Origin of the sequence: Arenimonas metalli CF5-1 (assembly GCF_000747155.1) — a bacterium.
Classification (GTDB): Bacteria; Pseudomonadota; Gammaproteobacteria; order Xanthomonadales; family Xanthomonadaceae; genus Arenimonas; species Arenimonas metalli.
Genome location: NZ_AVCK01000003.1, coordinates 54,408 through 110,340, shown reverse-complemented (window position 1 = coordinate 110,340; position 55,933 = coordinate 54,408). Strand labels below are relative to the sequence as shown.

The 55,933-nt window shown below is 70.6% G+C and carries 49 protein-coding genes and 1 pseudogene (2 of these 50 only partly in view); 24 read left to right on the top strand and 26 right to left on the bottom strand.

Features of this window, described 5'->3' with window-relative positions:
* From N787_RS01185 to ppc, 3 genes are all read left to right on the top strand, one after another.
* On the top strand, positions 1–1,228 hold the 3' portion of the coding sequence (locus N787_RS01185; RefSeq protein ID WP_034210140.1) for a glutamate--cysteine ligase. Its footprint begins 137 nt before the window's first position; 1,228 of the gene's 1,365 nt are visible here — the last part of the coding sequence; the start codon falls outside the window, past its left edge; it ends in the stop codon at positions 1,226–1,228.
* 1 nt (position 1,229) lies between these two features.
* Positions 1,230–1,952, top strand: a complete 723-nt coding sequence (locus N787_RS01180) for a UPF0149 family protein (protein WP_034210139.1) — start codon at positions 1,230–1,232, stop codon at positions 1,950–1,952.
* A 215-nt stretch (positions 1,953–2,167) separates the two neighbouring features.
* The gene (gene ppc, locus N787_RS01175; protein ID WP_084590557.1) at positions 2,168–4,948 is read left to right on the top strand and encodes a phosphoenolpyruvate carboxylase; all 2,781 of its coding nucleotides are present in this window, start codon (positions 2,168–2,170) and stop codon (positions 4,946–4,948) included.
* 3 nt (positions 4,949–4,951) lie between these two features.
* Here ppc and N787_RS01170 read toward each other — a convergent pair whose 3' ends face one another.
* From N787_RS01170 to N787_RS01160, 3 genes are all read right to left on the bottom strand, one after another.
* Positions 4,952–5,296 carry a hypothetical protein gene (locus N787_RS01170; protein WP_034210138.1) on the bottom strand — a complete coding sequence of 115 codons (345 nt, stop codon included), beginning with the start codon at positions 5,294–5,296 and terminating at the stop codon, positions 4,952–4,954.
* 97 nt (positions 5,297–5,393) lie between these two features.
* Entirely contained in the window at positions 5,394–6,146 is a 753-nt protein-coding gene (locus tag N787_RS14155; RefSeq protein WP_052575014.1) for a hypothetical protein, read from the bottom strand.
* Positions 6,147–6,290: 144 nt separating this feature from the next.
* Positions 6,291–9,533: an amidohydrolase family protein gene (locus N787_RS01160; RefSeq protein ID WP_034210137.1), complete on the bottom strand. Its 3,243-nt coding sequence runs from the start codon at positions 9,531–9,533 to the stop codon at positions 6,291–6,293.
* Between the two features lie 162 nt (positions 9,534–9,695).
* Between N787_RS01160 and N787_RS14150 the strand changes: the two genes are divergently transcribed.
* Positions 9,696–10,619 carry a GGDEF domain-containing protein gene (locus N787_RS14150; RefSeq protein WP_052575013.1) on the top strand — a complete coding sequence of 308 codons (924 nt, stop codon included), beginning with the start codon at positions 9,696–9,698 and terminating at the stop codon, positions 10,617–10,619.
* Between the two features lie 53 nt (positions 10,620–10,672).
* Here N787_RS14150 and N787_RS01150 read toward each other — a convergent pair whose 3' ends face one another.
* The 5 genes and pseudogenes from N787_RS01150 to N787_RS15485 form a co-directional block, all read right to left on the bottom strand.
* The gene (locus tag N787_RS01150; protein ID WP_034210216.1) at positions 10,673–11,296 is read right to left on the bottom strand and encodes a 2-hydroxychromene-2-carboxylate isomerase; all 624 of its coding nucleotides are present in this window, start codon (positions 11,294–11,296) and stop codon (positions 10,673–10,675) included.
* 11 nt (positions 11,297–11,307) lie between these two features.
* A complete protein-coding gene (locus N787_RS01145; RefSeq protein WP_034210136.1) occupies positions 11,308–11,712 on the bottom strand; it encodes a DUF1761 domain-containing protein in 405 nt (134 codons plus the stop codon).
* Positions 11,713–11,822: 110 nt separating this feature from the next.
* Entirely contained in the window at positions 11,823–13,091 is a 1,269-nt protein-coding gene (locus tag N787_RS01140; protein ID WP_034210135.1) for an amidohydrolase family protein, read from the bottom strand.
* Positions 13,088–13,363, bottom strand: coding sequence for an amidohydrolase family protein (locus N787_RS15490; protein ID WP_425387836.1), 276 nt, complete (start codon positions 13,361–13,363; stop codon positions 13,088–13,090). The genes N787_RS01140 and N787_RS15490 overlap by 4 nt, the downstream gene beginning before the upstream one ends.
* A 443-nt stretch (positions 13,364–13,806) precedes the next feature.
* A pseudogene (locus tag N787_RS15485) lies at positions 13,807–14,476 on the bottom strand (amidohydrolase family protein); the annotation flags it as partial.
* 135 nt (positions 14,477–14,611) lie between these two features.
* On the opposite strand from N787_RS15485, the gene N787_RS01130 reads away from it, so the two are divergent.
* The gene (locus tag N787_RS01130; protein ID WP_034210133.1) at positions 14,612–15,388 is read left to right on the top strand and encodes an AMP nucleosidase; all 777 of its coding nucleotides are present in this window, start codon (positions 14,612–14,614) and stop codon (positions 15,386–15,388) included.
* An 83-nt stretch (positions 15,389–15,471) separates the two neighbouring features.
* On the opposite strand, the gene N787_RS01125 is transcribed toward N787_RS01130, so the two are convergent.
* The 5 genes from N787_RS01125 to N787_RS14145 form a co-directional block, all read right to left on the bottom strand.
* A complete protein-coding gene (locus N787_RS01125; protein ID WP_156968857.1) occupies positions 15,472–15,801 on the bottom strand; it encodes a hypothetical protein in 330 nt (109 codons plus the stop codon).
* A gap of 130 nt (positions 15,802–15,931) precedes the next feature.
* Positions 15,932–16,861: a Grx4 family monothiol glutaredoxin gene (gene grxD, locus N787_RS01120; protein ID WP_034210130.1), complete on the bottom strand. Its 930-nt coding sequence runs from the start codon at positions 16,859–16,861 to the stop codon at positions 15,932–15,934.
* Between the two features lie 391 nt (positions 16,862–17,252).
* Positions 17,253–17,867, bottom strand: a complete 615-nt coding sequence (locus tag N787_RS01115) for an SGNH/GDSL hydrolase family protein (protein WP_034210129.1) — start codon at positions 17,865–17,867, stop codon at positions 17,253–17,255.
* A gap of 6 nt (positions 17,868–17,873) precedes the next feature.
* Positions 17,874–19,118, bottom strand: coding sequence for an aminotransferase class I/II-fold pyridoxal phosphate-dependent enzyme (locus N787_RS01110; protein WP_034210127.1), 1,245 nt, complete (start codon positions 19,116–19,118; stop codon positions 17,874–17,876).
* Between the two features lie 72 nt (positions 19,119–19,190).
* Positions 19,191–19,571, bottom strand: coding sequence for a DUF4345 family protein (locus tag N787_RS14145; protein ID WP_052575011.1), 381 nt, complete (start codon positions 19,569–19,571; stop codon positions 19,191–19,193).
* A 64-nt stretch (positions 19,572–19,635) separates the two neighbouring features.
* Here N787_RS14145 and rsgA point away from each other — a divergent pair, with 64 nt between their 5' ends.
* Entirely contained in the window at positions 19,636–20,712 is a 1,077-nt protein-coding gene (gene rsgA, locus N787_RS01100) for a ribosome small subunit-dependent GTPase A (protein WP_034210125.1), read from the top strand.
* Positions 20,709–21,971, top strand: a complete 1,263-nt coding sequence (locus tag N787_RS01095; protein ID WP_034210122.1) for a peptidase MATCAP family protein — start codon at positions 20,709–20,711, stop codon at positions 21,969–21,971. Before rsgA ends, N787_RS01095 begins: the two co-directional genes overlap by 4 nt.
* A 67-nt stretch (positions 21,972–22,038) precedes the next feature.
* Here the strand turns inward: N787_RS01095 and N787_RS01090 are convergent, their stop codons facing one another.
* Complete coding sequence (locus tag N787_RS01090) at positions 22,039–23,373, bottom strand: hypothetical protein (protein WP_156968855.1); 1,335 nt, start codon at positions 23,371–23,373, stop codon at positions 22,039–22,041.
* A 154-nt stretch (positions 23,374–23,527) separates the two neighbouring features.
* Here N787_RS01090 and N787_RS01085 point away from each other — a divergent pair, with 154 nt between their 5' ends.
* The 3 genes from N787_RS01085 (at position 23,528) to N787_RS01075 (ending at position 27,458) form a co-directional block, all read left to right on the top strand.
* Positions 23,528–25,822: an NADP-dependent malic enzyme gene (locus N787_RS01085; RefSeq protein ID WP_034210119.1), complete on the top strand. Its 2,295-nt coding sequence runs from the start codon at positions 23,528–23,530 to the stop codon at positions 25,820–25,822.
* 1 nt (position 25,823) lies between these two features.
* Positions 25,824–26,840 (top strand): glycosyltransferase, encoded by a 1,017-nt coding sequence (locus N787_RS01080; protein ID WP_034210117.1) that lies wholly within the window; start codon positions 25,824–25,826, stop codon positions 26,838–26,840.
* Between the two features lie 108 nt (positions 26,841–26,948).
* Entirely contained in the window at positions 26,949–27,458 is a 510-nt protein-coding gene (locus tag N787_RS01075) for a hypothetical protein (protein WP_034210115.1), read from the top strand.
* A 3-nt stretch (positions 27,459–27,461) separates the two neighbouring features.
* On the opposite strand, the gene N787_RS01070 is transcribed toward N787_RS01075, so the two are convergent.
* Positions 27,462–27,845, bottom strand: coding sequence for an STAS domain-containing protein (locus tag N787_RS01070; RefSeq protein WP_034210113.1), 384 nt, complete (start codon positions 27,843–27,845; stop codon positions 27,462–27,464).
* On the bottom strand, positions 27,842–30,274 hold the full coding sequence (locus N787_RS01065) for a SpoIIE family protein phosphatase (RefSeq protein WP_169742269.1): 2,433 nt from the start codon (positions 30,272–30,274) through the stop codon (positions 27,842–27,844). Before N787_RS01065 ends, N787_RS01070 begins: the two co-directional genes overlap by 4 nt.
* Before the next feature lie 154 nt (positions 30,275–30,428).
* Between N787_RS01065 and aceE the strand changes: the two genes are divergently transcribed.
* The 3 genes from aceE to N787_RS01050 all read left to right on the top strand — a co-directional run bounded on the left by aceE (position 30,429) and on the right by N787_RS01050 (position 35,234).
* Complete coding sequence (gene aceE, locus N787_RS01060; RefSeq protein ID WP_034210111.1) at positions 30,429–33,113, top strand: pyruvate dehydrogenase (acetyl-transferring), homodimeric type; 2,685 nt, start codon at positions 30,429–30,431, stop codon at positions 33,111–33,113.
* A gap of 292 nt (positions 33,114–33,405) precedes the next feature.
* Entirely contained in the window at positions 33,406–33,963 is a 558-nt protein-coding gene (locus tag N787_RS01055; RefSeq protein ID WP_034210109.1) for a TetR/AcrR family transcriptional regulator, read from the top strand.
* Between the two features lie 26 nt (positions 33,964–33,989).
* A complete protein-coding gene (locus tag N787_RS01050) occupies positions 33,990–35,234 on the top strand; it encodes a DUF418 domain-containing protein (protein WP_034210107.1) in 1,245 nt (414 codons plus the stop codon).
* 116 nt (positions 35,235–35,350) lie between these two features.
* Here the strand turns inward: N787_RS01050 and N787_RS01045 are convergent, their stop codons facing one another.
* Both N787_RS01045 and N787_RS01040 read right to left on the bottom strand, forming a co-directional pair.
* Positions 35,351–35,539, bottom strand: a complete 189-nt coding sequence (locus tag N787_RS01045) for a CsbD family protein (RefSeq protein WP_034210104.1) — start codon at positions 35,537–35,539, stop codon at positions 35,351–35,353.
* 63 nt (positions 35,540–35,602) lie between these two features.
* Positions 35,603–35,989, bottom strand: a complete 387-nt coding sequence (locus N787_RS01040; RefSeq protein ID WP_156968854.1) for a hypothetical protein — start codon at positions 35,987–35,989, stop codon at positions 35,603–35,605.
* Between the two features lie 146 nt (positions 35,990–36,135).
* Between N787_RS01040 and N787_RS01035 the strand changes: the two genes are divergently transcribed.
* The 6 genes from N787_RS01035 (at position 36,136) to N787_RS01010 (ending at position 42,755) form a co-directional block, all read left to right on the top strand.
* The gene (locus N787_RS01035; protein ID WP_156968853.1) at positions 36,136–37,269 is read left to right on the top strand and encodes an alpha/beta hydrolase family protein; all 1,134 of its coding nucleotides are present in this window, start codon (positions 36,136–36,138) and stop codon (positions 37,267–37,269) included.
* Positions 37,270–37,381: 112 nt separating this feature from the next.
* Entirely contained in the window at positions 37,382–37,753 is a 372-nt protein-coding gene (locus tag N787_RS01030) for a VOC family protein (protein ID WP_034210100.1), read from the top strand.
* Between the two features lie 14 nt (positions 37,754–37,767).
* The gene (locus N787_RS15395; protein WP_034210098.1) at positions 37,768–38,826 is read left to right on the top strand and encodes an alpha/beta fold hydrolase; all 1,059 of its coding nucleotides are present in this window, start codon (positions 37,768–37,770) and stop codon (positions 38,824–38,826) included.
* Positions 38,827–38,945: 119 nt separating this feature from the next.
* On the top strand, positions 38,946–39,794 hold the full coding sequence (gene mddA, locus N787_RS01020) for a methanethiol S-methyltransferase (RefSeq protein WP_084590556.1): 849 nt from the start codon (positions 38,946–38,948) through the stop codon (positions 39,792–39,794).
* Between the two features lie 107 nt (positions 39,795–39,901).
* Positions 39,902–41,392 (top strand): serine hydrolase, encoded by a 1,491-nt coding sequence (locus tag N787_RS01015; RefSeq protein WP_156968852.1) that lies wholly within the window; start codon positions 39,902–39,904, stop codon positions 41,390–41,392.
* A gap of 7 nt (positions 41,393–41,399) precedes the next feature.
* Complete coding sequence (locus N787_RS01010) at positions 41,400–42,755, top strand: hypothetical protein (protein WP_052575007.1); 1,356 nt, start codon at positions 41,400–41,402, stop codon at positions 42,753–42,755.
* Here the strand turns inward: N787_RS01010 and N787_RS01005 are convergent.
* The 3 genes from N787_RS01005 to N787_RS00995 all read right to left on the bottom strand — a co-directional run bounded on the left by N787_RS01005 (position 42,730) and on the right by N787_RS00995 (position 45,104).
* Complete coding sequence (locus N787_RS01005; RefSeq protein ID WP_034210097.1) at positions 42,730–43,434, bottom strand: hypothetical protein; 705 nt, start codon at positions 43,432–43,434, stop codon at positions 42,730–42,732. The two genes, N787_RS01010 and N787_RS01005, sit on opposite strands and share 26 nt — an antisense overlap.
* Before the next feature lie 200 nt (positions 43,435–43,634).
* Positions 43,635–44,444 carry a hypothetical protein gene (locus tag N787_RS01000; RefSeq protein ID WP_034210095.1) on the bottom strand — a complete coding sequence of 270 codons (810 nt, stop codon included), beginning with the start codon at positions 44,442–44,444 and terminating at the stop codon, positions 43,635–43,637.
* 132 nt (positions 44,445–44,576) lie between these two features.
* Positions 44,577–45,104 carry a ferritin family protein gene (locus tag N787_RS00995; protein WP_034210093.1) on the bottom strand — a complete coding sequence of 176 codons (528 nt, stop codon included), beginning with the start codon at positions 45,102–45,104 and terminating at the stop codon, positions 44,577–44,579.
* Between the two features lie 172 nt (positions 45,105–45,276).
* On the opposite strand from N787_RS00995, the gene N787_RS00990 reads away from it, so the two are divergent.
* A complete protein-coding gene (locus N787_RS00990) occupies positions 45,277–46,668 on the top strand; it encodes a sigma-54-dependent transcriptional regulator (protein ID WP_034210092.1) in 1,392 nt (463 codons plus the stop codon).
* Positions 46,652–47,149 (top strand): hypothetical protein, encoded by a 498-nt coding sequence (locus N787_RS00985; RefSeq protein ID WP_156968851.1) that lies wholly within the window; start codon positions 46,652–46,654, stop codon positions 47,147–47,149. The genes N787_RS00990 and N787_RS00985 overlap by 17 nt, the downstream gene beginning before the upstream one ends.
* A gap of 12 nt (positions 47,150–47,161) precedes the next feature.
* On the opposite strand, the gene N787_RS14140 is transcribed toward N787_RS00985, so the two are convergent.
* Positions 47,162–48,118: an RES family NAD+ phosphorylase gene (locus tag N787_RS14140; RefSeq protein WP_169742268.1), complete on the bottom strand. Its 957-nt coding sequence runs from the start codon at positions 48,116–48,118 to the stop codon at positions 47,162–47,164.
* A 217-nt stretch (positions 48,119–48,335) separates the two neighbouring features.
* Between N787_RS14140 and N787_RS00975 the strand changes: the two genes are divergently transcribed.
* Entirely contained in the window at positions 48,336–50,357 is a 2,022-nt protein-coding gene (locus tag N787_RS00975; RefSeq protein ID WP_052575004.1) for an amidohydrolase family protein, read from the top strand.
* Positions 50,357–51,796 (top strand): protein adenylyltransferase SelO, encoded by a 1,440-nt coding sequence (locus N787_RS00970; protein WP_034210088.1) that lies wholly within the window; start codon positions 50,357–50,359, stop codon positions 51,794–51,796. The genes N787_RS00975 and N787_RS00970 overlap by 1 nt, the downstream gene beginning before the upstream one ends.
* A 17-nt stretch (positions 51,797–51,813) precedes the next feature.
* Here the strand turns inward: N787_RS00970 and N787_RS00965 are convergent, their stop codons facing one another.
* Positions 51,814–52,575 (bottom strand): ABC transporter permease, encoded by a 762-nt coding sequence (locus tag N787_RS00965; protein WP_034210086.1) that lies wholly within the window; start codon positions 52,573–52,575, stop codon positions 51,814–51,816.
* Entirely contained in the window at positions 52,572–53,513 is a 942-nt protein-coding gene (locus N787_RS00960; RefSeq protein WP_034210085.1) for an ABC transporter ATP-binding protein, read from the bottom strand. Before N787_RS00960 ends, N787_RS00965 begins: the two co-directional genes overlap by 4 nt.
* Before the next feature lie 128 nt (positions 53,514–53,641).
* Here N787_RS00960 and N787_RS00955 point away from each other — a divergent pair, with 128 nt between their 5' ends.
* Entirely contained in the window at positions 53,642–54,763 is a 1,122-nt protein-coding gene (locus N787_RS00955; protein WP_052575003.1) for a D-2-hydroxyacid dehydrogenase, read from the top strand.
* On the opposite strand, the gene N787_RS00950 is transcribed toward N787_RS00955, so the two are convergent.
* Together N787_RS00950 and N787_RS00945 are read right to left on the bottom strand one after the other, a co-directional pair.
* Positions 54,757–55,386 (bottom strand): hypothetical protein, encoded by a 630-nt coding sequence (locus tag N787_RS00950; RefSeq protein ID WP_034210084.1) that lies wholly within the window; start codon positions 55,384–55,386, stop codon positions 54,757–54,759. The genes N787_RS00955 and N787_RS00950 overlap by 7 nt on opposite strands.
* Positions 55,387–55,396: 10 nt before the next feature.
* On the bottom strand, positions 55,397–55,933 hold the 3' portion of the coding sequence (locus N787_RS00945; RefSeq protein ID WP_034210083.1) for a hypothetical protein. 411 nt of this gene lie beyond the right edge of the window; only the last 537 of its 948 coding nucleotides appear in the window; its start codon lies off the right edge, out of view; it ends in the stop codon at positions 55,397–55,399.

The window sequence follows — 55,933 nt, the reverse complement described above, 5'->3', positions numbered from 1 at the left end:
CGACCTGCGCCCGCCCACCTGGGAAGGCCCCGACGGCATCGAGGCGATGCTGCGCGGCCTCACCCGCTTCGGCTGGGAGCCCTACGAGGAGAAGGGCAAGCTGATCGCGCTGTCGAAGGCGGGCGCCTCGGTGACGCTGGAGCCGGCCGGCCAGCTCGAGCTCTCGGGCGCGATGCTGCAGGACATCCACCAGACCTGCTGCGAAACCAACCTGCACCTGCGCGAGGTCAAGACCGTCAGCGAAGAGCTGGGGCTGGGCTTCCTCGGCATGGGCTTCCAGCCCAAGTGGCGCCGCGACGAAATGCCTTGGATGCCCAAGGGCCGCTACAAGATCATGCGCGAGTACATGCCCAAGCGCGGCAACCTGGGCCTGGACATGATGACGCGCACCTGCACCGTGCAGGTGAACCTGGACTTCTCCAGCGAAGCCGACATGGTGAAGAAGTTCCGCGTGTCGCTGGCGCTGCAGCCGATCGCGACCGCGCTGTTCGCCGACTCGCCGTTCACCGAAGGCAAGCCGAACGGGTATCTTTCCTACCGCTCGCACATCTGGACCGACACCGATCCGGACCGCACCGGCATGCTCGACTTCGTGTTCGAGGACGGCTTCGGCTTCGAGCGCTACGTCGACTACCTGCTGCAGGTGCCGATGTACTTCAGCTACCGCGACGGCGAATACCTCGACCTCAGCGGACAGGACTTCCGCAAGTTCCTGCGCGGCGAGCTGCCTGCGCTGCCGGGCGTGCTGCCCACGATGAAGGACTGGGCCGACCACATGACCACCGCCTTCCCGGAAGTGCGGCTGAAGAAATACCTCGAGATGCGCGGCGCCGACGGTGGCCCTTGGAACCGCCTGTGCGCGCTGCCGGCGTTCTGGGTCGGCCTGCTGTACGACCAGGAGTCGCTGGACGCGGCCTGGGACCTGGTGAAGGATTTCTCGATGCAGGAGCGCCACGCGCTGCGCGACGGCGTGCCCAAGCATGCGCTGAAGCTGCCCTTCCGCGGCGCCACCGTGCGCGAACTCGCGCTCGAGGCGCTGAAGATCGCCGGCAATGGCCTCAAGCGCCGCAACCGCCTCAATGCCACCGGCGCCAGCGAAGCCGTGTTCCTGGAGCCGCTGCTGGAGTTCGCGCTGGCCAACGAAACCCCCGCCGAGCGCAAGCTGGCCCTGTTCCACGGCGCGTGGAAGGGCAGCGTCGATCCGGTGTTCAAGGAATTCGCGTACTGACATGGCCACCGTGAAAGCCGACTGGTTCCGCGCCAATGACCCGCGCATCGACGAACTCGACCGCCTGCTCGAGCAGCGCGCCGTGCCCTTCGGTGGCTACGGGCTCGAGCAGCTCGATGGTTTCCTGAGTGCATTGGTCGTGAGTCCCGGCGAAGTGATTCCGGTCGAGGAATGGCTGCCGCGCGTCTGGGGCAAGGCACCGCCGCGCTGGGAGAACGAAGCCGACGAGGCCGCCGCCCGCGCGCTGCTGATGCTGGCCTGGAACACCGCCGCGCGCCGCGTGCGCTTCAACTCCGACGAGATGACCGTGGACGGCGCGCTGTTCTGGTGGCTGCCCGACGACGTCGAGGGCGACCACGGCGACGACGTGGACATCGGCGCGGCCTGGGGCGCGGGCTTCCTGGACGGCATGGACCTGCGTTCCGAGGCCTGGGACGCCTGGATCGCCAAGGACGAGTGGATCGGCGAGGTCGAGGGCTACGTCGAGGCTTTGGCCGTCGGCAGCTACCCGGCCGAGCAGGAGGGCGGGGCACCGACGCCGCTGCCCTACAGCGAGCGGCTGGAGATCCACGCCGGCCTGCCCGACATGCTGCACGACCTGCACGTGCACCGCATCGAATCGCTGACCCCACGCGAACCGGTGCGCCGCGCCGCCACCCCCGAGCGCAACGACCCCTGCCCCTGCGACAGCGGCAAGAAATACAAGAAGTGCTGCGGCGCCTGATCCGCGCCCTGTAGGAGGGACTTCAGTCCCGAAGCTTTTCAGACACGGATCAACGCGGATGAACGCGGATAGAGCATAAGCCGAAGTTGGATCTTCGCGATTGGCGTGACCTGCCGAGACCCCCTCCTGCTCTTTTGCATTTGCCCTATCCGCGTTCATCCGCGTCAATCCGCGTCGAAAATGCCCTTGAAGCCTCCGGCTGGTAGGCTTTCCGGATGAATACACCCGCCGATAACGAAACCCTTCGCGACATCGACCTGCCGCCTACCGACGCACTGCTGCGCGAGGACGTCAAGCGCCTGGGCGTACTGGTGGGCGAGATCCTGGCCGAGCAGGTGTCGCCGGCGTTCCTGGCCGACGTCGAAGCCCTGCGCGTTGCCGCCATCCGCCGCCGCGAAGCCGGGGCGCCGATCGAAACCTTGTCCGATCGCCTGCACGGCCTGCCGCTGGATCGCGCCGAGCTGCTGGTGCGCGCCTTCGCCGCCTATTTCCAGGCCGTGAACCTGGCCGAGCGCGTGCACCGCATCCGTCGCCGCCGTGATTACCAGCGGCAGGGCGCGGCGCCGCAGCCCGGTGGCCTCGAGGCCTCGCTGCGCCAGCTCAAGGCCGAAGGCGTGGACGCCGCCACGCTGTCGGCGCTGGTCGCGCGGATGCGCGTGGAGCCCGTGTTCACCGCGCACCCGACCGAGGCCGTGCGGCGTGCGCTGTTGGAGAAGGAAAGCGAGGTGGTGCGCTGCCTGGTCGAGGACATCGACCGCGGCCTGACGCCGCAGGAGCGCCGCGCCGACGTCGAACGCATGCGGCTGGCGCTCACCGCCAGCTGGCAGACCGACGAGACGCCGCCCGAGAAGCCCAGCGTCGCCGACGAGTTCGAGCACGTGGCGTTCTACCTCTCCGACGTGCTGTACCGCGTGCTGCCGGTCTTCCATGAGGTGTTCGAGGACGCGCTGCACACGGTCTACGGCGACGACGCGCCGCCGCTGCCGCCGCTGCTGGGCTTCGGTTCCTGGGTCGGCGGCGACATGGATGGCAACCCGAACGTGGGCGCCGCCACCATCGAGGCCACGCTGTCGGGCCAGCGCGCGCTGGTGCTGGCGAACTATCGCCGCGACCTGGCGCGCCTGGGTGAGCTGCTGAGCCAGTCCGTGGGGCGCGTCGGCGTGGCGCCGGCGCTGGTGCTGCGCAGCGATGAGTACGCGCGGCGCTTCCCGAAATCCGCCGAGAAGCTCAAGGCGCGGCACGCCGACATGCCCTACCGCCGCTTCGCGGCCCTGGTGTCGGCGCGCCTGGCCGCGACGGCGCAGGACAAGCGCGAAGGCTACGACGACGCCACCGGCTTCCTCGACGACCTGCGGCTGATGGAAGCCAGCCTGGCCGCGCACCGCGGCGAGCATGCCGGCGGCTTCGCGGTGCGGCGGCTGCGGCGGCGCGCGGAGGCCTTCGGCTTCCATCTGGCCACGCTCGATCTGCGGCAGGAGTCGTCGCAGCACGATGCGGCGCTGGCGGAGCTGCTGGGCGATGGCGGGTGGGCGGAGCATGCCTGGGAAGATCGGGCGGCGCGGCTGCGTGAGTTGATCGGCTCCGGGCATTCGGGCCTGAAGGCCCTCCTACCGTCCGCCGCTGTAGGAGGGCCTTCAGGCCCGAACGCTCCCGAAGGGAGCGCCACCTGGCCGCGGGTCCTCGCCGTCTTCCGCACCGTCGCCGAATCCCTCCCGCGCTACGGCCCGCGCGCCTTCGGTCCCTACATCATCAGCATGAGCCGCAGCGCCGCCGATGCGCTGGCGGTGCTGGCGCTGGCGCGCATCGCCGGCTGCACCGGTGAAGGCGACGCGGTGCCGCTCGACGTGGCGCCGCTGTTCGAAACCGTGGACGACCTGCAGGCCGCCGCCGATACGCTGCGCTCGCTGTTCGCCGACCCGGTGTATCGCGAGCACCTGCGCATGCGGGGCGACCGCCAGATCGTGATGCTGGGCTATTCCGACAGCGCCAAGGACGGCGGCCTCGTGGCCTCGCGCTGGGCGCTGCAGCAGACCCAGGTGCAGCTGACCGCGCTGGCGGCCGAGGCCGGCGTGCGCATCGCCTTCTTCCACGGCCGCGGCGGCTCGCTGTCGCGCGGCGGCGGCAAGACCGAGCGGGCGGTGATCGCCGCGCCGCGCGGTTCGGTCGACGGCAACCTGCGCCTGACCGAGCAGGGCGAGGTGATCCACCGCAAATACGGCATCCGCGCCATCGCGCTGCGCAACCTCGAGCAGATGACCGGCGCCGTGCTGCGCGCCAGCCTGCGGCCGCGCGCGCCGGAGCCGCGCGAGGCGGCGTGGCGGGCGATGGCGGCGGAGATCGCCGCGGCGGCCCGCGCGCACTATCGTGGGCTCGTGTACGAGACGCCGGGTTTCGTGGAGTATTTCCGCGCCGCCACGCCGATCGACGTCATCGAGCGCCTGCGCATCGGCTCGCGGCCCAGCAAGCGCGGGCAGGCCGGCGGCGTGTCCTCGCTGCGGGCGATCCCGTGGGTGTTCGCGTGGTCGCAGAACCGCTGCGGCCTGACGGCGTGGCTGGGCGTCGGCACGGGTCTCGCGCACGCGGTGAAGGTGCACGGCCGCGAGGCGGTGGCCGAGATGGCGCGCGACTGGCCGTTCTTCGCCACGCTGGTGGACGACGTCGAGATGGTGCTGGCCAAGTCCGACCTCGGCATCTTCGAGCGCTATTCGCGCCTGGCCGGCGATGCCCACGACGCGTTCTTCCCGGGAATCGCCGCCGAGTTCGCGCGCACCCGCGACACCATCCTCGCGCTCAAGGGGGCGGACGAACTGCTGGCGAATGACTTCCGCCTGCGCCAGTCGATCCGCCTGCGCAATCCCTACGTGGACCCGATCAGCCTGCTGCAGGTGGACCTGCTGGCCCGCTGGCGCGAGGCGGGCCGCCCCGAGGACGCGCTGTTCCACGCCCTGGTGACCACGGTGAACGGCATCGCCGCCGGCGTGCAGAACACCGGCTGAGCCTCAGCCGAAGCGCACGTCCGCCAGTTCCCAGTGGCTGCCCGCGAGCAGCCGCATGCGGTGCCGGAACACCCCGTGCGACAGCGACGTGCGCGCGTCGAGCTCGATCTTGAGGTCGCGCTGCACGCCGGTGACGCGGGCCTCGGGGTCCACGGCGCCCAGCGACTTGTCGACCTCGTCGGGCTCGTCCTGCATCGCCCGCCAGCGCTCGAACAGCACCGGCGTCCGCAGCGCCGCCTCAAGCTCCGCCGCAAACCCCTCTGCCCCCGAGGACTGGAAGGAAAGCCCCGGCTCATCCCCGCGCGCGAGCGCCGGCTCGTTCAACCGCACAATGAATCGACTGGCCACGCCACGCTCCCCACCAATGAACCAGCTTCATTTAACCCCACCCACCCCGGATGACAAATGAACCAGGTTCATTTGCCGGCACCCCCGCGCGCGCTGCTCAGGCGGAGACGCCGGCCAAGGTGGTGATGAGGCTGCGCACCGTGGCGTTCCCGCTGAGCCAGCCCAAACCGACCGTCAGGTAGGCCGCGAGGACGAGGAAGCCGATCCAGGTGGCGGGATGCACCCGGCGCAGCGTTCGCAGGTCATAGGCCACCAGTGCCGCCACCCAGATCAGGTCGGAGGGGAAGAACGGGAGGGCGGGCGCCACCAGCCCGTCCAGCCATGCGCCCATCGGCCGCGAGGGCGCGAAGGCCGGGCCGATGGTCAGCACGAAGGCCCAGTAGACCAGGCGCTTGTGCAGCGCGGGTCTCCGACGCCAGGCCACCGCCAGGGCCACCAGCACCGGGAAGGGCAGCAGGCCGACGATGCCCATCGTCGCAAAACCCAGGAACGCCTCGAACTGTTCCGCGGTGGCGCGGCCCACGATGTGCAGGTTGACCTGCAGGCCGGTGGCGAACACCGCCACGGCCAGCAGCACGCCGAAGATGCCCAGCTGCCGGTGCAGGTCCACGCGCTGCCGGGCCACGAGCAACGCCTGCGCGAGCAGCAGCAGGTACCAGGCCGTCATGACCAGCCCGTGCACCACCACGTGCGGACGCAGCGCAGCCGCATCCGAGAACGGCCGCAGGTAGAAGCTGGGGCCGAAGCCCAGGGCCGCTGCCGCCAGGAAGGCCAGCGCCATCCCCACGAAAAAGCGGGCGCTGGGGCGCGACCGGGCGGTGGTGGCGTGTGCGTCGAGGGGGATGGACATACCGGGGCCTGTCGGTTCGGGCGAGGATTCCCGGGGATTAACGCAGCCCGCCCCGACAGCGGGCCACCCGCCGGACGCAAAAAAACGGGGTCAGGTTCCGGACCTGACCCCGAGGCATGGCAAATGAACCTGGTTCATTTGGAGTTAGTGGGTGTGTTGGGTGCCGGACTTGGGGCAGTGGCAGGGGGCGGTGGGGCCGTATTCGACGCCCATCTGGACGCCGTTGCCCTGGCGCTGCCAGAAGAAGGTCGGGGCCGGGCGCTGCAGGCCGCCGATCTCGGACATGTCGGCGGCGTTGAACAGGCGGCCGTTGACCATCACCATCGCGGTGTCGTCGCTCTGGCGGATGTCGGCCAGCGGGTTGCCGTCCACCACCACCAGGTCGGCGCGCTTGCCGGCCTCCAGCGAGCCGATTTCCTTCGACAGGCCCAGGTACGCGGCGCCGTCGATGGTGGCCGCGCGCAGCGCTTCCCACGGCGAGAAGCCGCCCTGCGCCAGCGACCAGATCTCCCAGTGCGGCGCCATGCCCTGCAGCTGGCCGTGGCCGCCGACCAGGATCAGGGTGCCGTTGTCGCGCAGCTGCTTGGCGGCCTTGGCCACTTCCACGTGGTAGTAGTCCCACTCCGGCGCGGTGTCGCGGCGGATGGTCTGGCCGTTGAGCGAGTTCTTCGGGAAGAAGCGCAGCAGCCGCTCGTTCTCCCACACGTTGTCGCGGGCGTACCAATAGCGCTCGGCGTTCAGGCCGCCGTAGTTCACCACCAGCGTCGGCGTGTTGCCGACCTGCGTGTTGCGCCACAGCTCGGTCACGTCCTTGTACAGCGGCGCGATCGGGATGTTGTGCTCCACGCCGGTGACGCCGTCCACGATCATGGTCATGTTGTGGTGGAAGGTCGAACCGCCTTCTTCCACCACCAGCATGCCCAGCTCGCGCGCGGCCTGGTTGATCTGCTGGCGCTGGTCGCGGCGCGGCTGGTTGTAGGACTTCACGGAGAACGCGCCGTTCGCCTGCATGCGGCGCAGGTGGCCGCGGGCGTCGTCGATCGAGTTCACCACCGCCTTGAAGTCGCCGTCGGCGCCGTAAAGGATGGTGCCGGTGGAGAACACGCGCGGGCCAACCATGCGCCCGGCTTTCACCAGCTCGGACTGCGAGAACACGAACTCGGTGGTCGCCGACGGGTCGTGCATCGTGGTGATGCCGAAGGCGAGGTTGGCGTGGTAGGCCCAGTTCTGCTGCGGCACGACGCCCTGGCCGAAGTGCGCCGCGTGCGCGTGCGCGTCCACGATGCCCGGGAACACGGTCTTGCCGGATACGTCCACTTCGCGCGCGCCGGCCGGGATGGCCACGTCGCCGCGCTTGCCCACCGCCACGATGCGCTCGCCGCGCACCACCACCACGCCGTCCTCGATCACTTCCTCGGCGTTGTTGGCGTCGCGCATAGTCACCACGCGGCCGCCGACCAGCGCAAACGTGTCGGCCGGGCGATCGGTCGGCAGGCGCAGGCCCACCGCCACGCCGGCGTCGGCCTTGGCGGCGCCCAGCGTGCGCGAGTGGTAGCGGTCGCCCACCATCCAGTGCAGCGACTTCGAATCGGCGCCCCAGTGCAGGTAGCTGCCCATGTCGGTGCCCAGCGCGGTCACCGGGATCGCCTTGGTGTCCTTGCTGAGTTCGATCGAACCGCCGGTGAGCGGCAGCGGCGCCACGTAGCCGTTGAACAGCTCGGTGAACGCGACCGACCGGCCGTCTGGGCTGATCGCCACGTGGTCGACGTACTTGAGGTTGAACACCTCGCGCGGCTGCTCGCCGTTGAGGCCGGCGCTCATCAGCTTCTTCTCGAGGCCGCCGCCGGTGAGGAAGAACACGCGCTGGCCGTCGGCCGAGAACTGCGGGTCGGCGCCGTTCTTCGCCACCTGCACCGCGTCGCCGCCGGCGGCCGGCATCACGAACACGCCGCGGGTGCCGCTCCACAGGCTGCCGGTGAGGCCGCTGCCGCCCTGGCGCGAGTAAACGATGCGGGCGCCGTCGCGCGAATAGCGTGGGCCGTAGTAGAAGCCCGGCTGCGTGGTCAGCGCGCGCGACTGGCCGGTGGCCAGGTCGAGCTCGCGGATCGCGCCCATCGCGTCATCCGACCAGGTCGTGTACAGCAGCTTGCGCCCGTCCGGGCTGAAGGCTGGCTGGTACTCGAAGTTGGCGGCGTCCTGGGTGAGGCGCTTCGGTTCGCCGCCCGGCAGCGCCTTGGTCCACAGCTGGCCGACCGCGTGGAAGACCAGCGTGCGGCCGTCCGGGCTGGTGGCCACGTCGCGGATCATGCGCGGCGAGAAGCTGTCGCCCTCGAAGGCCGCGGACTGGTCGGCGCGCAGCGCCGGCAGCACGGTCTGCGACACCTCGGCGGTGAACGGCACGTTCTTGGCCTGGCCGCTGGCCACGTCCACCTGCCAGAACTTGCCCTGGCCCCACACCACCACCGACTTGGAATCCGGCAGCCAGTCGAAGTTGGGGTAGGGCCCGAAGATCGCCCAGGCTTCCTGCTGGTCGTGCGAGAGGCCATCCCACACCGCCCGGACCTCACCGGATTCCAGGTCGAGCAGGTGCAGCACGGACTTGTCGCGCACCCGCTTCACGAACGCCAGCGACTTGCCGTCGGGCGAGGGCTGCGGCCGCACCGCGCCGCCGGCGCTGGCGACCACGTTCTCGATCTCGCCGGTCTCGCGGTCGAGGCGGCGGATCGCGTAGATCATGCCGTGCACGTTGCGGTTGTAGTCGAAGGCGCCGCCCGGGCTCATGTCCTCGGAGAAATACAGGTAGCGGCCGTCCGGCGAGAAGGCCGGTTCGCCCTGGTCCTGCTGGTCGTTCTTGCGCTTGGTGAGCTGGAGGCCGGCGCCGCCGTCGCGGTGGTACATCCACAGCTCGCCCGCGCCCAGCGAGCGCTGCGAAGTGAAGTGCTTGCGGCCGACGATGAACTGGCCGTCCGGCGTCCAGGCCGGGTTGTTGAGCAGGCGGAAGTCTTCGTTGCTCACCGCGGTGGCGCCGCTGCCGTCGGCCTTCATGCGCCAGAGGTTGTTGCCGCCGCCGCGGTCGGAGGTGAAGGCGATCTCGCTGCCATCGGGCGAGAAGCGCGGCTGGATGTCCCAGGCCGCGCCGCGGGTGATGCGTTGCGCCTGGCCGCCGGTGACCGGCAGCGAGTAGATGTCGCCGAGCATCGAGAACACGATGCGGCGTCCGTCCGGGCTGACGTCGAGGTCGAGCCAGGTGCCCTCGTCGGTGCTGAAGCTGACCACCTTGCCCTTGGCGTGGGCGGCGTTGACGTCCCATTTGGAGTCGGAGGCGTGGGCGGCGGTGCCAAGGCCAAGGCTGATCAGGACGGCAAGCGCGAGCGGACGGGACGGCATGGGACACTCCGGAAAAGGGACCCGCCGATGCTAGGCGAAGCGCCCCCGGCCACCGTAGGCCGAAGGTCATGGGCCGGTGAAACCGTGAGCCCGTAAGCGACAAGCAAACCCATTGAGAAACAGTCGCTTGTTTCGCGGCCCCGGGTACTGGACAGTAGGGGCATGTTCGCCGCTCCCCGCCCCCGCTCCGTCCGGCTCGTGGTCCTGTCGCTGTTCCCGGCGATGGCGGCTTCGCCCGCGTGGGCGGCGCCGCCAGCGAGCCAGGTCACGGCGCTGTGGTTCGCCCTCGGGTTCTCGCTGGCCCTGGTGGCGGCGCTGGCCCTGGCCTGCCGGATCCTGAGCGAGCGCATGGTGCCGCGCGCGTCCTGGCTGCCGTTCGCCGGCACCAGCCTCGTGGTGCTGGTGCTGGGCAGCTGGCTGGCCGGCCGCTGGCCGCTGGTGGGCCTGGCGCTGGCGCTGGCCGTCGTGGCCTGGGGCCTGCTGCTGGTGCGCGAGCTGCTGGGCCGCATGCGCCGCCTGCTGGAGGAGCGCGACCACGCCCGCGCGGAGGCCAAGCGCGTCAAGCAGAGCTCCGAGCGCGACCCGCTCACCGGCGTGCTCAACCGTGGCGCCTGGCGCGGCCGGCTCGAGCAGCTCGCCGCCGACGCCCGCGAGGCGCAGCCGCAGCGGCCGCTGTCGGTGCTGTTCTTCGACATCGACCTGTTCAAGCTGATCAACGACAGCCTCGGCCACAACGTCGGCGACGACTGCCTCAAGGCCGTGGCCGCGACGGTGGCGGCCGAGCTGCGCGGCGGCGACATCCTGGGCCGCATGGGCGGCGAAGAGTTCGCGGTGGCGCTGCCCGGCGCGCGCCGCGTGAACGCCATCGCCGTCGGCGAGCGCATCCGCATGGCGGTGCAGCAGCACTGCCAGGTGGTCGGCGAGGAAGTGGTCGAGCTCACCGTCAGCATCGGCGCCGCCGAATACCTGGGCGAGGCCGAGCCGCTGGATGCCCTGGTCGACCGCGCCGACCGCGCCATGTACGTGGCCAAGGATTCCGGCCGCAACATGGTGGTGGCGGCCGAGGGCAGTTTCGGGCCGAACTGAGCGGCACGCCGGTCCACGGCGCCGGCCGTGCCGGCGCGGCGCGCGATCTTCCCTTAGGTTCGACTCGCGCCGACCGGCCAGGTGGCCGCGTCCTGCATTTCCTTCGTCGACAGCAGCGTGCGGTCGGCAAGGAAGGCTTCCGCGAAATCCATCGCGTCCTCGCCCCAGAAGATCTCGCCGTCGACCACCAGCGAGGGCACGCCGAACACGCCCGCGGCCAGCGCGGCGTCGTAGTTCGCGCGCAGCGTCTCCTTCACCGCCGGCGACGACAGCGCGGCCGGATCGGTCACGCCCAGCGCCGCGGCCAGCGGCGCGATCGCCTCGGGGCTGTCGACGGCGCGGCCCTGGGCCCAGATCCAGTCGAAGATCTCCGTGATGGCTTCCGGCGTCGTGCCCGCGGCCAGGCACAGGCGCAGCGCCAATAGCGGGTTGAACGGGTGCGTGGGCGGGAAGGCCAGCGGCACCCCGCGCCGCTTCGCCTGCCAGAGCACGTGCCGGTAGGTGAAGGTGCGCTTGGACGGGATCTCGGCCGGCCCCTTGTGGCCATGATGGCCGAGCAACCCGGCGAACATGATCGGCCGCAGTTCGATCGCGTGCCGCGCGGCCAATGCCCGGACGCGCGGCCATGCCAGGTAGGCAAACGGCGAGATGAAGTCGAAGTACCAGTGCGTGGCCATCGACTTCGCGTTCAGGCCGCCGGCCACAGCGCCAGCACCAGCCCGATCAGGGTGAACTGCAGCGTGTGGTAGCCGCCGTTGATCAGGAAGAGCTTGAGCGACTTGCGCTCGAACAGGTAGTTGATGCCGAAGCTGGCCGTGACCCAGCACAGCCCCGCCGCGAACCCGGCGCCCACGCCCAGTTCCAGGCTGGGCCGCGGCCCCAGGAACATCGCGAACACCGCGCTGGCGACCAGGCACAGCACGAAGGTGGTGCCGAAGATCAGCGCCATGTTGCCCTTGGCCAGCACGTCGTCGCTCAGGCCGGTCTCGCGCTGCCAGGCCTTGCCGAACAGCACCGGCGAATACCACAGCCCGCCGAGCACGAACCCCGAAAGCGCGGCGACCAGCACCGCCCAGACATTGACCTCAGGCATCGCACGTCTCCCCGTGTGGATGGATGCCGGCGCGGCTCCCCGCGGCGCTGGCCCCCAAAAGACTACGCCCTCCCCGGTCTCCCGGGGAGGGCGCAGGCAGGGCGCGTCGCTCAGCGGCCGGAGTAGGCGCGGGGCAGGCTGCCCTTGGGCGCCAGGTAGCGGTCGCGCAGCTCGGTCTGGCGCGAACGCATGTCGGCGGCGCGGCCATCGAACCAGACCTGCTCGGCGACCGTGTTCACTTCCAGCGGATCGCCCGACCACAGCACCAGGTCGGCGACCTGGCCCGGCTCGATCCGGCCGCGCTGCGCCGACACGCCGAACACCTGCGCGGGCACCGCAGTCAGGCCGGCCAGGCCGGCTTCCCAGGGCAGGCCGTTGGCCACGGCGACGCCGGCCAGCTGGCGCACCTTGCGGGCGTTGTGGGTGGCGTCGCCCGACTGCGAGAACCCGACGCTGACGCCGGCGCGATGCAGGCGGGCGGCGTTCTCCAGGCTCGAGCCCAGCGCGTCGAAGCTCGAGGGCAGGTTCACCAGCGCGTCCAGCAGCACCGGCACGTTCGCGGCCTTGAGCTCGGCCGCCACCTTCCACGCCTCGGCGCCGCCGGCGATCACCGGCTTCAGGCCGTGCTTCTTGCTGAAGGCCAGCGCCTGGCGGATGTCCGCCGCGCGATCGACCTGGAACACGACCCGGCCACCGGCGAGGTAGCGCTGCAGCGCGGCGCGGCCGGCGCGGGTGAGCAGGCCGTCGTCGGCGCCGCTGCGGGCTTCGGCGACCGCCTGTTCGAGCAGCATCCACTGGCCGGCGCGGCTGCCGCCCGAGAGCGGCGAGGCGCCGCCGCCCAGGTTCACGAACAGGCTGCGGCTGTTGCCCAGCGCGGCGTCGTAGCGGCCGTCGAGCACCACCGCGCTGCCCTGGCCGGCGACGAAGCTGCCGCCCGCGGTGCTGCTGGGCGAGAGCACGGTGAAGGTGATGCCCTCGACGCGGTTGACGCCGATCGCGGCGGAGTGCGGGTTGAAGGCGACATCCACGTCGAACTCGGGGCGCCAGGTGGGCTCGTGCGCATTCGGCGGCACGCCGAGGGCCAGGGTGTGGTCGACGGTGGCGGATTCACCCGACACCTCCTCGATGCCGAGGCCGGTGAGGCCGCCGAACAGGCCCGGCGTCAGCGGCCGGCCCTTGGCGTCGACCACGGTGACGCCGGCCGGTGCGGCCAGGCCGGTGCCGACCTGGCGGACCACGCCGCCCTGCACCAGCACGTCGTGGTTCTTGAGCGTGCCGCGGGCGCCGGCGGTGTGCACGGTGGCGTCGCGGATCAGCAGGTCCTGGGCGGCCGCGGGCAGCGCGGCGGCGAGGACGAGGCAAACGAGCAGGCGCTTCACGGCGACACCTCCTGGCCCAGCATGAAGTCGGTGACCGGCTGCCTCGACGGGTCGGCGCGATCGTAGAGCAGGGCGCCGTCGACATAGACGCGCTCGGCCTTGGCATAGACGCTGAAGGGATTGCCGTTCCACACCACCACGTCGGCCATCTTGCCCTCGGCCAGCAGGCCGGTCTGGTCGGCGACGCCGATGGCGCGGGCGGCATTGGTGGTGATCCAGCGGATGGCGTGCTCGGGCGGCAGCTTCAGGCCGACGCGCTCGCCGCGCACCATCACCTTCGCCGCTTCCTGGTTCAGGCGCTGGATGCCTTCGGCGGAATCGGAGTGCACGACCGCGCAGCTGTTCTTCGGGCGGTCCACCAGGGCGATGTTTTCCTGGATGCCGTCGTAGGCCTCCATCTTGAAGCCCCACCAGTCGGCCCACAGCGCGCCGCAGATGCCTTCCTCGGCGAGTTCGTCGGCCAGCTTGTAGGCCTCGACGCCGTGGTGGAAGGCGGCGATCTTGAAGTCGAACTCCTTGGCCAGGTCCATCATCAGCGCCATTTCATCGGCGCGGTAGCAGTGGATCTGCACGGTGATGTCGCCGCGCATCACGCCGGCCAGCGTTTCCAGGCGCAGGTCCTGGGCCGGCTTCTCGGCGCCGCCGTTGCCCTTGCCGCGGCCGCGGCCGGAATCACCGTTCGCGGCCTCGTACTTGTCCCAGGCGGCGCGGTACTTCTGCGCTTCGATGAAGGCGGCGCGGTAGCCGGCCATGTTGCCCATGCGCGTCATCGGCGACTGGCCGCGGCCGCCGTAATAGCGCTTGGGATTCTCGCCGCAGGCCATCTTCACGCTGTGCGGGGCGCCGGGGAACTTCATTTCCTGCATCGTGGTGGCGGGCACGTTCTTGAGCACCACGCCGCGGCCGCCGATCAGGTTGCCCGAGCCGGGCAGCACCATCAGCGAGGTCACGCCGCCGGCGAGCGCGGTCGGGAAGCCCGGGTCCTGCGGCCACACCGCGTGTTCGGCCCAGACCTGCGAGGTGACGGGCGTGGTCATCTCGTTGCCGTCGGAATGCGCGGCGGCGCCCGGGCTGGGATACACGCCCAAATGCGAATGCACGTCGATGATGCCGGGCGTGACCCACTTGCCGCTGGCGTCCACCACGGTGGCGCCGGCGGCGTCCAGGCCGGGGCCGACCGCGGCGATGCGGCCGTTGCGCATCAGCACGTCGGCGCCCTCGAGGCGCTGGCCGTCGCCGGTCAGGACGGTGGCGTTGCGGATCAGTACCGGGCCCGAGGCGACGGGCTGGTAGGTGCTCGGATAAGGCGTCTGCGCCGCGCCCGCCAGCAACGGCAGCGCGAGCAGGGCTGTGGCCAGCAGGCGGGCCTTGGTTTGCATGGACATCGTGGTCTCCCCAGTGATCGACGCACCCTAGCCGCAGGGCCGGGCGCTTGCCAAGCCCAACCGGTCACGGTTCAAGGACCGCGTGGCAGAATGGCCGGGCAAGGCGTAGAAAAACAACAACAAGGAAAAAGACACGTGAAAGACAAGAACGAGATCGTCAGCAACTGGCTTCCCCGCTACACCGGCGTGCCCCTGGCCGACTTCGGCGAGCACGTGCTGCTCACCAACTTCGGCGGCTACCTCAACACCTTCTCCCGCCTCACCGGCGCCCCGATCGTGGGCACCGACCGGCCGATGCCCAGCGCCACCGCCGACGGCATCACGATGATCAACTTCGGCATGGGCAGCGCCAACGCCGCCACGGTGATGGACCTGCTGTCGGCCATCGACCCCAAGGCCGTGCTGTTCCTGGGCAAGTGCGGCGGGCTCAAGCGCAAGAACCAGCTGGGCGACCTGATCCTGCCGATCGCCGCCATCCGCGGCGAGGGCACCAGCAACGACTACCTGCCGCCGGAAGTGCCGGCGCTGCCGGCCTTCGCGCTGCAGCGCGCGGTGTCCACCATGATCCGCGACCTCGAGCACGACTACTGGACCGGCACGGTGTTCACCACCAACCGCCGCGTCTGGGAGCACGACGCCGCGTTCAAGGAATACCTGCGCAAGCTGCGCTGCATGGCCATCGACATGGAAACCGCGACGATCTTCTCGGCCGGCTTCGCCAACTCGATCCCGTCGGGCGCGCTGCTGCTGGTGTCGGACCAGCCGATGATCCCGGAAGGCGTGAAGACCGAAGCCTCGGACCGCGTGGTCACCGAACACTTCGTCGAGCGCCACATCCAGATCGGCATCGAGGCCCTGCGCCTGATCCGCCGCCACGGCAAATCCGTCAAGCACCTCCGCTTCGACGAGTAAAAACAATGTAGGAGGGACTTCAGTCCCGAAGCTTTTCGCCGAAAAGCTTCGGGACTGAAGTCCCTCCTACAGGATCCGGCGGGTTACCAGTTGAAGCCGAAGCCGACGACGTCGGGCTGGGGCTTGGCGTCGCTGAAGCGCACGGTGCACTCGACGATCTGCTTCACTTCGGAAGTCAGGCCGGGTTCGATCGTGATCGGCGCGGTCAGGAATTTCTCGCCGTTCGGCGCGTCGCGCATGCTCGCCGCGAGCGCGGCGGCATCGAGTTCGTAGAGTTTGCCGTCGAGCCGCGATTCGGCGGCGAGCTTGCAGGCCTCGGCCGCCAGGTCGCCGGGCGACCCGCCGGCGGCACCGTCGCCGCCACCGCAGGCGGCCAGGGCCAGGCCCATCGGCACCACGATCCAGTTACGCATCCATCCCTCTCCTCGGTCGGGGCCGGACCCGGATGCGCGCACCTTTGGCCGGGCTGGCCTGCAGATGGCGGTAAATTAACGTAATTGCTCTATGGACGCCACGGGCCGTACGTAAGCATTGCTAACCGGTTCAGTAGCGGGGCACCGACGGGTCGATCTCCACCGACCAGGCGTCGATGCCGCCCTCGACGTTGTAGAGGTCGTGGAAGCCCAGCCCGCGGAAGTATTCGGCCGCCTGCCGGCTGCTCTGGCCGTGGTGGCAGAGGAAGGCGATCGGCAGGTCCTTGGGCAGGGCCTCGAGCCGTTCGCGGCTGTCCTCGTCCAGCACCTCGTGCGGGTGCGGGAAGGGGGCGATGGCGCGGGCGTGGGCCGGGCGCACGTCGATGACGTCCAGGGTGCCGGCGATGACGTGGTCGTGCAGCTGCTGCACCGACATCGGCTTCACCGGCGGCGGGGCGTTCGGGTTGTGGATGGCCAGGCCGGCGCCGCGCGGGTCCTCGACCCAGTCGATGCGCAGGCCCTGCGCGCGCGGCACGCTGGCCAGGTCCAGGTGAAGACGCAGGCCAGCCGCCTCGGCCACGATCTCCTGGCCGCTGGCCGGCTTGAGTTCGAAGCGGGCGTTGAAGCGCGGGTCCACCGAGAGGTGCAGCACCGCGCCGTCGTCGGCCCCGTCCATCGCCCGCTGGATCGCCTCGGCGGCGGCCGGGGTGATCTCGATGCGGGGCGGGGTGCGGTCCGGCGCGGCCAGGCCGAGGGCCTCGTGCAGCTCGCCGCTGTTGAGCATCTGCTCGATGATGTCGCTGCCGCCGAGCAGCTCGCCGCCGACGTAGAGCTGCGGGATGGTCGGCCACTGGCCGTAGACCTTGATGCCCTCGCGGATCTCCGGGTCGGACAGCACGTCCACGTGGCCAAAGGACGGCAGCAGGCCGCCCAGGATGCCCACGGCCTTGGCCGAGAAACCGCACTGCGGCGCCCGCGGCTCGCCCTTCATGAAGAGCACGACGTGGTTCGCCGCGAGGATCGATTCGATGCGCGCGCGCGTTTCGGGGGACAGGGACATGGCCGGCTCCGGTAGGTAAGGCCGCCATTTTACTCCCGGCGCATGAACCCCGGGGGTGCGGCGTTGGCGCGTGTGGGGTTCCAGTTTTTGAACGCGGATCAGAGCGGATGGACGCGGATAAAAGCGGATTGAAGATGTCAGGGAAGCTTCAGGCGGGCAGGATTCGATTCGGCGCAAGCGAGCGGGCTCGGCTGGCTTCCGGCGAGGACGCGGCGGCTGTCCCGGAAGCGCCCGTGATCCTAAGCCACGGCCCAGCCACTCGCCGATTCAAACTGAAAAAATCCGCTTTTATCCGCGTCCATCCGCTCTGATCCGCGTTAAAAATCAGACGCCCCACCAAAGCGAAAGAATCCAGGCAGGCGAGCGAGCAGGTAACTGTGCCGGGCGGAGGTCAGGCCAGGAGCGCCCTGGCGACGGGCAGGGCCAGGCGGGTCCATTCGGCGTACATGGCGGCCGAGGGGTGCAGGCCGTCGTCGGCCACCATGCCGGGTTCGGCGCCGCGTTCGCGGCTGACGGGGGTGATGTCGACGAAGGCGACCTCGCGCGCCGCGCACTCGTCGGCGGCGGCGGCGTTGAAGGCGTCGAGCTGGCGGGCGATCTCCGCCGTGTCGCGACCGCTGGCCTGGCCGAAGGGGGTCACGCCCCAGTCGGGGATCGAAAGCACCAGCACGCGGCCGGGGCGGTCGCCCGCGAGCGCGATCGCGCGGTCGAGCAGGTCGGCGAACTCGACCCGGTATTCGCCGAGGTTCCAGCCGCGGTACTGGTTGTTCACGCCTATCAGCAGCGATACGAAGCCGTGCCGGCCCAGCGGCTCGGCGGCATCCATCGCGGCCGACAGCTCGTCGGTGGTCCAGCCGGTGGTGGCGATGATGCGCGGGTCGTCCAGCGCGACGCCCTGCGCCCGCAGCGCGGCGGCCAGCTGGCGGGGCCAGCGGCCTTCCTCGGGCACCGACTCGCCGATGGTGTAGGAGTCGCCCAGCGCCAGGTAGGACAGGCCCGCCGCCATCGCGGGTCAGGCCACGTGGCGGGCGCGGGCCCGCGCGGCGTGCTTGCCCAGCGCGCGGTCGATGCGCGCGAACACCTCGCGCACCAGGCCCGCCTCGGGCAGCAGCGTGACGCGGAAATGGCGCGAGCCCGGCACGTTGAAGCCGCTGCCCGGCACCACCAGCACGTCCTCGGTTTCCAGCAGCTCGAGCGCGAAGGCCTGGTCGTCGAAATCCACCGCGGCGTCGCCGATCACTTCCGGGAAGGCGTACAGCGCGCCCGCCGGCGCCACCAGCGACAGGTGCTCGCTGGCCGCGCAGCATTCCACCACCGCGCGCCGCGATTCATGCAGCCGGCCGCCGGGGCGGGTGAGCTCGAGGATGGTTTCCGGGCCCGACAGCGCCGCCGGCACCGCGAACTGCGCGGGCACGTTGGCGCACAGGCGCAGCGCGCCGAGCAGGTCCATCGCGTGGTGGTAGTCGCCCACCGTCACCGGGTCGCCCGACAGGACAGCCCAGCCCACGCGCCAGCCGCAGGCGCGCCACACCTTCGACAGGCCGCCGAAGCTCAGGCAGGGCACGTCGCCGGCCAGCGGCGCCAGCGGGGTGAACGTGGCTTCGTCGTAGAGGATGCCGTCGTAGATCTCGTCGGCCATCAGCAGCAGCTTGTGCTTCGCGGCGATGGCCACGAGCTTTTGCAGCAGCGCGCGCGGGTAGCTGGCGCCGGTCGGGTTGTTCGGGTTGATCACCACCAGCACGCGGGTGCGCGGCGTCACCAGCTTTTCGATCTCGTCCGGGTCGGGCAGGAAGCCGTTTTCCGGGGCGCAGCGGTAGTACACCGGCCGGCCCTGGTTGAGGATGGTGGCGGCGCTCCACAGCGGGTAGTCGGGCGAGGGCAGCAGCACCTCTTCGCCGGGGTTGAGCAGGGCGCGCAGCGAGATGTCGATCAGCTCGCTGACGCCGTTGCCGATGAACACGCGCTCGGCGCTGGCGTTCGGGGTGCCGCGCCGGCGGTGCAGGTCGGCCACGGCCTCGCGCGCCAGCGGCAGGCCCTGCTGGTGCGTGTAGGGATCGGACTCACCGACGTGGGCGGCCAGCGCGGCCTGCAGGTGCTCGGGGGCGCGGAAGCCGAAGGCGCCGGGATTGCCGATGTTCAGGCGGATCAGCTGGCGGCCCTGGCCTTCGAGTTCGCGGGCGCGGCGGGACAGTTCGCCGCGGATGTCGTAACGGACCTCGCGCAGGCTTTCGCGGGTCTTCAGGAGCGTGTGGGGCATGTCGCAGGGGACTCGGACCGGGGTGCTGGGCCGAGGTTAACGGAATCTTGACGGGCTTTCAGCCGATTTGGCTCAGCCCGGCCGCCCGCGCAGGGCCAGCACCGCCGCCAGGGTAAAGCCGATTTCCCAGGCCAGGGCCGCCGCGAAGAACCCGGTGAACTCCCCGCTCAGGCCAATGCCCAGCAGGCGGGCCGCGGCGATGCCGCCGTTGGCCAGGGCCACGGACCAGAGGCCGGGGGCGCGCCAGGCGGGCTTGGCCGCGCAGGCGAACAGGAACGCGGCCAGGCCGAGTTCGAGCCCGCCGTAGAAGGCGCGCAGCTCGACCAGCCCGGCCGCGGTGCCGCTGATCCCGACCGGCGCCAACACCGCCTCCGGGGCGGCCACGATGGCGAGGCCGAACCCGAGGAAACCGAGCGCGGCGAGGACGAGGACGACGGTACCGAAACGTTCCATGGCGCAACCTTGCCGCGCAGGCGGTGAGTGGGGTGTGTGCACGGTAGCGCTATCATCCCCGGCAATGCAGCCCACCCCCGAAGCCCTCGACCTCCTGCGACCCATCGGCTGGCCCGACGGCGACGCCTACCGCGAGGCCCTCGCCGCCGCCCCCGGCGCCCGCCTGGCCCGCGTGGTCGGCCAGCACCGCAGCGCCTATGACGTCGCCACCCGCGCCGACGAAGTGATCAAGGTGCAGCCGCCGCTGCCCTGGACCCGCCCGCGCTGCCCGCCCGAGCAGCGCGCCGCGGTCGGCGACTGGGTCACGCTCGACGAGGCCGGCAAGAACATCCTGGCGCTGCTGCCGCGCCACGCCCTGCTCAAGCGCGGCGCCGCCGGCGAACACCATCGCCAGCAGCTGATCGCCGCGAACGTCGACCACGTGCTGGTGGTGGTCGGCCTGGACCAGGACTTCAACCCGCGCCGCATCGAGCGCTACCTGGTGGTGATCCGCGCCAGCGGCGCCGACCCGGTGCTGGTGCTGACCAAGGCCGACGAGTGCGAGATCGTCGAGGACTGCATCGACCTGCTGATGGAAGTGGAGGAATCCGGCGTGCCGATCCACGCGATCAACGCCAAGGACCCGGCCAGCGTCGCGGTGCTGGCGCCTTACCTCGGCCCCGGCCAGACCGTGGTGCTGGTGGGCAGCTCCGGTGCCGGCAAGTCCACGCTGACCAACACCCTGCTGGGCCGCGAGAAGATGAAGACCAATGCCGTGCGCGGCAACGACTCGCGCGGCCGCCACACCACCACCTTCCGCGTGCTGACGCCGCTGCCGCAGGGCGGCTGCCTGATCGACACGCCGGGCATGCGCGAAGTAAAGCTCAGCGGCGACGAGGACATCGTCGACGCCTTCGAGGACATCGAGGCCCTGGGCGCCGGCTGCCGCTTCCGCGACTGCGTGCACGGCAACGAGCCCGGCTGCGCCGTGCGCGCGGCGATCGAGGACGGCACGCTCGACGAGGCCCGCTACCTCAACTACGTGAAGCTGCGCGACGAAGCCGAGGCCGCCGCCGTCACCCAGGCCGCCCGCCGCGCCGAAGAGGCGCTGGCGCTGAAGAACAAGCACCGGCGCACCAAGGACAAGCTGGGCCGCCGATGACCGCGGCCGCGCGCTCGCTGGCGCACCACGCGGCGCTCGATGCGCGCCTGGTGGCGGCGGTGCGCGGCATCCGGCTGCTCGAGTCGGTGAGCTGGCCCGCGCGGCTGCAGGAGGAGTTCCTGGCGGCCTGGAAGATCGGCCGCATCCACATGCCGCGCCCCGAGTATCCGCGCGGCGACTACGCCGCCGTGCGCGACGAGCTGGACAAGGTGCACGAGCTGGCCGACCCCGACGATCCGCTGGGCCGCTACCTGCGCCTGACCTCGGAGAGCTGGCGCATCACCACCCGCCTGCTCGACGCGGTGGGCTCGCACCGGGTCACGGCGTACTCGACGCGGCTGTTCGGCCGCCCGGTGGAAATGCTGCCCGGCGACGGCCCCACCCACCTCGACGCCGCCACCCACTTCATCGGCCTGGCGGACGAGATGGACCAGGAATTGCGCGAAGTCGAACCCGACTACGTGCTGCCCGCCGAGACCGTGCAGGCCGAGCTGCAGGCCGCGGTGGACGGGTTCTTCACTGGCCACAAGGTGCGGGTGGAGCTCGACGACGCCCTGATCGCCAAGGCCGCGGCCAGCTCGACCCGCATCCGCCTGCGCACCAACACCGGCTTCAGCGAATACGACCGCAACCAGCTGCTGGTGCACGAGGCCTTCGTGCACACGCTCACCGGCCTCAACGGCCGCGAGCAGCCGCACCTGAAGTCGCTGGCCCGCGGCTCGCCGCGCACCACCGCGACGCAGGAGGGCCTGGCCACCTTCGCCGAGCTGATATCGGGCTCGATGGACATCGAGCGGATGAAGCGCATCAGCCTGCGCATCGTTGCGATCGACAAGGCCATCCACGGCGCCGATTTCGTCGAGGTGTTCCGCTTCTTCCTCGATTCGGGGCAGTCGGCGCTCGACAGCTTCACCTCCAGCCAGCGCGTGTTCCGCGGCGTGCCGCTGGGCGGCGGTGCGGCCTTCACCAAGGACACGGTGTACCTGCGCGGGCTGCTGTCGGTGCACACCTATTTCCGCTGGTGCCTGCGCCACCACAAGCTGGGCCAGGCGCGGCAGCTGTTCGCGGGCAAGATGGCGCTCGAGGACGTGTTCGCGCTCGAGGGCGCGTTCGAGTCGGGCGCGCTGGCGGCGCCGCTGTACGTGCCGCCCTGGATGCAGCGCGCGAACGGGCTGGCGGGGATGCTGGCGTTCTCGCTGTTTGCGAACAAGATCCGGCTGGATCGCGTGGATGCCGATGACCTGGTCTTGGGTCTTTGAAAAGCATCGGGACTGAAGTCCCTCCCACAGCAGCTCCCTGTAGGAGGGACTTCAGTCCCGATGCTTTTCAGGGCGCGACCAGCGCCCCGTCTTCCGCCACCCGATAATCCGCCGCCTCGTCCGCCTCCACCCACCGCACCCGATCCCCGATCGCCGCACCGCGCCACGCCGGCACCTCATGGCTCAGGCGCCGATAGATCCACTCGTCGCGCGCCGGGGTCAGCAGTCGAAGCTCGCCGTCGTGCGCCGCCAGCGCCTGCACCAGCGCCGGCTGGAACACCGCCTGCTTCCCGCCCACGCGCTGCATCTCGCGCTGCACGTTGACGCCGTGCCAGGTCGTCACCAGCGCCAGGAACAGCACCAGCCCGCGCCCCGCGCGCCCCAGCGCCGGCCACGCCAGCGCAAGGCAGGCCACGACCCAGGCCCAGAACCCGTAGCCGTACTGGTTGGCGGGAAACGCCAGCGGCAGCGCCGGCGCCAGCGCCAGGCTGCCGCCGACCACCAGCGCCAGCGCCCGTCGCGGCGCGCGCCACGCGATCGCCGCGACCAGCGCCAGCAGCAGGACCGACGCCAGCACCAGGTGCTTCGCGGACGCCAGCCAGGTGCCCGTGGCCTCGAACGCCGCCGGCCGCAGCGGGAACAGCCAGTACGTGGCCCAGTTGCGCGGCGCCGATCCCGGCGAGATCGCGTAGGTGCTGGCCTCGGCCGGCGTCATCAGCGTGTCGAACCGCAGCGCCAGGTAGAGCACCGCCGCCACGCCGCTGCCGATCACCGCGGCCAGCCCGACCGGCCGGCCGCGCTGCAGGCACCAGGCGAGGCCGAGCAGCGCGGGAATGGCCAGCGCGGCTTCCTTCGCCAGCAGCCCCAGCGCGGTGAAGGCGAACGCCACCGCGGCGGCCACCACCGGCGCGGCGCCGCGCGCGTGCAGCGTCACCAGCGCGTGCGCCAGCGCCAGCGCGGCGCCGACCCAGAGCAGGTCGGCCAGCGTGCCCACCCACCCGTGCACGTAAGCCGCGTACGGACCCAGCGCGAACAGCAGCGCCGCGCCGCGCGCCACCGCCGCCGAGGCATCGACGCGCTGCAGCAGGGAACCCAGGGCCAGCGCGACCGCGCTGCCCATCGCCACCCAAAGCAAATGCATGGCCTGCGGCCAGCCAAAGCTGGCGTGCGAAACCACCAGCCACAGGTTGAAGGTGAGCGGCCGCCACTGGAACGTGCCGACATCGGTCCAGGACACCCACGGCAGGTCGGCCCAGCCCGCCACGTCGGCGCGCGCGCCCCATTGCAGTTCGTCGTGGCTGAAATAGCCCGGGTTGGCCACCAGCAGCCACTGCAGGGCGACCAGGGCCAGCAGCAGGGGCAGGGCGCGCAGGCGCGGCGGGGCGTCGGGGCTGGCGGGCATCGTCGGGTCGCGCGGGAAAGCGCCATTCTGGCCGCCCGCGCCCGGCATCGCCAGCCGCGGCCATACGGGCGCGTCGGCAGGCCCCCCGGCGGGCCGCTACAATCGGGGGCCCATTCGCCGGCGCCCGCGCGCACGGCCCGAGACCGTCCGACCCATGTCCGAACAAGAAGACTTCAAGCAAGCCGCCCTCGACTACCACCGGCAGGCGCCGGCGGGAAAGATCAAGGTCACGCCCACCAAGGCGATGATCACCCAGCGTGACCTGGCCCTGGCCTATTCGCCGGGCGTGGCCGCGGCGTGCGAAGCCATCGTCGCCGACCCGGGCGAGGCCAGCGCACTCACCGCGCGCGGCAACCTGGTGGGCGTGATCACCAACGGCACCGCGGTGCTGGGCCTGGGCAACATCGGCCCGCTCGCCGGCAAGCCGGTGATGGAAGGCAAGGGCGTGCTGTTCCAGAAGTTCGCCGGCATCGACGTGTTCGACCTCGAGATCGCCGAGAACGACCCGGACAAGCTGGTCGACATCATCGCCTCGCTCGAGCCCACCTTTGGCGGCATCAACCTCGAGGACATCAAGGCGCCCGAGTGCTTCGTGGTCGAGAAGAAGCTGCGCGAGCGGCTGAAGATCCCCGTCTTCCACGACGACCAGCACGGCACCGCGATCATCGTCGGCGCGGCGGTGCTGAACGCGCTGCACGTGGTCGGCAAGGACATCGCGAACGTGAAGCTGGCGGTCAGCGGCGCCGGCGCCGCCGGCATCGCCTGCCTGGACATGCTGGTGGCGCTGGGCATGCAGCCGCAGAACATACTGGTCAGCGACCGCGACGGCGTGCTGCACGCCGGCCGGGCCGACCTGGCCCCCGGCGGCGCCAACCACGGCATCGTGCGCTACGCCCGCGACACCGCGGCGCGCACGCTGGCCGACATCATCGTGGGCGCCGACGTGTTCATCGGCGTCTCGGCCGGCAACGTGCTCACCGAGGCGATGGTGAAGCAGATGGCCGAACGCCCGGTGATCTTCGCGCTGGCCAACCCCACGCCCGAGATCGACCCGGCGCTGGCCCGGCAGGCGCGCCCTGACGCGATCATCGCCACCGGCCGCAGCGACCACCCGAACCAGGTCAACAACGCGCTCTGCTTCCCCTACATCTTCCGCGGCGCGCTGGATGTCGGCGCGACGACGATCAACGAGGAGATGAAGCTGGCCTGCGTGCGCGCGATCGCCGACCTGGCCCGTCGGGAAGCCACCGACCTCGGCGCCGCCTACGCCGGCGAGACGCCGCGCTTCGGCCCCGAATACCTGATCCCGCGCCCGTTCGACCCGCGCCTGCTGGTGTCGCTGGCGCCGGCGGTGGCGAAGGCCGCCATGGATTCCGGCGTCGCCACCCGGCCGATCGCCGACCTCGAGGCCTACCGCGACCGCCTCAGCAGCTGGGTGTTCCGCACCGGCCTGCTGATGAAGCCCGTGTTCGACCGCGCCCGCGCCGACCGCAAGCGCGTGGTCTACGCCGAGGGCGAGGAAGAAACCGTGCTGCGCGCCGTGCAGACCGTGGTGGACGAAGGCCTGGCCCGGCCGATCCTGGTCGGCCGCCCGGCGGTGATCGAGCGCCGTATCCAGCGCCTGGGCCTGCGCCTGCGCATCGGCGTGGACGTGGACGTGACCAACATCGACGACGACCCGCGCTTCAACGACTACTGGCAGCTCTACCACCAGATCATGCAGCGCAAGGGCATCACGCCCGCGGCGGCCAAGGCCATCGTGCGCTCGCGCGACGTGGTGATCGCCGCGCTGATGGTGCGCCGGGGCGAGGCCGACGCGCTGCTGTGCGGCCTGGTGGGCCGCTTCGTGCGCAAGCTCAAGTACGTGCGCGAGATTTTGGGCGTGGAAAGCGAGACCCGCGGCCTGTCCGCGCTCAGCGCCGTGCTCAACGAGAAGGGCGTGTTCTTCTTCACCGACACGCATGTGAACGTGGACCCGAGCGCGGCCGAAGTGGCCGAGTCGCTGATCCAGTCGGCGTTCCGGCTCAAGCTGTTCGGCATCACGCCGAAGGCGGCGCTGGTGAGCCACAGCAACTTCGGCTCCAGCGACAGCGCCTCCTCGCAGAAGATGCGCGACGCACTGGCGATCCTGCGCGAGCGCGCGCCCAAGCTCGAGGTCGAGGGCGAGATGCACGCCGACATCGCGCTCAACGAGGAGGCGCGCCAGCGCATCTTCCCGCAGTCGCAGCTCTCGGGCCGGGCCAACCTGCTGGCTTTCTCCAACCTCGATGCCGCCAACGCCAGCTACAACCTGGTGCGCAGCGTCACCGACGGCGTCGGCATCGGCCCGATCCTGATGGGCCTGGCGAGCGCCGCGCACGTGCTCACGCCTTCGGCGACGGTGCGACGCGTGGTGAACATGACCGCGATCGCGGCCGTGGACGCCCAGATCCGCATCGCCCGGGGCTGACATGGCGACCCGGACCACGACCTCGATCCAGCCGTCGCTGTTCGAGGCCGGGACCGTGGCCGACGTGCCGCCGGTGGCGACCATCCTGCTGGTCTGCTACCGCATGCAGGACACGATCCTCGAGGCGCTGGACTCGGCGCTGGCGCAGACCGTGCCCTGCGAGATCATCGTCTCCGACGACAGCTCCGGCGACGAATCACTGCAGCGCATCGCCGCGCGCGTGCGCGAATACCGTGGCCCGCATCGCCTCCGGGTGCGCAGCACCGAGCGCAACCTCGGCCTGTGCGCGCATCTCACCGAACTGGCGCCGCTGGCCGGCACCGGCATCCTGGTGTTCCTGGCCGGCGACGACGTGGCCTACCCGCATCGCGTCGAGCGGCTGGTGGCGCACATGCGCAAGCATCCGCAGGCGATGATCGTTGGCTCCACGGTCAACGACATCAACCCGCGCGGCGAGATCATCAAGCCGCGCAACCGCGGCCAGCAGGCGGTGCTGACCCAGCGCGACCTGCGCCGCGCCGGGCACCTGATCACCGTGCTGGGCGCCTCGATGGCGGTGCGCCGCGAGGTCTTCACCACGCTGCCGCCGCTGCAGGGCAGGGTGGAGGACAACGCGCTGCAGCTGCGTGCCGTGCTGTTGGGCGAATGCCACTGCCTGCCCGAGCCGCTGCTCGGCTACCGGCGCCACGAAGGCAACCTGGGCAACTGGGTGTTCGACCGCAGCGCCGACGACGCCGCCACCTGGCGCCGCCGCCAGCAGCGGGTGGCGCAGATGTACCACGAGGTCGCCGACGACCAGGACCGCTGCGTCGACGCCCGTCCCGACCTGCCCGCCGACCGCCGCGAACAGGGCCGCGGCCTGGCCACGATGTACCGCCTCGAGGCCCGCATGCGCGAAGCCCTGCTCGAGCCCGACCGCCGCCGCTGGCTCCGCCCCCTCTGGGATGGCCTCCGCTACCCCGGTCTGCGCCGCAAAGCCTTCGAACGCTCCCTGAAACTCCTCCTCCCCCGCAAATGAACCAGGTTCATTTGCGGCGCGGCGGCCCCTTGCGGACGCCGGCATTCCCGGCCATCGTTGGCGCGGGGAAAAATCAAATGAACCTGGTTCATTTGCCTGGGGGCGGGGATGAGGGCGGAGGGTGACATCACGGTGAACGGCAAGCTCATTCGCAAGGGCGAGAAGCTGCCGATGCTTTTCATCTACCCGTTCTTCCTCGTGCACATGGGGATGTTCGGGCTGTCGGGCTTCCTGATGGCCTACGCGGCCGACGACGTCGAGCTGGCGTTCCTGTACCTGCACGGCGGCATCGCCATCGTCGTCTACCTCGCGTTCTACCTGGCCATCTTCGGCCGGGACGAGGTGAAGTGGATGCTGATCAACGCGGCGCTCGGCCTGCTCGGCATCTGGGTCGAGATCGAGACCATCCTCGGCTGGTTCGGCAAGGCGCTCTCCGATTTCCCGCCATGGGTGCACGTCACGCCCTTCCTGTACTACATCCTCTACACCTTCCTGCTGCGGCAGATGCTGCTCGACCTCACCCGCTCGCGCGACAAGCCCGGGCGCAAGCGCGCGGTGGAAATGCTCTACGTGCTCGGCTCGTTGGCCGTGTATGGCGCGCTCTGGCTCAATCGCTGACGACTACTCGTCGTCGTCGCCGCGCAGCACCTTCTTCTGCATCGCGTCGAGGTAGGCATCGGCCTCCTCCACCGACGAGAAGATCTCGTCCAGCGGCACCGCCTTCACCACGTCGAACACCTTCTGGATCTGCGGCTTCGGGTTCACCACCACCACCTTGCCGCCGCGCGCCGCCAGCGCCTTGCGCGCCTTGAAGATCGAGCGCACGCCGGCCGAGCTGATGTAGTCGAGGCCGGCCAGGTCGAGCACCAGCGAATGGATGGACGAGCCCAGCACCGGCGCCAGCTGCTGGTCGAGGTCGCCGTAGGTGTGGGTGTCCAGCCGCCCGGCCAGGGCCACGCGCTGGTTGCCGTTGCCGGCGGGGGTGATCTCGATGCTCAGGCTCATGCAGTGCGCTCCGGAGTGGGGATGTGCAGGACGATGCGGAGGATGTTCTGGCCGTCGTCGCGGGCATAGGCGACGTCCTCGGCCAGCTCGCGGATCAGGTGCACGCCGAGGCCGCCGATCGGGCGGTCGGCGATGTCGGCGTAGAGGTCGGGCGTGGGCTGCGACAGCGGGTCGAAGGGCCGGCCGTCGTCGCGGAATTCCATGGAGAGCTGGTTGCCTTCGACCGTGGCCACCAGCTCCAGCGTCGGCTCGCGGCCGTCCTCGGCGCCGTGGTCGATGACGTTGCAGGCCACTTCCTCCACCACCAGGTGCACGTCGTGCATCAGGGTGGCCGGCAGGTCGTGGCCTTCGAGGCCGGCGTCCACCTGCGCCAGCAGCTGGTGCACCGCGTCGCCGGGCAGCGGCGGCTGCAGCGAGGCCTTCACGCTGAAGCGCTCGCGCACGCGGGCATCGCGCCGGTAGCGGATGGCCAGCACGGTGATGTCGTCGGACTGCGGCGCGCCGTTGGTGAAGGCGTGCACGGCGTCCACCAGGTGGCTGCACTGCGCGCGTGCGGACAGCGCGGGGTCGAGCGTCGCCAGCAGGCGGTCGGTGCCGAAGGGCTGGTCGTCACGATCAAACGCCTCGGTGATGCCGTCGGTATAGGTCAACAACGTGTCGCCCGCCATCAGTCGGCCACGCCAGGCGGGATACTCGCGCGCCACGTCCACGCCCAGCGGGCCCTCGGTGGGTACCGGCACGAACTCGCGCCGGCCGTCGGCACGCAGGATCACCGGCGCCTCGTGGCCGGCGCTGGCCAGCGCCAGCGCGCCGGTGCGCAGCTCGATCACGCCGCACAGCACGGTGGCGAACATGCAGGTGTCGTTGCCTTCGACCAGGTGCTTGGCCGCCTCGCGCAGCGCCTTGCCCGGCGAGCCGCCCAGCTGCGCCGCCACCTCCAGCACCGTCATCGTGCGCGCCATGAACAGCGCCGCCGGCACGCCCTTGTCCGACACGTCGCCGATCACGAACCACAGCGAGTCGCCGTCGCGCTCGAACAGGTTGTAGAAGTCGCCGCCCACCGCCTTGGCCGGCTCCAGCAGGCCGTGGAACTCGAGGTGGGCCTCGCCCGCGTCGAACTCGCTGCCGGCCGGCAGCATGGCCTGCTGGATGTCGGCGGCGATGTTGAGCTCGCCCTCGAGCCGGGCCCGTGCCGCGCCCATGTCGGCGATCTCGGTCATCTGCCGCTTGATCGAGGCGCGCGCGGTGTCGAACGCGCGCGCCAGCACCCCCACCTCGTCCTCGCGCTGCGTGTGCGCCAGCGGGTAATCGAACTCGCCCTGGGCGAAATGCCGCGCCGTATTGGTGATGTCCTCGATCGGCCGCGCGATCATGCCCGAGTAGCGCCGGATCGCCGCCACGCACAGCAGCACGCCGAACAGGCCGCCGAGCAGGCCCCAGAGCGTGATCCGGTTGAGCTGGGCCAGGATCACGTTCTCGTTCACCGCCAGCGTGAAGGTCCAGCCGGTGCTGCCGACCGGCCCGCCGAAGGTGTAGCGCACCAGCCCGGCGTCGGCGCCGCTGGCGACGCGGTGCTGCACCTCGAAGTCCTGGCGGCGCCGGATCTGGTCGGCCACCGGCGCCAGGTCGCTGCGGCCGCCGGTGGTGACCAGTCCCTCGAGGTTCTGCTTCATCGCCAGCGCGGGGTCCGGGTGCAGCGTGATCAGGTACTCGGGCGAGTAAAGCACCGGGATCAGGTTGCTGGCGTCGGGCAACTCGCCCAGCACGCTGCGCAGCCGCTGCAGCGGCACGTCCACGCTGACCATGCCGATCACGGCGCCCTCTGGCCCGTCGCCCGGGCGACGCAGCGGCAGATTGAAGGTGGTGAAGTACTCGCCGCCGGTGGCGGCGTTGGCGTAGGGCTCGCCCCACCAGGCCTGGCCCACGCCGGTGGTGCGCGTGTACCAGGGCATGTTCCGGTAGTCGTAGCCCAGGTCCTTGACCGAGGATTCCTTGAAGCCGCCGCCCTCGCGACGGATGTACCAGTCGAAGCCCGGGTCCTCGGGCGACAGCCGCCCCGGCTCGATGATCACCATGGCGCCAGCGATGGACGGGTCGGAGCGGATGGTGGACATCAGCAGCGTCCGCTGGCGCATCGGCTCCAGCCCCACGGCGGTGGCGTTCTCGGCCAGGGCCTGGCCGCTGACCTGCACCGATTCGAGGGTGGCCGCCAGGCCGCGGGAGGTCTGGCTGGCGAGGTTGTGGATCTCGGACTTGGCGTTCTGGATCAGCACGCCCCGCAGCGCCGCGTAGAACACCGCGGCCACGCCCAGCAGCAGCACGATGCTGGTCAGGCTGGACCAGAACATCAGCCGGGTGCGCAGGCTGCGCCGCCAGCCCAGGCGGCCGGCAGCCAGCAGGTCGGAGGCGCGTGGCAGGTTCGCTTCCATCGGTCCCCTCGGGGGCAGGGCCCGGACAGCATAGCCTCCGGAGGTGAGCCCCGGGTGCATACGGGGGCGTCGGGCCGGCCCCCTGCGGTAAACTCCCGAGCCTTGACTCTAAAACGGACCGGCCGCGCCCGAACGCCGGCCTCAGGAAGATGGAATGAACTGGCTGACCGACGTACTGGAAAACGACCTCGACCCCATCGAGACCCGCGAGTGGATCGAGTCCATGAAGGCCGTGCTCGACGCCGACGGCCCCGAGCGCGCCCACCACCTGCTCGAGCGGATGGTAGAGCTGACCCGCCGCGCCGGCGGCCAGCTGCCCTTCCAGCCCACCACCCAGTACATCAACACCATCCCGCCGCACCTGGAAGCCAAGCACGACGGCGACGCGACGCTGGAATGGCGCATCCGCAGCATCATCCGCTGGAACGCCATGGCCATGGTGGTCAAGGCCAACCGCAAGCCCGGCGACCTGGGCGGCCACATCGCGAGCTTCGCGTCCGGCGCCACGCTGTATGACGTGGGCTTCAACCACTTCTGGCGCGCGCCCTCGGCCGACCACCCGGGCGACATCCTCTACATCCAGGGCCACAGCTCGCCGGGCATCTACGCCCGCAGCTTCCTGGAAGGCCGCATCAGCGAGGACCAGCTCAACCATTTCCGCATGGAAGTGGACGGCAAGGGCATCTCCAGCTACCCGCACCCGTGGCTGATGCCGGACTACTGGCAGACCCCGACCGTGAGCATGGGCCTGGGCCCGATCAGCGCGATCTACCAGGCGCGCTTCCTGAAGTACCTCGAGCACCGCGGCCTGATCGCCCCGAGCGACCGCAAGGTCTGGTGCTTCCTCGGCGACGGCGAGACGGACGAGCCCGAGAGCCTGGGCGCGATCGGCGTGGCCGGCCGCGAGGGCCTCGATAACCTCATCTTCGTCATCAACTGCAACCTGCAGCGCCTGGACGGCCCGGTGCGCGGCAACGGCAAGATCATCCAGGAGCTGGAGGGCAGCTTCCGCGGCGCCGGCTGGAACGTGCTCAAGCTGGTGTGGGGCAGCTACTGGGATCCGCTGCTGGCGCGCGACACCGACGGCTCGCTCAAGAAAGTGATGATGGACACCGTCGACGGCGAGTACCAGAACTGCAAGGCCTTCGGCGGCGCCTACACGCGCGAGAACTTCTTCGGCAAGACGCCGCAGACGCTGCAGCTGGTGAGCAACCTCAGCGACCAGGACATCACGCGCCTGAACCGCGGCGGCCACGACCCGCACAAGGTGTACGCCGCCTACCACAGCGCCGTGCACCACAAGGGCCAGCCCACCGTGATCCTGGCCAAGACGGTGAAGGGTTACGGCATGGGCAGCTGGGGCGAGTCGCTGAACCCGACCCACCAGACCAAGAAGCTCGACGACAGCGCGGTGAAGGCCTTCCGCGACCGCTTCCAGATCCCCATCAGCGACGACAAGCTGGCCGAGGTGCCGTTCTTCCACCCGGGCGAGAAGTCGCCGGAAGTGGAATACATGCGCTCGCGCCGCGAGAAGCTGGGCGGCTACCTGCCGCAGCGTCGCCGCAAGACCTCGCAGGAGCTCAAGGCGCCCAAGCTCGAGGTGTTCGAGCGCCTGCTCAAGAGCACCGGCGAGCGCGAGAACAGCACCACCATGAGCTTCGTGCAGGCCCTGAACATCGTGCTGCGCGACAAGCAGGTGGGCCCGCGCTGCGTGCCGATCGTGGCTGACGAGGCGCGTACCTTCGGCATGGAGGGCCTGTTCCGCCAGATTGGCATCTACGCCCCGCACGGCCAGAAGTACAAGCCGGTGGACGCCGACCAGCTGATGTACTACCGCGAGGACCAGGCCGGCCAGGTGCTGGAAGAGGGCATCACCGAAGCGGGCGCCTTCAGCAGCTGGATGGCCGCGGCGACGAGCTACTCCTCGTCCGACCAGCCGATGCTGCCGTTCTACATCTACTACTCGATGTTCGGCTTCCAGCGCATCGGCGACAGCGCCTGGCAGGCCGCCGACATGCGCGCCCGCGGATTCCTGCTCGGCGCCACCGCCGGCCGCACCACGCTGAACGGTGAAGGCCTGCAGCACGAAGACGGCCATTCGCACCTGCTGGCCGGCGCCATCCCGAACTGCAAGGCGTATGACCCCACCTTCGGCTTCGAAGTGGCGGTGATCCTGCAGCACGGCATGCAGCGCATGCTCGAGGACCAGGTGGACGAGTACTACTACCTGACCCTGATGAACGAGAACTACCCCCACCCCGACATGCCGGAGGGCGCGGCCGAGGGCATCCTCAAGGGCATGTACCTGCTCAAGGACGCCGGCAAGCCCAAGAAGGGCGAGCTGCGCGTGCAGCTGATGGGCTCAGGCACCATCCTGCGCGAGGCGATCGCCGCGGCCGAGCTGCTCGACAAGGACTTCGGCGTCACCGCCGACATCTGGAGCTGCCCCAGCTTCACCGAGCTGCGCCGCGACGGCTTCGACGCAGAGCGCTGGAACCGCCTCAACCCCGAGGCCAAGACCCCGCGCAAGGCCTACGTCACCGAATGTTTGGAAGGCCGCCAGGGCCCGGCCATCGCCGCCACCGACTACGTGCGCGCCTTCGCCGACCAGATCCGCGCCTTCGTGCCGATGAAGTACACCGTACTCGGCACCGACGGCTTTGGCCGCTCCGATACCCGCGCGAACCTGCGGCGCTTCTTCGAGGTCGACCGGTACTACATCGCCCACGCGGCGATCGCGGCGCTGGCGGTGGAAGGGAAGATGAATGCGAAGGATGTGGCGCGGGCGATCAAGCAGTACAAGATCGACACCGACAAGTCGAACCCGACGGCCGTGTGAAGCGCGAACCGCCGCAAGGCTGGGCGGTTCGTGCTTGGGCGGGTCAATGGTGATCGGCTGCGGCAATCGACGCGACGGCGGCATCGCGTCGCGTGGGGTTTGAGGCCCTAGTCGGACGGGGTGTCCCAGGGCAGATCGCTGCCAAGCCTGAGTTCAAGCGCCGGGCCAGCCAAGCCAAACGCGATTCCCTGCCTGCTCCCGGCGATGCCGTGGGCAGTGTCCGGCTGCGCTTGACTTGACATGATACCGACCGGTCTATATCATTCGCAGCGAATCCTCCGCTGGAGCAGGCATGAGCAAGGTTCGCGAGCGGATCCTGGATGTCGCCACCCACCTGTTCTATCGGCAGGGGATCCAGGCGGTCGGCGTGGACGCCATCATCAGCACCGCGGAAGTCGCCCGCATGAGCTTCTATCGGCACTTCCAGTCGAAGGAAGGTCTGGCCTTGGCGGTGCTGGAGCGGCGCGACGAACGAGTCTGTGCCTGGTTCGAGCAGGAGGTCGAGCGCCTGGCGCCCGATCCCCATCTGCGGCCGCTGGCCGTGTTTGACGCCTTGGCGATCCGCCTGGCCAGCCCCGAATACCGCGGCTGCGCCTTCCTCAACACCATCGCCGAGACGCCGCCGCCCGACCACGCCCTGCATCGGGCAGCGGCTGCGCACAAGCGCCGCTTCGAGGCCTACTTCGCCCGTTTGCTGCGGGCGGCCGGGCTGGACGAAAGCGCGGCGGGCGATCTCATGCTGCTGTTCGACGGGGCCGTGGTCACCGCGGTTCGCGAAGGAAACCCGACTCCCGCCACGCGCGCGAGAAGCATGGCGGCGCGGGTGCTCGGCATCGCGCCGGCGAATTGAGTCAGTGCCTGACTGAGAGCGTGGTCATGTCCGCGAACGTGGTGTCTCAAGACCCGGCCGCTCGCGGCGAACGCCTGCTGCAGTTGGATGTGCTGCGCGGCCTGTCCTTGTTCGGCGTGCTGCTGGTCAACATCGGCTACTTCTGCGGTGCCGATTCGGCGCGGGCGGCCGGCGTCGCCTATCCGCTGGGAGACTTCGGTGGCTTGGCCGGCGACCTCGTTCGGGTGCTGCTGGAGAACAAGGCGGCGGCGCTGCTGTCGATCCTGTTCGGTGCCGGCCTGGCCATCCAGGCCGATCGTGCGTCCGACAAGGGCCGGTCGCGCTGGCCGTTTGCGCTGCGTCGCAGCGCGGTGCTCGCCCTGCTGGGCAGCGTGCACACGTTCTTGCTGTGGAACGTCGACATCCTGCTCGACTACGCGCTGATCAGCCTGATGGTCCTGCCCTTCCTGCGGCTGTCGGCCGGCCGGGTGCTGTGGGCGATCCCGGTGGTGCTGCTCGTCTCGGCGGTGATTGCCGGGCCGATGCTGGCGCTCGCCACGGATCTGTCGCCGGCGCAAACCTACAGTCTCAGTCTCCAGCACTACGGGCAAGGCGGTTGGCTCGACGCGCTGCAATACCGATGGTGGGAAACGCTGCATGTGATCGGCCCGATGCGCCTCGCCAATCGCTTCGTCATCCTGGCGCCGTTCTTCATCGTCGGCGTGGCGGCCTGGAAGGCCGGATGGCTTTCGGCGCCGGACGCGCATCGGCGTCGGCTGCGGCAGGTCTTCGTGCTCTGCTTCGGCTTCGGGCTGGTGGCCAACGCGGTGCCGCAGGAGGCGCTGCATGCCTGGGTGAATCAGCTTGCCCTGCAGCCGCTGCGGGTCTTGATCAAGGCGACCTTCTTATTCGCCAAGTTCGCGCTGACCCTGGGCTACGCGGCCGGCATCCTGTTGCTGCTGCAGCGATCGCGCTGGCGAGTGTGGCTGGGTGTGTTCGCGCCGCTCGGCCGCATGGCGCTGACCCAGTACCTGCTGCAGTCGCTAGTCTGCACCTGGATCTTCTACGGCTTCGGGCTGGGACAGTACGGGCGGATGCCCCTCGACCTGGCGCTGGCGCTGGGCGTGCTGCTGTTCGCCCTGCAGGTGATCAGCAGCCGCTGGTGGTTGGCGCGCTTCAGCATCGGCCCGGTGGAGTGGCTGTGGCGGCGATTGAGCTACGGCGGCATTCGCCAGCGCCCACCCGAACTCGCAGCGGCCGCGGCGGAGGCTGGACAGGCCCGAAGCCGTTAATGAACCGCGCTGGTCGATGCGACGCTGCGGATTTCCGCGAAGCGTCAGCTTGAAGCGTGATTGATGTCCGGCTTGCGGCACGCAAGCCGGATGGCTGCGACAGGCGAACGAAGGCCTCAGTCGTCCTTCTTGACCGCGTTCTTGATCTCGGTGGTCGCTTCACCGACCTTGCGCTGCGCCTTGCCGAGGTTCTTCTCGACCTTGCCGGCCAGCTCCTTGGACTGGTTGCCGGTGACCTTGCCAGTCGCTTCCTTGAGGCTGCCCTTGACCTGGTGCCCGATGCCGCCCTTGGTGTTCTTGTCCATGGAGTTCTCCCGACGCCAGGGATGGCGCGTCCAGGGAGTATCCGGCCCGGTGCCTGAACCCCATCAGCGAACGACGGGTGGCGCAACGCGGCGGCCACGCGCGCCAACCGCGACGGCGGCACTGGCCGCGATCGGCACCCCGATCAACACGGCCGCGACGAACCACGTCGGGAAATCGGACTCCAGGTTCCAGGCAGCCCACACGGCCGCCGCGATCCACAGACCGGCCAGGGCCAGCGCCAGCGCGCGCGGCCAGAGCGGTGACCCGCGCGCGGGCAGCCACACGGCCACGAACGCCGACAGCAGCAGCCAGCCCAGGTCCCAGGCCAGCCGCAGCGTGCCGCCCGCGGGAAGACGCATCACATCGGCCAGTGCACCGCCCAGCGCGTTGAACGCCGGCACGCCGGCCAGAGCGGCCGCCAGGATCAGTAGAGCTCTCAACAGCGGCATGCGCCGAGCGTATCGGGGGCGGGACGCAGCCGCAATTTCCAGCACCGGCGCGGCAAGGGCAGCCCGCCGTGGTCGAGCGGGGGCGCTGGCTTCGCCGGCGTAGCGAAAGCTGGCACACTCCGGCGAAACCGATGCGGAGAACGTGTATGCGCCTGCTGTCCCTTGGCCTGCTGTGCGCGTTGACCGCGTGCGCGTCGTCTCCACCCCGGGAACCCGCGGTCGCCGCGCCGCCCGTGCCCGCAGCAGCGATCAAGCAGCCCAGCGAGCACACCGGCACGATCGCCGGCGCGCCCTGGCGGCTGGACGTGCCCGTGAACTGGAACGGTGAGCTGGTGGTGTATTTCCGCGGCTACGCGCCGCAGGAGCAGCCGCTTCCCGAGGTGATGCCCCTCACCGGCTACGAGGGATGGATGCTCAGCGCGGGCTTCGCGGTCGCGCAGTCCGACTATTCCGCGCGGGGCTGGTCGGTTGCCGAAGGGTTGGCCGACAGCGAGGCGCTGCGCAAGCACGTCATGGGCCTGCTGGGTGCGCCCATGCGCACCTGGGCGGTGGGCCACTCGATGGGCGCGCACATCGTGCTCGGGACGCTGGAGCAGCACGGCGCGGCCTACGACGGCGGCCTCGCGCTGTGCGGCGTGAACGCGCCGTCCGAAGAGCTGTTCAGCGGCCCGGTGCTGGGCGCGCTCGCGGTGTTCGCCGACCGCCACCCGGGCGTGCTGTCGCCGGGCGGCCTGTTCGACGCCGACGTGCCGCGCTGGCCCGACGCGGCGAAGATCGAGGCCGCGCTGGCCTCCGACGAAGCCTTCGCGGCCCGCTTTGGCCAGGCCTTCGGCATCCCGCGCGAAGGCATGGCCGGCGGCCTGATGCTGCGCTTCGCGGTGCTGCACGAGCTGCGCGAGCGCGCCGGCGGCGTGCCGGTGGACAACACCCGCGTGACCTACAGCGGACTGGGCAATGACGCCGCGCTCAACGCGCGCGTGCGCCGCTACGCCGGCGAACCCTCGGCCGTGGCCTACGCCAACGCCCGGCTACAGCTGACCGGCGCGACCGCGAGCCCCGTGGTGCTGATGGCCAACGTGGCCGACGAAGTCGTTCCGTCCCAAACCTCCTCGCGCTACCTCGACCTGGCGCGCAAGGCCGGGCGCGGCGACCAGGTGTTCGAGCTTCCGCCCATCGGCAGCGGCCACTGCCAGTTCCCGCCCGAAAGCCAGGCCGCGGCGCTGGCCAAGCTCCGCGCCTGGGTGATCGAGCGCAAGCACCCGGGACAAGCGCCGCGCTGAGACCTGGCGTAAGGTTGCACGCACTATCAGGGAACGGGGTCAGGTTCGTAACCTGGCCTTGCGCTTGGGAACCACACAGGGAGCGCCGCCGCGCGGCGGCACTGGAGCCACCATGAACCTCGGCAATTTCTCCGTCAGCCTCGCGGTGAAGGACATCCACGCCTCCCGCAAGTTTTACGAGGCGCTCGGCTTCACCGCCTTCCACGACCAGTCCCAGCACGGCTGGATGATCCTGAAGAACGGCGACACCGTGATCGGCCTGTTCCAGGGCATGTTCGAGAAGAACATGCTCTGCTTCAACCCGGGCTGGGACAACAACGGCCAGAATGTCGACCCCTTCACCGACGTGCGCGAGCTGCAGCGCCAGCTCAAGGCCCGCGGCATCACGCCGGTGAAGGAGGTGGACGAATCCACCACCGGCCGCGGCCACTGCATCGTGGTCGATCCCGACGGCAATCCGATCCTGCTCGACCAGCACCGCTGAAGCCCCGCCCCCGGATGCGCCAGTCCATCCATCTCGTGCGCACCGCCGACGGCGTGCACCTGGCCTGGACGCGCACCGGCACCGGGCCGTCGCTCGTCAAGGCCGCGAACTGGATGACCCACCTGCGCGACGACGTCGACAGCCCGGTCTGGCGGCACTGGCTGCGTTTCTTCTCCACCCATTTCGACCTGCTGCGCTTCGACGAGCGCGGCTGCGGGCTGTCGGACCGCGAGGTCGGCGACGTCGCGGAAACGCACTGGCTTTCCGACCTGAAAACCGTGGTCGAGGCCGCGAATCCGCGCGCGCCGCTGGTCCTGCTGGGCATCTCGCAGGGCGGCGCGGCGGCGATCCGCTATGCCATCCGGCACCCCGAGCGGGTGTCGCACCTGATCCTCTACGGCAGCTATGCGCGCGGCTGGGCCAGGCGCAGCGAGCGTGACGCCGAGCACTACCGCGCCGTCGTGGAGATGGTGCGGCTGGGCTGGGGCAGCGACAACCCGGTGTTCCGGCAGGCCTTCACCGCGCGCTTCCTGCCGGGCGGCACGCACGAGCAGCTCGACTGGTACAACGACCTGTGCCGCAAGACCTGTTCGCCGGAGATGGCGGTGAAGCTGCTGTCGGTGCGCGCCTTCACCGACATCTCCGAGCTGCTGCCGCAGGTGCGGGTGCCGACGCTGGTGCTGCACGCGCGCGAGGACGAGGTGGTGCCGTTCGACGAAGGTCGCCGGCTGGCCGCGGGCATTCCCGGTGCCGAGTTCGTCGAGCTCGAGTCGCGCAACCACGTGCTGCTTGGGCACGAGGCGGCCTGGGCGGTGTTCCAGCGCGCGGTGCTGGACTTCGCGGGCATCGCGCCGGGCGAGCGACCGGCGGCGGGCGAGGAAGCGCTCAGCCGTCGCGAGCGCGAGGTGCTGCACCTGCTGTGCCGGGGCCTGGGCAATGCCGACATCGGGCGGCGCCTGCTGATCAGCGAGAAGACCGTGCGCAACCACCTCTCCAACCTTTACCGGAAGCTGGGCGTCGCCAACCGGGGGCAGGCGATCGTGCGCGGTTCTTCGGCGGGCGGCGCGCCTTAACAATCGGGACAATTGTCCCGGGAATAGGCCTGCGCCTGCCGGCCATCGGGACACCCGCCCCATGGCAGGGGGCGGGCCCGGGCGTAGCGTTCGCGGCAGTCCCCCTGCGAGTCCGTGCCATGAAGCGAAGCGCGATCCTGCTGTTCGGCCTGGTGACCTACGCGATCTTCTTCGCCACCTTCCTCTACCTGATTGCCTTCACCGGCAACCTGCAGGCCACCGCGCTGGCGGAATGGCTACCGCGGTTGCCGGCGCTGGTGCCGCGTTCGGTCGACCTCGGCGGCCAGCCGACGCCGATGGCCACGGCCGTGCTGGTCAACCTGGGCCTGGTGCTGGTGTTCGGCCTGCAGCACAGCGTGATGGCGCGGCTCGGTTTCAAGGCCTGGCTCAGGCAGCGGCTACCGGCCTCGGCCGAACGCAGCGTGTACGTGCTGCTGGCCAGCCTCGTGCTGATGCTGCTGTTCTGGCAGTGGCGTCCGCTGCCCGGCCTGCTGTGGTCGGCGGCGACGCCGGTGGGGCAGGCCATCGGCTGGGCGGTGTTCGCGGGTGGCTTCGGCCTCGTGCTGCTGTCCACCTTCCTGATCGACCATTTCGACCTGTTCGGCCTGCGCCAGGTCTGGCAGCAGTTCATCGGCCGCGCCGAAGGCGGGCACGCCTTCGTGACGCCGCTGCTGTACCGGCTCGTCCGCCACCCGCTCTACCTGGGCTTCATCCTCGCGCTCTGGGGCGGCCCGACCATGACCGTGGGCCACGCGCTGTTCGCGGGATCGCTGACCGCCTACATCCTGGTCGCCATCCGTTTCGAGGAACGCGACCTGGCGCACCAACTCGGCGACCGCTACCGGGCCTACCGCCAGCGCGTGCCCATGCTGGTGCCGTTCACCGCGCGGCCCTTCCGCGAGGAGGACAGCGCGGGTATCGTCGTGGCCGCCGACGGCCATCCGACCGTGCTCGATCGGCATCGCTAGTTCCGAACGCCGTCGCCCGGCAAGGAGTTTTCGTGCCCGAGCTGTTCCCCTTGGCCCCGCGGCGGTGCTCCCGCCCCACGTCGGGTCCGCGTCAGCGGGTCGCAGGCTTGATCCTTGGGCTGGGCCTCGCGGCACCGGCGGCGGCCGCGCCGCCCGTGCCGGATCCCGCCGCGCACTTCGCCGCGACCTTGCCTGCCGTCTCCCATGAGTCCCGCCGCGAGCAGAAGACACTGCCGGACTGGATGCGCGCGCTGAACGTGCCCGGCGTCAGCATCGCGGTCATTGACGACTACCGCATCGCCTGGACCGGCAGCTGGGGCGTCACCACGCCGGAGGCCGGCGGGCAGCCGGTGACGGCCGGGACGCGTTTCCAGGCCGCTTCGATCGCCAAGGCGCTGACGGCCGTGGCCGTGCTGCGGCAGTCCGGCGACGCAGGCTGGCGCCTGGATGCCGACATCAACACCACGCTCAAGCGCTGGCAGCTCCCGCGCAGCGAGGCGCAGGGCGAGGCGGCCGTCACGTTGCGCCAACTGCTCTCGCATACGGGCGGCGTCACGCCCGGAGGCTTCGCCGGCTATCCGCGGGGCCAGGCGCTGCCGGGCCTGGTGGCGATCCTCGCCGGCGAGGCGCCCGCGGAATCCCCGGCGGCGCGCGTGCTGTCGGCGCCCGGCGGCGAGGCGGCCTACAGCGGGCTCGGCTACCAGCTGCTGCAGCTGGCGCTGGAAGATCGCGAGGGCCGGGACTTCAATGCGTTGATGACCGATACGGTGCTGGCGCCGATGGGGATGGCGCACAGCGGCTTCTTCGCCGACCTGCCGGAGGCGATGGCCAGCGACGCCGCACGCGGCCACTTCGGCCCGCATGCGACGCCGGTGGAAGGCGGATGGCGCGCGCATCCCGAGCTGGCGGCCGCGGGGCTGTGGAGCACGCCTTCCGACCTCGCGCGGTTCGCGATCGACGTGGCCGAGGCGTATCGCGGCGGCGCCGGGCGCCGACTCACGCCGGCGCAGGCGCGCGCCCTGCTGACGCCCCAGGCCGAGGGCATGGGCCTCGGCGTGGTCGTGCGCGGCGAGGGAAGCCATGGCTACTTCGCGCATTCCGGCGGCAACCGCGGCTACTTCGCCCATGTGGAAATGCTGGCCGACAGCGGCGACGGCGTTGCGCTGATGATCAATGCCGACGCGGGCCAGGCGCTGGCGTCCCTGCTGATCGCCGCGGTCGCGCAGGAACAAGCCTGGCCATTGAACGATCGCGCGCAGCTGACGCCCGGTCGTGCGCAGCGCCTGCTGGCTGCGCTGGACGCGGCCCGCGCGCCGAAGCGTGTGCTCGTGGCGGTGCCGGCAGGGGTGCTGGCCAACTACGTCGGTCGTTACCAGCTTGCGCCCGACATGCAGTTCGACATCACGTTGGCGGACGGCGTGCTGCAGCTGCGGCTTGCCGACCAGCCACGCTTCCCGCTGCTGCCCGAGTCACCGACGCGTTTCTTCGTCGAAGCCGTGGACGCGCAGGTCAGCTTCGTGCCCGGTCCCGACGGCCGCGCCACCGCGCTGGTGCTGCACCAGGGCGGCCGCGACCAGACCGCGCCGCGCGTCGACTAGCGCCGTCGTGAGCGCGCCCGTTCTGCCGCAGGATATCGCCGCGATCTGCGGCCCCGGGTGCACCGCGCCGCTGTCGGCAGAAGCCCTGCACGGCGCCTGCTTCTGCCTGGCGGTCGACCCGTCGGCGCTGCGTGCGCAGCTCGACAAGGTGCTGGCCGCCCACGGCGCGTCGGCGCCGCTGGCCGAAACCCATCCCCACCTGTTCGCCCCGCTGCCCGTGTTCGTGGCGGCGGCGCAGGTTCAGGCCATGACGGCCCTGATCGAGTCCATCGAGCGCGTCGTGGCCACCGAGGCCTATCGCGAAACCGTGCGCGCGCGATCACCGGCCATTGCCAACCTCGACCCCGGCTCGCCGGGCGGCCTGCTGGGCTTCGACTTCCATCTCGGCCCCGACGGCCCGCGGCTGATCGAGATCAACACCAACCCGGGCGGCGTGCTGATCAACGCGCTGCTGGTCGAGGCGCAGCAGCTGTGCCTGCCGACGCTGACCGCGCCGGCGGTGGCCGAAGGCGACGTCGCCGAAGCGGCGGTGGACGTGCTGCTGGCCGAGTGGGACGCGCAGGCGCCCGCCGGTCGCCGCGGCCTGCTGGCCATCGTCGACGAGGCGCCGCGCCAGCAGTACCTGTATCCGGAGTTCGTGCTGTTCCGCGACCGGCTGCGCGCGCGCGGCATCGAGGCGCTGATTTGCGATCCGGCGGACCTCGACTATCGCGACGGCGCCTTGTGGGGTGGCGACGCCGACATCGGCTTCGTCTACAACCGCTGCACCGACTTCATGCTGGACCAGCCCGCGTCGGCCGCGCTGCGTGCCGCCTACCTCGACCGCGAGGTAGCCCTGAGCCCGCATCCGTGGAGCCACGCGCTTTACGCCGACAAGCGCAACCTGGCGCTGCTTGGCGATCGCCGCTGGCTGCAGGCCGCGGGTATCGCCGCCGCCGACATCGACCGCTTGGCCGAAGGCATCCCGCGCACGGAGGTGATGACCGACGCCAATCGCGACGACCTCTGGCAGCGCCGCAAGCAGCTGTTCTTCAAGCCCGCCGGTGGCTTTGGCAGCCGCGCCAGCTACCGAGGCGACAAGCTCACGCACAAGACCTGGCAGCAGATGGCCGGCACCCATTACGTCGCGCAGGCGCTGGTGCCGCCCAGCCAGCGCCACCGGGGCGCTGGCGACGCGCCGCTGAAGATCGACCTCCGCGCCTACGCCTACCAAGGCCACCCGCTGCTGTTCGCCGCGCGCATGTACCAGGGCCAGACCACCAATTTCCGAACCCCGGGCGGTGGCTTCGCGCCCGTGCTGACCTTGCTCGACGCCGAGCGCGGGCCTCGGCCTGGCCTCAGTCGCCCGTTCGGCGGTAAGTGAACGGCATCGCCACTTCGCAGGTGGGCTGGCCGGGGATCGGCGCGAATACCTGCAGCGTGCCGGCCATGCGCTCGGGGCTTTCCACGGTCAACGCATAGCGGGCGCGCAGCCCGGCCTTGCCGGCCGGGGCGAAGCTGCCGACGTGCTGGTTGGGGCCGGACTGCAGCCAGGCAACGTCCTTGCCCGGCAGCGCATCGGCCGCGCGGAAGGGCTTGGCGAACGTCACCGGGCCGGAGCGGAACATCTGCATCGCCTGCACCTGGCCGGCGAGGGCCGCCGGGCAGTTCTTGAGGGTCGCTTTGCCATTGGCGACCGACCACTGGCCGTCGCGGGGCACGTGGTCGCCGGGCAGCGTCGCGCAGGCGGACTGCTTGGCGCGGCCCGGGCCACCGAAGTAGCGGTCGAGCTCGCGCGCGGGGCGGCGGGTGTCGTAGTACCAGGTCCAGTTGCCGTCGTTCTTGCGCATCACGGTGACGGTGTGGCCGGGGGCGTCGCTGATCAGCCCCAACGCGCCGAGGGCCTGGTCGGCCTGCGCGTGCGTCAGGCTGGATTCGCAGACGTGGCAGCCCTCGCCGCTCAGGCACAGGGCCCAGTCGACGCGATCAGCGGCGGCGGGCGCTTGCGCGGACGCCAGCGGCGGGAGGGTGAGGGCGAGGGCGAGGGACAGGGTGCGACGCATCGGTGCTCTCCGTGGGGTGACCCCCGCCACTACGCAGGACCCGCGCCGTCGCGGACATTCAGGCCGGGCCGGGTCGGCCGCGGCCGCGGCCGCCGGGACGACGTGCCCTACCTGCGGCACGTGGTCGGGCGCCCCGGACCGGGCTGGCGCTTGCCGGGCATCCCGCGCAAGCCGCCGGAGGCCTCGCGAAGTTGCGTTGGCTAGAAGGTCCAGCCATAGCTCACGCCGCTGCCCCAGTCGGGGCTGCCGTCGCTGAGTCCGGCCGACACGTACACCTGGAACGGATTCCCGCGGCGGGTGTCGAGGCGGTAGTAGCCACTCACTTCGCTGCGGTCGTCGAAGCCGGCGGCCGCGGACTCACGGAAGTCGTAGGCCAGGCCGAGCTGGCCCTGGCCGGCCTGCCAGCCCGCGCCGACGTTGAACCCGAGCACGTCCGCGGCATCGATGAATTCCGAGGCGCCCAGCCGCGTGTAGTTCACGCCGCCGAACACGGTGGTGGCGCCGAGCTCGCCGGCCACGTCGAACGCCACGCCGTAGTCATTGGCGCCGGTGCCCAGGCCCTTGTCCTCGTCCGCGGTGGCGACCTTGGCGACCGCGCTGAGCTCGGCCCGGACCGGGCCGCTGGGCGCCAGCGCGTAGCCCACGCGCAGGCTCAAGTCGCCGACGCCGGACGCGCTGCCGCCGGTGCGGCCGACGTCGCCTTCCTCCGGGTCGAGCGGCAGGCCGATGCGGCCACGGCCGAGCGGGTTGAGGTTGAGCACCGGGCCCGTGCCCGGCAGCACGTTCGGGTCACCGGCAACGTGCGTCCAGGGCAGGCTGGCGCGGAAACGCCAGCGATCGGTGTCGTAGCCGGCGGTCACCGGCACGGTGGTGATCTCGGTGTCGCGCTCGGTCCCGTAGTCGCCGCGGTGATGGTGGACGCCGGTCGACAGCGTGAACGCGTCCCCGGCGAGTGCCTGACCGGTGATCAGGAGCAGGGCGAGCCCGCTGGCAAGGGCTGTGGATTTCATGGGCACCTCCGTCTGCTGGGCGATCGCGGGGATCGCCGGCCGCGGCCGATCCGCGGCCTCTCGACCCAGACTTACGAACGGAGCGGGCGATTTATTCCCTGCCGCCCCGGCGCCGCGGCCCGCCTTCGTCGGTCAGCCCCGCAGGCCGGTCCCGTCGCCATCGGCGCGCAGCAGCAGGCGTCCGGCCAGGCCGCCGGCGGGACGCTTGCGGCCGAGGGGCAGGGGGGCGCTGCCCGACTTGAGCTCATGCAGTTCGTCGCGCGCTTCCTCGACCTCGGGCAAATGGGTGGCGGCCAGTTCGCGCAGGGTTGGCGGCTGGTCCTTGCCGATGGCGTCGCGGAACGCACGCAGCAGGCGCAGCTCCTGGGCATCGAGCGCGGTGAGCATCGCGCGGTCGGGGCCGTGGGCGAGGGTGGCCGGCAGGCCGCTGCAGGCGTCGCGCCATGCGGCGAGCCAGCTGCCGTCCTCGGGCACGGGGTGCAGCGGCCCGACACAGCCGCTGGCAAGGTCAGCCGCGATATCAGCCTTCAGTCGACGGATGCGGTGGAAAAGCTGCACCCGGGCCGGATGGTGGCTGCGCTCGGCGGCGAGGTAGAGGTAGCCCATGCCGTCGTTCAGGGCTTCGACCAGTTCCGGGAGGGTGGCGGTGGGCGTGCGCATGGCGGACTCCTTGGGGGGTGACTTGCGTTGGGCAAGTACGGTGCCAACGTCAGGGGTGGAGGGAAGAATTTTCAATCCGGTGTAATCAGGGGAGGCCCGGAAAATGGCGTGAACCGTTGCCCGTTCCAGCGGTTAGTCTTGGCAAGGACTGCCACTCGGGGGGGTGAGCATCATGGTTGACCGTTCCGCATTGCTTATCGTTGATGACGACGTGGGTTTCGTCAGGGCCGCTGCCGAGATCGCCCGCGCACTGGATTTCGATGTCGTCATCGCCGGCTCCGTCGCACAGGCGCTGGCCCGCATCCGCGAAACCGCCTTCGACGTCGCCCTGGTGGATCTTTCGTTGCCCGATGGCTCCGGCCTCGAACTGCTTGAGCACGTCGACCTCGGCGGCCGCACCCAGGTGATCCTGATCACCGGCAATCCCACGGTCGAGTCCGCGCTCAAGGCGATGCACCTGCCGATCGTGGATTACGTGGTCAAGCCGATGCAGGTCGCGCGCTTCCGGCAGCTGCTGCAGGCCGCCGCGCCGCGGCTTCCCGCGCCGGAGCCCGCGCTGGGCGATCCCTGGCACGGCATCGCCGGCCCGTCGGCCGCGATGGATGCCGTGCGCCAGCAGGTTCGCCGCGTCGCGCCCACCGACGCCTCGGTGTTTATCGAGGGCGAAAGCGGCGTCGGCAAGGAGCTGGTGGCCGCCGCCATCCACGCCGAGAGCGGGCGCAAGGGCGCCTTCGTCGCGATCAACTGCGGCGCGGTGCCGGCCGACCTGCTCACCAGCCAGCTGTTCGGGCATGAGCGCGGCAGCTTCACCGGCGCCGCTTCGCGCCACGTCGGGCTGTTCGAGCAGGCCGAGGGCGGCACGCTCTTCCTCGACGAGCTCAGCGAGATGCCCGTGCACCTGCAGGTGCATTTGCTGCGCGCCCTCGAGACGCGGCAGATCCGCCGCGTCGGCGGCAGCGAGGACATCGCGGTGGACGTGCGCATCGTCTCGGCCACCAACCGGCCGCATGTCGATGCCATCGACTCGGGCCGGCTGCGCGAAGACCTCTACTACCGCCTGGCCGAATTCCCGATGGCGCTGCCGCCGCTGCGCGACCGGCCCGCGGACATCCTGCCGATCGCCAACCTGTTCCTGAAGCGGCTCAACGACCGCTACGGCACCCGCCGAGTGCTGACCCGCGAGGGCGCCGACCTGCTGCAGCGCTACCGCTGGCCCGGCAACATCCGCGAGCTCAAGAACATCATCCAGCGCGCCTACATTCTGGCCGAATCCGACCGCGTCACGCCCAGCCTGCCGGTGGACGACATGCGCCCCGTGGCCGAGACCGCCAGCACCATCACCTTCGTGGTCGGCACGCCGATGCACGAGATCGAGCGGCGCATGCTGTTCAAGACCCTGGCCTACTTCGACAACAACAAGGCCAAGGCGGCGCAGGTGCTGGGCATCACCACCAAGACCATCTACAACCGGCTCAGCAGCTACAAGGCCGCGTCGCTGCCGCCCGAGGACGCGCTGGGCGCGGGGGATGTGGATGCGGAGGCCTCGAATGGAAACCACGCCTGAGATGGGCTTCCTGTTTCCGCCGCCCATGCTGTCCTGGCTCGAGGCCAAGGGCTGCGAGGACATCGAGCTGGTGTCGCCCAGCGCCGCGGCGGCGGGCGGCAGGCAGTGCGTGGAATTCGACCTCGACATGGGTTCGGCTCCGGGATCGTCGGCGGTGCTGTGCCTGCGGATGCGCGACCCGGCCGCGCTGACGCTGCACGACCGGCTGGTGCTGGCGGATTACCTGGCGGCGCTGCGTCCCTTCCTCGATGCGCCGCCCGCGAAGGGTGGCCGCGCCTGGGTGACGCTTCCCGGCACCACCGTGGTCGAGGTCGAACACCAGCTCCGCAACCACCTCAACTCGCTGTTCATGAATGCCGGGGTGCTGGGCCTGCGCTGCGAGGACCGCACCGACATCGAACCCATCCTCGACCAGATGGAATCCGACGCGGTGGGGTGCCTGGACCAGATGCGGCGGCTGTTCCCACCGCCGCCGCCCTGATCCTGCCGCGCCTCAGTGGCTGCGGCGCCGGCGGTCCATGTCCAGCGGCACCGCGTCCATGCGCTGCAGCAGCGGGAAGTCCGGGTGTTCCGGATTGGCCAGCAGGTTGAACTCGCCCGGGCACAGCGCGCTCGGCACCCGCAGCAGGGCCGAGTGCTGCTCCACCCGCCAGCGCTCGATGCGCTCGCGCAGGTCGCGGTCCAGCGCGCGCCGGGTCTTGGTGCCGGTGTCCAGCGTGCGCAGCAGGTTCGGCGGGAAGGCCATGCGCACCAGAAGCCGGCCTTCCTCGTCGACGAAGCTGTAGAGGCTCACGGCGTCCAGCACCGCCAGCGCCGGGCTCATCGCCAGCGACAGCACGTTCACGTCGCTCGACAGCCAGCGCGCCTGGCCGCGCGTGCGCCAGTCCTGCGGGCGCCGGCCGGCCATGGATTCGCGCAGCACCACGTAGGCCGGCACCAGCTCCAGGTCGACGCGCAGGCCGTCCTCGTCTTCCTCGACGTAGGCATCGGAGGCCTCGGCGGCGGCATTGCGGGCTTCGATGGCTTCGTCCAGCCCTTCCGGCAGGGCCTTGTTGCCCGACAGGTAGGTCCAGGCGTCCATGATCAGGCGGCGGGCCGTGCTCCAGTCGAGCCGCGACAGCGACTTGAGGTCGCCCCACTGCAGCTCCAGCTCCCACTCCACGCTCGGATCCATGGCGGTGCCGTAGGCCGAGTGCGACAGGCAGGCCAGCGCGTAGGCGGGCGCCACGTCCTTCCAGGCCAGGCTGTCGTCGTGCAGGCGGCGGAAGTGCCATTTGGCGAAGCCCGCGTAGCCGGGCGGCAGCCGGGTCATGTCCTGGTAGGGCAGGAACTTGGCGACGAAGGCGGACTCCAGGGACAGCACGTCCCGCAGCGCACGCTCGAGGCCTTCGGCGGACGGCAGCAGGGGGGCGGCGGGCGGGGAGTCGTGGACGGTCAGCGTGTTCTGCATGGCGGTGGGCTCCATGGCGCGAGGAAGTTCGCGTGGCAGGCAAAGCACTGCACGAAGCTTGCCAAGGCAAAAAGCCCGTGGAATCAGGGGTCCGGGCGCATCCCGAGGGGAAATCGATTCCCACGCCGCTGAAAAAATTCACGGTCCGGGCCCCGCTTGAATCGGCCGCCCGCATGACCGACAGTGGCCGCATCCCAGGGGAAACAGGAAGCACGCCATGCGTTGGTTCGCCGTCGCCGCCCTTTGCCTGCTGTCGAACGCGGCCGTCGCCGCCGACGGGGCCGAGCAGTTCACCGTCATCACCGGCGGAAACACCGTCGGCCACCTGGTCGCCACCCGCGAGGGCGACCGCGTCAGCATCGACTACGACGTCAAGAACAACGGCCGCGGCCCCACCATCGCCGAACAGCTCACGCTGGGCGCCGACGGCCTGCCGGTGGCGTGGACGATCACCGGCAGCACCACGTTCGGCAGCAAGGTGGACGAATCCTTCACGCTGGCGGACGGCGAGGCCGCGTGGAAGGACGCCGTGGGCCCGGGCAAGCAGGCACTGTCGGCGCCGGCGCTCTACATCGGTCAGTCGGCCAGCCCTTGGTCGCTGGGCCTTTACGCGCGCGTGCTGCTGGACGACGCCGACCGCCGCATCGCGGCCCTGCCCGCCGGCGAAGTGAGCCTGGTGCCGGGCGAGCCGCTGCAGGTGGGCATGGGCAAGGAGCGCATCACCGTGCGCACCTACGCGCTCTCCGGCCTCGAGCTCAACCCGGAGTACGTGCTGCTGGACGAGCGCGGCGGGATGTTCGCCGTCGCTTCGCCGGGCAGCGTGGTGGTCCGCAAGGGCTACGAGGCCGAGGAAGAACGGCTGCGCAAGCTCGCCGCCGACCTCGGCGAGGCCCGGCTGGTGGCGCTGCAGGCGCGCACCGCGCACCGGTACGGTGCGCCGGTCCGCTTCCACGACGTGCGTGTCTTCGACCCGGCCACGCTCAAGCTTTCCGAGCCCGTGAGCGTGGTGGTGCACGGCCGCCACATCGCCGGCATCCAGCCGCTCGACGCCAAGCCCTCGCCGGGCGAGGTGCGCATCGACGGCGAGGGCGGCACCCTGGTCGCCGGCCTGCACGAGATGCACTCGCACACCGGGCAGGGCGGCGCCATCCTCAACATCGCCGCCGGCATCACCACCGTGCGCGACATGGGCAACAACAACGCCGTGCTCGACGACCTCGTGGCCAGCATCGAGGCCGGCCGCATCGCCGGCCCGCGCGTGCATCGCAGCGGCTTCATCGAGGGCCGCAGCCCGTTCAATTCGAACAATGGCTACCTGGTCGCGAGCGAGGCCGAGGCGCTGGAGGCGGTGCGCTTCTACGCGGCGCGCGGCTACCACCAGGTCAAGCTCTACAACAGCATGAAGCCCGAGTGGTCGAAGGCCGCCGCGGCCGAGGCGCACCGGTTGGGCCTGCGCGTCGCCGGCCACGTGCCGGCGTTCTCCAACGCCGATGCGATGGTGGATGCGGGCTACGACGAGCTCACCCACATCAACCAGATCATGCTCGGCTGGGTGCTCTCGCCCGAGGAAGACACCCGCACGCTGCTGCGCCTGACCGCGCTCAAGCGCCTGGCCACGCTGGACCTGGACTCGGCGCCGGTGCAGAAGACGCTCGACAACATCGTCGCCAAGGGCGTCGCGGTCGAGCCCACCATCGCCATCCACGAGAACCTGTTGCTCAACCAGGACGGCGAGGTGCCCGCGGGTTCCGTGGACGTGATCGACAACCTGCCCGTGGGCGTGCAGCGCGACAGCAAGCGCGCCTGGTCCGACATGTCGGCGCCCGGCGATGCCCAGGCCTATCGCCTGGCCTACGGCAAGATCATGGACACGCTGCGCCAGATGAAGGCGCGCGGCGTGCTGATCGTGCCCGGCACCGACCTCGGCGGCTCGTTCAACTTCCACCGCGAGCTCGAGCTGTTCGGCCAGCTCGGCTACACCCCGGCGGAAGTGCTGAAGCTGGCCACGTACGACATGGCGAAGTACCTCGGCCAGGACCAGTCCACCGGCTCGATCGCGCGCGGCAAGCTGGCCGATTTCTTCCTCGTGCCCGGCGACCCGACCCGCGACCTGCGCGAGATCAAGCGCATCCGCGCCGTGGTGAAGGACGGCGTCGTCTACTACCCGGCCGAGATCTATCCCGAGTTCGGCATCCGGCCCTTCGTGGACGCCCCCAAGGTGCAGGTCCCGAAGTCCTGATGCAGCTGCAGCACAGCTACGCCGCCCTGCCGCTGACCTTCTGGTCGGCCGTCGAGCCCACGCCGGTGGCCGCGCCGCGGCTGCTGGCCTGGAACGCGGCGCTGGCCGGGGCGCTCGGCCTCGACCCCGCGCTGGAGGCGCGCGCTGCCGCGATGTTTTCCGGCAATGCCCCGCCCGCGCAGGCGCGGCCGATCGCGATGGCCTACGCTGGCCATCAGTTCGGCCACTTCGTTCCCCAGCTCGGCGATGGCCGCGCAATCCTGCTCGGCGAAGTGACCGATCCGCAGGGACGGCGCTTCGACGTGCAGCTCAAGGGCGCCGGCCCCACGCCGTACTCGCGCAATGGCGACGGCCGCGCGGCCATCGGCCCCGTGCTGCGCGAATTCCTGGTCAGCGAGGCGATGCACGCGCTGGGCGTGCCGACCACGCGCGCGCTGGCGGCGGTGGCGACCGGCGAGGCGGTGTTCCGCGACGGCGCGCTGCCCGGCGCGGTGCTCACCCGCATCGCGGCCAGCCACGTCCGCGTAGGCACCTTCCAGTTCTTCGCCGCGCGCGAAGACCACGCGGCGGTGCGTGCGCTGGTCGGCTTCGTGCTCGCGCGCCACTACCCGGCGCTGGCCGACCACGACAATCCGCCGCTGGCCCTGCTCGAAGCGGTGGCGCAGGCGCAGGCGCGGCTGGTGGCCGCCTGGATGCAGGTCGGCTTCGTGCATGGCGTGATGAACACCGACAACATGGCGGTGTCCGGCGAGACGATCGACTACGGCCCCTGCGCGTTCCTCGACGAATACCACCCCGCCAAGACCTTCAGCTCGATCGACCGCCGCGGCCGCTATGCCTTCGGCAACCAGCCGGGCATCGCGCAGTGGAACCTGGCGCGGCTGGCCGAGTGCCTGCTGCCGCTGATCAACGCCGACGGCGAGCAGGCGGTGGCGATGGCGCGTGCCGGGATCGAGGCCTTCGCGCCCGCCTACCGGGAGCACTGGCTCGCCGGCCAGCGCCGCAAGCTGGGCCTGTCCACCGAAGAGGATGGTGACGAGGCGCTGGCGCAGGATTTCCTCGAGGCCCTGCAGGCGGTGGAAGCCGACTACACGCTGGCGTACCGCGCGCTGTCGGGCGTCGCCCGCGGCGAACAAGCCGCCCTGCCCAAATCACCCGGCATGGACGCGTGGCTGGCGCGCTGGCGCGAACGGCTGGGCCGCGAGCCGGGCGATGTCGCCGCGCGCGTCGCCGTGATGGATGCCGCCAACCCGGCGGTGATCCCGCGTAACCATCTCGTCGAGGCCGCGCTGGCGGCCGCGGCGGCCGGCGATCTGGCGCCATTCGAGGCGCTGCTTGCCGCGGTGCGGCGTCCGTTCGACGACGGCCCGGCGCAGGCACCGTTCATGGCGCCACCGGCGCCGGAGCAGCGCGTCACCCACACCTTCTGCGGCACCTGAGCCCGGCGCTTCGCGGCTCAGCTCTTGAGCCGCCACCCGGTGCGGAAGATCCACCACACCGCCAGAAGGCACAGCGCCAGGAAGCCGCAGATGGCGGCGAAGCTCACCACCACGTTCACGTCCGACCGCCCGAAGAAGCTCCAGCGGAAGCCGCTGATCAGGTACACCACCGGGTTGAGCAGCGCGATCTTCTGCCACACCGGCGGCAGCATGTCGATCGAGTAGAACGCGCCGCCCAGGAAGGTCAGCGGCGTCATCACCATCAGCGGGATCACCTGCAGCTTCTGGAAGTCGGTGGCCCAGAGCCCGATGATGAAACCGAACAGGCTGAAGCTCACCGCCGTGAGCAGCAGGAACAGGATCATCGCCAGCGGATGCGCGATCTCGTAATCCACGAAGAAGCGCGCCGTCACCAGGATCAGCAGCCCCAGCATCACCGACTTGCTGGCCGCGGCGCCGACGTAGCCGAGCACCGCCTCGCCCCAGCCCACCGGCGCCGACAGCAGCTCGAAGATGGTGCCGGCCCACTTGGGCATGTAGATGCCGAAGGCCGCGTTCGAGATCGACTCGTTGAGCAGCGACAGCATGATCAGCCCGGGGATGATGAAGGCGCCGTAGCTGACGCCGCCCACCTCGCCCATGCGCGCGCCGATCGCGGCGCCGAACACGATGAAGTACAGCGAGGTCGTAAGCACCGGCGAGATGATCGATTCGCCCAGCGTGCGGAAGGTGCGCGCCATCTCGAAGCGGTAGATGGCCTTGACGGCATACCAGTTCATGCCTGGCCTCCCTTGCCGCGGCCGGACACCAGGTTCACGAAGATCTCCTCGAGCGAGCTCTCGCTCGAATGCAGGTCGCGGAAGTCGATGCCGTGGTCGGCCAGCTTGCGCAGCAGCGTGGCGATGCCGGTGCGCTCGCCCTGCACGTCGAAGGTGTAGGTGAGGGTCAAGCCATCCTCCGAAAGTTCCAGCGGAAGCGCCGCCAGTTCGGCCGGGATCGCGGCCAGCGGCTGCTGCAGCTGCAGCGCCAGCTGCTTCTTGCCCAGCTTGCGCATCAGCACGTGCTTGTCCTCCACCACCACCAGCTCGCCGTGGTTGATCACGCCGATGCGATCGGCCATTTCCTCGGCCTCCTCGATGTAGTGCGTGGTGAGGATGATGGTGACGCCCTGGTCGCGCAGCCCGCGCACCAGGTTCCACATGTCGCGGCGCAGCTCGACGTCCACGCCGGCGGTGGGCTCGTCCAGGAACAGGATGCGCGGCTCGTGCGCCAGCGCCTTGGCGATCAGCACGCGCCGCTTCATGCCGCCCGAGAGCGCCATGATCTTGCTGTCCTTCTTGTCCCACAGGCTCAGCGACCGCAGCACCTTCTCCAGGTGGGCGTCGTCGCGCGGCTTGCCGAACAGGCCGCGGCTGAGCCGTACCGTCGCCCACACGGTCTCGAAGGCGTCGGTGCTGAGTTCCTGCGGCACCAGCCCGATGCGCGAGCGGGCCTGCCGGAACTCGCCGACGATGTCGAAGCCGTCGGCCAGCACGCTGCCCCGGCTGGCGTTGACGATGCCGCAGATGATGCTGATCAGCGTGGTCTTGCCGGCGCCGTTGGGGCCGAGCAGGGCGAAGATCTCGCCGCGATGGATGTCCAGGTCGACGGACTTCAGCGCGACGTGGCCCGAGGCATAGGTCTTGCCGATGCCGCGGATCGAGAGGATGGGGTCCATGCGCGTTCGCGGGGCCTTGATGGGCGGGCCGCCATCGTAACGCGGCCCCGGGACCCGGTCATTGCGCCGCCCGGGGAGTACGCTGGTCCCCGCCGAACGCCCGGCCGGGACACCACCAGGGGAAATCCATGTCCGCCCACGTCCAGTTCGCCGCTTGCCTCGTCTTGCTCACCTCGCTGCTCGGCAGCGCCACCCAGGCCAAGCCACCCCCGCCCGACCCGGCGGCCGCGGCGATGATCCGGGAGCTGGGCCTGCGCGAGGGTGCGGTCGCGTCGCGCGACCTGCCGGGCTGGTCCGCCACGCCCCGCGTCCTGGTGCTGCGCGCCGATGCGGAGCGCCTGGCGGCGCTGCAGCGCGCCGCGCCGGGCGCGGCCATCGTCGCCGCCAGCGACGACCCGACCGCCCTGGCCAAACAGCTCGCCACCGCCACCGCGGTCTTCGGCGCCTGCGACCCGACGCTGCTCGCGGCGCCGCGGCTGCACTGGTTCCAGTCCTACCCGGTGGGCGTCGAGCGCTGCGTCGCGGTGGAGGGACTGGCCGCGCGCGGCGTCGTGCTGACCAATGGCCAGCGCACCAGCGGCCCGCCGATCGCCGAGCACGCCATCGCCATGATGATGTCGCTGGCCCGCGGCCTGCCGCAGTACGGGCGCTACCAGCAGGCCGGCGAGTGGAACCGCGAGGGCTTCGGCCGCGCGCGCGAGCTCAAGGGACGCACGCTGCTGGTGGTGGGCCTGGGCGGCATCGGCACCGAGGTGGCGTGGCGCGGCCACGGCCTGGGCATGCGCGTCATCGCCACCCGGAATTCCAGCCGCGAAGGCCCCGACTACGTCGCCCGCGTCGGCCTGCCCGACGAACTGCTGGCGCTGGCCGCCGAGGCCGACGTGGTGGTGAACGCCGCGCCGATCACGCCCGCCACGACCGGCATCTTCGACGCGCGCTTCTTCGCGGCGATGAAGCCCGGCGGCTACTTCATCAACATCGCCCGCGGCCGCAGCGTCGTACAGGACGACCTGGTGGCGGCGCTGCGCAGCGGCCAGCTGGGCGGCGCCGGCCTGGACGTGACGGATCCGGAGCCGCTGCCGCCCGGGCACCCGCTGTGGGCGATGGAGAACGTGATCATCACCCCGCACATCGCCGGCGATTCCGACCGCGAGGATGCACGCCTGTGGCTGCTGGTCACCGAGAACCTGCGCCGCTACGCCGCCGGCGAGCCGCTTCTGAACAGGGTGGACATCGCCCGCGGCTACTGACCGCGCGGCTTGCGCGCACGCGGCCGCGGCTGCGTGCGCGTCATCACCAGCAGCCCGACCAGCGCGCCCAGGCCCGACATCAGCAGCACGTAAAGCAGCAGCAGCACGAAGCCGTTGCCGCGCACCTCGCGTTCGTCCCAGCACACCGGCAGGCGGGAGCCGTCCAGGCCCAGGCGCTGGATGCACTCAGCGTCGCCGCTGCCGGCGGGGCAGGGGCAGGTGGCGCTGCGCTGGGCCGCCACCACGAAGCTGGCGGTCTCACCGGTCGGCCCGACCTTCATGGCGACCACGGTCTGGTTGTGGCGCCAGGCCAGCACCAGCAGCAGCAGGAACAGCCCCGCCACCAGCACGATGAACGCGCGCGTGAGCTTGCGGCCGCTGAACCGGTCGCGCGAGAAGAACTGCACGCTCACCGCCACCAGTGCCATCGCCAGCGAGGCCAGCGGCAGGGCCGTGTCCTGCAGCCCGCGCGGGAACAGCGACAGCAGCGCCCGGAACCCCGGGATCTCGAGGTTGCCGAGCAGCGGCGCCATCGACAGCGGCACCGTGACCGCCAGCGCCAGCAGCGCGGACAGCCAGCGCCGGGTGGCGGGCGGGGGAGCGGGCAGGACCGGTTCGTTCATCGTGGCGACCTCATTCGATGTTGCAGGGCAGGGGGTCCTGCGGCGAGTCCTCGGGCACGAGCTGGCAGGTGAACAGGCCCTCGGCCCACACCAGGTTCAGGTCCTTGCCCTCGACGGTCTTGTAGCCGGCCTTGCTGACCGTGTAGTCGAACCAGCCGCGGATGACCTCGCGCTGGGTATCGGTGGTGAAGGCCAGTGGCGCCGAGGCCAGCGCACGCAGCTCGACGATGGCCTGCTCGGGGATGGAGCGCACGCGCAGCATCACCGGCCACGATTCCATCGACATGGTGTAGGCGACCTGCACTTCCTCGATGATTTCGACGGTGTCGGCCAGCGCCACGTTGCCGCGGGCGTCGGCCAGCGCGGGCAGCTGCTCGGCGGCGCGGCGCTCCAGTCCGTCGAGATAGGCGCGCGCCGGCGCGTGCCGCGCATCGTCCGGCAGTTCGGCGCGGGCTTGCTCAAGCCTCGCTGCCAGCGACGATTGCAGCGCCTCGGCGGGCAGCCGCACTTCGCCGCGGTCGCCGCGCACGGTGTCCACCTCGGCGAG

What these genes read in the sequence shown, in the direction of transcription:
- N787_RS01160 (WP_034210137.1), bottom strand. Translation starts at nt 9,533, where the DNA reads ATGCCGTCCCGTCCGCTCGCGCTTGCCGTCCTGATCAGCCTTGGCCTT.
- N787_RS01055 (WP_034210109.1), top strand. Translation starts at nt 33,406, where the DNA reads ATGAGCAAGGTTCGCGAGCGGATCCTGGATGTCGCCACCCACCTGTTC.
- N787_RS00960 (WP_034210085.1), bottom strand. Translation starts at nt 53,513, where the DNA reads ATGGACCCCATCCTCTCGATCCGCGGCATCGGCAAGACCTATGCCTCG.
- N787_RS01080 (WP_034210117.1), top strand. Translation starts at nt 25,824, where the DNA reads ATGGCGACCCGGACCACGACCTCGATCCAGCCGTCGCTGTTCGAGGCC.
- N787_RS01085 (WP_034210119.1), top strand. Translation starts at nt 23,528, where the DNA reads ATGTCCGAACAAGAAGACTTCAAGCAAGCCGCCCTCGACTACCACCGG.
- N787_RS01050 (WP_034210107.1), top strand. Translation starts at nt 33,990, where the DNA reads ATGTCCGCGAACGTGGTGTCTCAAGACCCGGCCGCTCGCGGCGAACGC.
- N787_RS14145 (WP_052575011.1), bottom strand. Translation starts at nt 19,571, where the DNA reads ATGGAACGTTTCGGTACCGTCGTCCTCGTCCTCGCCGCGCTCGGTTTC.
- N787_RS00975 (WP_052575004.1), top strand. Translation starts at nt 48,336, where the DNA reads ATGCGTTGGTTCGCCGTCGCCGCCCTTTGCCTGCTGTCGAACGCGGCC.
- N787_RS01125 (WP_156968857.1), bottom strand. Translation starts at nt 15,801, where the DNA reads ATGCGTAACTGGATCGTGGTGCCGATGGGCCTGGCCCTGGCCGCCTGC.
- N787_RS01065 (WP_169742269.1), bottom strand. Translation starts at nt 30,274, where the DNA reads ATGGAAGCGAACCTGCCACGCGCCTCCGACCTGCTGGCTGCCGGCCGC.
- N787_RS14150 (WP_052575013.1), top strand. Translation starts at nt 9,696, where the DNA reads ATGTTCGCCGCTCCCCGCCCCCGCTCCGTCCGGCTCGTGGTCCTGTCG.
- N787_RS00995 (WP_034210093.1), bottom strand. Translation starts at nt 45,104, where the DNA reads ATGCGCACGCCCACCGCCACCCTCCCGGAACTGGTCGAAGCCCTGAAC.
- N787_RS01150 (WP_034210216.1), bottom strand. Translation starts at nt 11,296, where the DNA reads ATGGCCACGCACTGGTACTTCGACTTCATCTCGCCGTTTGCCTACCTG.
- N787_RS01035 (WP_156968853.1), top strand. Translation starts at nt 36,136, where the DNA reads ATGCGCCTGCTGTCCCTTGGCCTGCTGTGCGCGTTGACCGCGTGCGCG.
- N787_RS00965 (WP_034210086.1), bottom strand. Translation starts at nt 52,575, where the DNA reads ATGAACTGGTATGCCGTCAAGGCCATCTACCGCTTCGAGATGGCGCGC.
- grxD (WP_034210130.1), bottom strand. Translation starts at nt 16,861, where the DNA reads ATGTCCCTGTCCCCCGAAACGCGCGCGCGCATCGAATCGATCCTCGCG.
- N787_RS00990 (WP_034210092.1), top strand. Translation starts at nt 45,277, where the DNA reads ATGGTTGACCGTTCCGCATTGCTTATCGTTGATGACGACGTGGGTTTC.
- N787_RS01030 (WP_034210100.1), top strand. Translation starts at nt 37,382, where the DNA reads ATGAACCTCGGCAATTTCTCCGTCAGCCTCGCGGTGAAGGACATCCAC.
- aceE (WP_034210111.1), top strand. Translation starts at nt 30,429, where the DNA reads ATGAACTGGCTGACCGACGTACTGGAAAACGACCTCGACCCCATCGAG.
- N787_RS00970 (WP_034210088.1), top strand. Translation starts at nt 50,357, where the DNA reads ATGCAGCTGCAGCACAGCTACGCCGCCCTGCCGCTGACCTTCTGGTCG.
- N787_RS01075 (WP_034210115.1), top strand. Translation starts at nt 26,949, where the DNA reads ATGAGGGCGGAGGGTGACATCACGGTGAACGGCAAGCTCATTCGCAAG.
- N787_RS01115 (WP_034210129.1), bottom strand. Translation starts at nt 17,867, where the DNA reads ATGGCGGCGGGCCTGTCCTACCTGGCGCTGGGCGACTCCTACACCATC.
- N787_RS01110 (WP_034210127.1), bottom strand. Translation starts at nt 19,118, where the DNA reads ATGCCCCACACGCTCCTGAAGACCCGCGAAAGCCTGCGCGAGGTCCGT.
- mddA (WP_084590556.1), top strand. Translation starts at nt 38,946, where the DNA reads ATGAAGCGAAGCGCGATCCTGCTGTTCGGCCTGGTGACCTACGCGATC.
- N787_RS00985 (WP_156968851.1), top strand. Translation starts at nt 46,652, where the DNA reads ATGGAAACCACGCCTGAGATGGGCTTCCTGTTTCCGCCGCCCATGCTG.
- N787_RS15490 (WP_425387836.1), bottom strand. Translation starts at nt 13,363, where the DNA reads ATGGTGCGCGGCGAGCGCGTCGGCCTGAAGCTGCCGCCCGAGCACGCC.
- N787_RS01000 (WP_034210095.1), bottom strand. Translation starts at nt 44,444, where the DNA reads ATGAAATCCACAGCCCTTGCCAGCGGGCTCGCCCTGCTCCTGATCACC.
- ppc (WP_084590557.1), top strand. Translation starts at nt 2,168, where the DNA reads ATGAATACACCCGCCGATAACGAAACCCTTCGCGACATCGACCTGCCG.
- N787_RS01180 (WP_034210139.1), top strand. Translation starts at nt 1,230, where the DNA reads ATGGCCACCGTGAAAGCCGACTGGTTCCGCGCCAATGACCCGCGCATC.
- N787_RS01095 (WP_034210122.1), top strand. Translation starts at nt 20,709, where the DNA reads ATGACCGCGGCCGCGCGCTCGCTGGCGCACCACGCGGCGCTCGATGCG.
- N787_RS01040 (WP_156968854.1), bottom strand. Translation starts at nt 35,989, where the DNA reads ATGCCGCTGTTGAGAGCTCTACTGATCCTGGCGGCCGCTCTGGCCGGC.
- N787_RS01090 (WP_156968855.1), bottom strand. Translation starts at nt 23,373, where the DNA reads ATGCCCGCCAGCCCCGACGCCCCGCCGCGCCTGCGCGCCCTGCCCCTG.
- N787_RS15395 (WP_034210098.1), top strand. Translation starts at nt 37,768, where the DNA reads ATGCGCCAGTCCATCCATCTCGTGCGCACCGCCGACGGCGTGCACCTG.
- N787_RS01005 (WP_034210097.1), bottom strand. Translation starts at nt 43,434, where the DNA reads ATGCGTCGCACCCTGTCCCTCGCCCTCGCCCTCACCCTCCCGCCGCTG.
- N787_RS01145 (WP_034210136.1), bottom strand. Translation starts at nt 11,712, where the DNA reads ATGCCTGAGGTCAATGTCTGGGCGGTGCTGGTCGCCGCGCTTTCGGGG.
- N787_RS00950 (WP_034210084.1), bottom strand. Translation starts at nt 55,386, where the DNA reads ATGAACGAACCGGTCCTGCCCGCTCCCCCGCCCGCCACCCGGCGCTGG.
- N787_RS14155 (WP_052575014.1), bottom strand. Translation starts at nt 6,146, where the DNA reads ATGTCCATCCCCCTCGACGCACACGCCACCACCGCCCGGTCGCGCCCC.
- N787_RS01045 (WP_034210104.1), bottom strand. Translation starts at nt 35,539, where the DNA reads ATGGACAAGAACACCAAGGGCGGCATCGGGCACCAGGTCAAGGGCAGC.
- rsgA (WP_034210125.1), top strand. Translation starts at nt 19,636, where the DNA reads ATGCAGCCCACCCCCGAAGCCCTCGACCTCCTGCGACCCATCGGCTGG.
- N787_RS14140 (WP_169742268.1), bottom strand. Translation starts at nt 48,118, where the DNA reads ATGCAGAACACGCTGACCGTCCACGACTCCCCGCCCGCCGCCCCCCTG.
- N787_RS00955 (WP_052575003.1), top strand. Translation starts at nt 53,642, where the DNA reads ATGTCCGCCCACGTCCAGTTCGCCGCTTGCCTCGTCTTGCTCACCTCG.
- N787_RS01070 (WP_034210113.1), bottom strand. Translation starts at nt 27,845, where the DNA reads ATGAGCCTGAGCATCGAGATCACCCCCGCCGGCAACGGCAACCAGCGC.